The sequence below is a fragment of the Kitasatospora sp. NPDC057936 genome, from assembly GCF_042887525.1.
Classification (GTDB): domain Bacteria; phylum Actinomycetota; class Actinomycetes; order Streptomycetales; family Streptomycetaceae; genus Kitasatospora.
In genome coordinates this window covers 1-55419 of sequence record NZ_JBHVPD010000045.1, presented here as the reverse complement: position 1 = coordinate 55419, position 55419 = coordinate 1, and the positions used below count along the sequence as shown (strand labels likewise).

The window sequence follows — 55419 nt, the reverse complement described above, 5'->3', positions numbered from 1 at the left end:
GCCGAGACCACCAAGATGGCGCTGTACCGCCACTTCGCGACCAAGGACGCGCTGGTCGAGGAATGGCTGCGGATCGTCGCGGCCGACTACACCGCCGCGTTCGACCGGCTGGAGACCGCCCACCCCGACGACCCCCGGGCGCAGATCCTCGGGATCGCCCGATTCATCGCCGACGGGCTCCCCGGGATCTCCCACCGGGGCTGCCCGTTCATCAACTCCATCGCGGAACTGCCCGACCGCGCCCACCCCGCGCGCCGGCTGATCGAGGCCCACAAGGCCCGCCAGCTGCGCCGCCTCGCCGACCTGTGTGTCCGGGCCGGGCTGCCCGACCCGGACGGGGCTGCCGCGGAGATCACCTTCGCCCTCGAAGGGGCCCAGGTGAGCGCCCAGAACCGGAGCGTCGAGCACGCGGGCGAACGGCTCGTACGGATCGTCGGGGCCGTCCTGGACCGCCCGGCGAGCTGAGCGGCGGGCGGCCCGGAGACGCCGGCGGGGCTGCCGGGGGTCCCGTCGCGGGAGTCCCGGCAGCCCCGTGCGCCCCGGCCGCGGGGCCTACTTGAACTGGGGGTAGTAGTCCAGGAGCGAGGAGTTCACGCTGGTGCAGTAGGCGTAGCTCCACAGGCCGCTGCCGGTCGGCTTCCAGGGACCGTACACGTTCTCGCCGTTCTGACAGACCGCCATCGCCCGGAAGACGATGTGGCTGTCGGAGCGGGGGCACATGGCGCCGTAGGTGTTGCCGTCCCACCACTCCTGGCAGACGTCGGTCGTGGTCGCCGACGCCGGTGCGGCGGTGGCCGTCCCGAGCGCGAGCGATCCCGCGGCGACCGCCGCCAGTGCCAGTGCGCGTACCTTGAGCATCGAATCCCCTCCAGCCGGACGTTGCGTCAGCCGGCCCGCGCCCTGCACCGCGGACCGCCGTCGAATCTAGGTCGGCCGCCGGGGGCGTCCGGTGCGCGAGCGCACAGTCGGGGGCTCCGCGCGGTGCCGATCCGCACAGTCGTCCGCCCGCGGCCGGCGCATGATTGCATGGCGTGAGCGATCCGCGACGCGGAGTACCGGTTGCCGTCGGAGCGATGAGTTTCCCGGCGGCCGCGGGTCTGCATCCCGACCGGACCGACCGGCACGACCGACTCATCGGGAGCAAGGCAATGGGCCTCATCCACATCGAGCTGTTCACGACCCTCGACCTCGTCGCGCAGGCGCCCGGCGGGCCCGACGAGGACCCCGAGGGGTTCCCGTTCGGCGGCTGGCAGGCGCCCCTGCTGAACGAGACCACCGGCGCGCAGATCGCCGCCGCGTACGAGGGCACGGACGCCCTCCTGCTCGGGCGGCGCACCTACGACATCTTCGCCGCGTACTGGCCGAAGCAGGAGGGCGGCCCGTTCGCCGGGCTCTTCTCAACAGCGTGCCGAAGTACGTGGCCTCCCGCGGCGAGCCCGACCTCCCGTGGGCCGGCTCCACGCAGCTCGGCCCGGACCTGGTCGCCGCGGTGCGCGGGATCCGCGAGCGGCACGAGCACGTGAAGGTCGTCGGGAGCCTGGACCTGGTGCAGACCCTCCTGCGGGAGAAGCTGTTCGACCGGCTCGACCTGTGGGTGCACCCGATCGTGCTCGGCGTCGGCAAGAAGGTGTTCGACACCGGTGCGGTGCCCACCAACGTCACGCTCCTCGAACCGCCGGTGGCCGGCCCCACGGGCACGGTGTTCCTGCGCTACGGGATCGCCGACGGGATCCCCCGGACGGGCGACATGAGCGCCCCCGACCGCGGTCTGGGCAACGGCGGCTGACGGGCCTCAGCCCAGCTGGTCGGCGATGCGCTGGGCCTGGTGGCCGGCGCCGCGGCGGCGGAGGTAGCGGATGCGGTCGAGCATCAGGACACGGACGTCCGTGTCCCGGGACTCGTGGGCGCGGGAGGGCGCCAGGTGCGGCCAGATCGTCTCGTAGAAGGGCCAGTTGGCCGGGTTCTCGGCGCTTCCGACGGCCAGGCGGGCCTCGACGAGCAGGCGGTGGACCGCGTACCGGGCGGTGTCCCGCTCCTCCCCCGTCATCTCGGCGCGGACGGCCTCCCCGACCATCCGGTGCACCCGGATGGCGTCCGCCGCGTCCGCGGTGACCAGGCCGTACCGCACGACCGAGGGGAGGACCCAGGCCAGGCGGCGGGGGACGAGGTGGGCGGCGATCGGTCCGGGGCCGAGGTGGGCGCACAGCCGCATCAGCTCGACCGCCGAGGCGGCGTGCGGCCGCAGGTAGGCGGCGGCCACCCGCCAGTGGGCGCGCACGACGGGCAGCGGGTCCGCCGGGCCGCCGCCGGCTTCCCGCAGCCGGGCCGTCTGTTCGCGCAGGGCGGCCAGGTAGTCGGCGGCCGGGGTGCCGGTGGCCTTGAGCCAGGCGCCGGCCAGGTCCACCGCGAGCGGCAGGTCGTCCACGGCCGCGGCCACCGCCTCGGCGTCGGCGCGGGCGAGGGCGCCCTCCGTGCGGCGCATCAGGTGGTCCGTGCCGGTGGCGCGGGTGAGCGCGTCCAGGGTCACCGCGGCGGTCGGTGCCACGGCGCCCGGGGTGACCGCCCGGGCCCAGCGCGGGTCGCGCGAGGTGACCAGGACGTGGCCCGCGCCGCCGCCGGGGACGAGGTGGACGACCTCGCCCGGGTCCTGCGCGTCGTCGAGGACCACGAGCCACCGCCCGTCCGTCCCGGCGCTCCCGTACTGCAGCTCCACCAGCGCCAGGCCGGCGGCGCGCGGCAGCTCCGCGCCGTCCGCCAGGCCCAGCACCCCGGCCAGCTCCGCCAGCCGCGGCAGGACCTCCTGCGACTGGCCGGCGTCGATCCACCAGACCAGGTCGTAGTCGGCCCTGAAACGGTGCGCGTACTCCAGTGCGAGCTGCGTCGCGCCCACCCCGCCGAACCGGTCCCGGGCGCGGGGCGCCGGCCCCACCACCGTGACGGCGCCCTGTTGCAGGCGCTCGCGCAGGAGCCCCAACTCCTCCGCGCGGCCGGTGAAGTGGCGGTTGCGCGGCGGCACGTTCCAGATCTTCGGACGGCGGCCGGGAAAGCGCGGCGCGCCCGCCGTGTCCGGGGCCGGGAGCTCCTGGCGGCCGAGGGCGGAGAGCAGCCGGGCCGCCGCCTGCGGCTCGTCGGCGTCGGCCAGGTCCACCAGGTCGAACCGGTTGAGCCGCTCGGACGGCGGCACCGGGACCACCCGCACCTGCACCAGCCGGCGCCGGGCCCCGAAGGCGTGCTCGACGACGGCCCACTCCCACGCCTCCCCCACCGCGTCCGAACGCAGGTAGGCCGGGGAGAGCACGACCACCACGACCGTCTCCACCGGGCGCGCCATCCCCGGCCCGGCGTCGCGCGGCAGGACCCGGAAGCCCGCCGCCTCCAGCACGTGGGCGATCCACTCCGCCCACATCCGGTCCTCGGGCACGAAGCTGAGGTGGACGTCGACCGGCTCGGCGGGGACCGGCCGGTGGTGCGGCTGCGCCGGCGAAGCCGGGCGCGGGAGCCCGGTGACCCGGCCTCCGGTGACGGCGGCGGTCAGGCGCTCGTAGGCCGCGAGCAGGCCGGCGGGGGCGCCCGGGTGCGGTGCGGCGGCGGCGAGCGGCCGCCCGTCGTCGTGGAGCGGCCGGTACGGGATCTCGACCGTCTCCACCGGCTCCGTGGCGGGCAGGCCCGCGAAGCGCGCCGCGGCCAGGGCCCGGCCCATCTCGGTGACACCCTCGTGGGAGCCGTCGACCATCGTCGCCACCGGGAGGATCCGCACGGCCCGCTCCCCCTGGCGTCCGGCGATCCGCAGCGCGATCCGCGACGCGTCGTCGATGCTGCGCCCGCTCAGGGTGAAGCAGACGACCAGGTCGTCCGGCAGCTGCTCGGTGCAGATGTCGGCCATGGTGGACAAGCCGGTGCAGCCGTCGACCAGCACGTAGTCGTACTGCCGGCGCAGCTCCTCCCGCAGGTCGCCGAAGTACCCCTCGTCGGCGAACGCCTGGGTGCCGCGCGTCAGTTCGGTGACCTGGCGCTCCCTGCGGCCCACGAGCAGCACGTCGAGCAGGCCGCCGGCGGCGAACCCGGAGCGGTCGACGGTGCGGACGGCCCCGCGCACGCTGCGGCCCAGCCACTCCCGGCCGGGCCTGCCGCTCGTGCGCGCCTGCTCGTCGCGGAAGTCGAGGAGCAGGCTGAGCACGCCCCGGGCGCCCTCCGGCGCCGACGGCGCCAGGAGGCGCCCGAAGTGGCGCTCCAGGCTCGGCGCCTCGAACCCGAGGTCCGCCACGAGCACCCGGTGGCCGTTGGCGGCCAGGATCCAGGCGCAGTTCGCCAGCGCCTCGGGGCGGCCGATGCCGTCCTCGTAGGAGTAGAAGGTGACGATGCGCCCGTCGGCGCCCCCCGGGCCGGCGTTCCCCGGGCCGCCGGGGGCGAGCGCGGGCAACGGGTCGCCCGGGTGGGCCAGTTCGCCGGAGATGCGGCGGACGGTCCGCTCGTCCTGCGCGTACACCTCGCCCGCGCGCGTCAGCGCCCGGTCGATGTCGAGCGCGGCGGGGTCCGCAGCGTCCGCGGGGCCCTGCCGGGCCGGCAGCGGGTGTGCCGGCCCGGCCGCACCGCCCTGCAGCAGCGCGACCTGCTCGGTCAACCGGACGACCTGGTCGAGCACTTGGGGCAGCAGCCGTTCCGTCTCGCTGCGCAGGGCCTCCGTCCGCACCAGTTCGCCGACGGTCCGGCGCTCCTGGGCCTGGGCCCGCGCGAGTTGTTCCTGGGCCGCGAGCAGCCGCGCGATCTCCTCGCGGTGGCCGAGCAGCGCGTCGCGTTCGACCGTCAGTTCGCCCACCCGCTGCTGGAGCGCCTGGAGGATGCCCAGCAGGAGCATGACGAGCCTGGTGGTGTTGTCCAGCGTCCGCTGGAGGTCCTCGCGCTGGTCCTCGGCGCGGATCAGCCGCTGGTGGAGGCTCTCCAGGTGGGAGCGGTGCTCGTCCGGGTCCGCGCCGGCACCCGCGCGGCGGGCCGGCGTGTGGCGGGACACGGGGTCGCGGGCCGCCTTCAGCAGGCGCAGGGCCCGGATCCGGTCGTGCGCGTCGCGGGTCGTGGCGGCCACCACCTTGAGGACGAACTCCTCCTCGGGCACCTTGCCGCTCAGGTACGTGCTGACCGTGCTCGGCGCCAAGCCGACCACCCCCGCGAGGCCGGTCAGCGACGTCCCGGCCTTCTCCAGGAGGTGACGCAGGAACTCGGCCAGCTCCTGCGCCTCGCGCGTGTCGGCCCGGACCTCCCCCAGGGGCCGCCCGCCCCGGTTGCCCTGCGCCGCCACCCGCTCCCCCAACTCGCCTGTTGCCGCCCGGCCTTGCCGCCATTATCGCCCTTGCCGCCGAACAACCCGGGTTGTTCGGGCCTGACCTGGGACGGAGCGGCGAACAACCCCGGCGAACCCGCGCACGTGCCAGCTTGGTCCCGCCGGGACCACCCCGGCGCGAACAACGAGCGGAGACTCGCCATGGCCTTCCTGCCCCTCAGCCCCCGCGGCATCGGCAACCTGCAGCGGGTGCTGCTGGTCGCCCTCCTCTCCCCCGCGCTCGTGATCACGGTGCTCGCCACCGTGCCCGCCCTCACCGTCCTGCCCTTCCTCCCGGACGGCACCCGCCGCACCGTCGACCTGCTGCGCACCCACGCGAACGCGGCCTCCGCACTGCTGAGCGCCAGCCGCGCCGAGCGGTGAACACGGCCCCGGGCGGGGAACACGAGTGCCTCCGGCCACGGCGGAATCGCCGAGACTTCGCCGAGCCGCCCGCCGGCTTCGTCAACGGAACGGAACTCCACCACGCCTTCTTCGACCCCTGGTGGCGCTGAGTCACGAGAACGCCGCTTCCCCCCGCAAAATACCGCCACCCGGGCACCCGCCGGCCACACCGTCCGTAGCCGGGATGCCGAACGGGCGGCCTGCTCGCAGGCTGGAAGGAGCAGTGCCCCGAGCACCGGCAGGAGGACGGCATGGCCGCACACTTCGAGGTCTACGAGGACAAGGCCCACCAGTGGAGGTTCCGGCTCAAGGCGGGGAACGGGGAGATCGTCGCGGTCGGCGAGTCCTACCCGACCAGGCAGGGTGCGCAGAAGGGCTGCGAGGCCGTGAAGCGCGCCGCCGCCGAGGCGGACATCGTCGCGCCCAAGGCGGCGTGAAGGCACCCGCGCGCGTGGGGCCCGCTGCCGGACGGCGGCGGGCCCCCGGTGTGCGGTGCCCCCGACGTGCGGTGCGGCGGCGGACCCCCGGTGTGCGGTGGCGGGCCGCACGGCTCGTCCGGGTTGGCAGGATCTTGTGGGCGAACGGTGCTGTCGTCCCTGGTGGAGGAGGCCGGGAAGGCGAAGACTCTTCGTGTACGTCGCCCGGTGGACCCCTGGCGCGCTCCGTGCGGCCGGTCCTCGACGAAAGGGAAACCGTGAACGACTTCAGGGCGAGGTTTGACAGCTCGGGGATCGAAGGCCTGCTGAAGGACTACTTCGACCTCCTCTACACCCAGGACATGGACCTGTTCGAACGGGTCTTCCACCCGGACTCGGTCCTGTACTCGGCACAGGACGGCGAGGTCGTCGTGCGCCCGCGCGCCGCGTACCGGGCGGTCATGGAGGGGCGGCAGTCGCCCGCCGAGGCCGGTGCGCCGCGGCACGACGAGATCCTCCTCATCGACGTCCTGTCGCCCGAGATGGCCCTGGTCAAGGTCCGGCTGCGCCTGTTCGGGAACACCATGGAGGACTACCTGAACCTGCTCAAGGTGGGCGAGCGGTGGACCGTCGCGGCCAAGCTCTACCACCGTGCGGCGTAGCACGGCACCCGCGCGGGCCCGCCGCCGGCACCCGCCGGCGCGCGGGCCCCGCTCCCGTGGCGGCGGGCCGGTGCCGTGCTGACCACCGTCGCCGTCGTGCTCGTCGACGGAGTGGCCCCGTTCGAGTTCGGCGTGCTCTGCGAGGTCTTCGGCGTCGACCGCTCCCCGGACGGCGTGCCGCCGTTCGACTTCCGGGTGTGCGGCGAGAACGCCGGCGCGCCGCTGTCCACCGGTGCGGGGTTCCGGGTCATCCCGTCGCACGGCCTGGAGGCGCTGCGGGACGCCGATCTGGTGGCGGTGCCCGCCGCCACGATCCGCGAGGACTACCCGCCGGCCGTCCTGGATGCGCTGCGCGCCGCGCACCGGCGCGGTGCGACCCTGCTCTCGGTGTGCAGCGGGGCGTTCGTGCTGGGTGCCGCGGGTCTCCTCGACCACCGTCGCTGCACCACCCACTGGAGCTACGTCGACGCCTTCGCGCGCCGCTTCCCCCTGGCGCGGGTCGACGGCGACGTCCTGTTCGTCGACGACGGCACCGTCCTGACCAGCGCGGGCACGGCCGCCGGCATCGACGCCTGCCTCCACCTGGTGCGCCGGGAACTCGGCTCCGCCGCGGCCAACGCGATCGCCCGCAAGATGGTGGTGGCGCCCCACCGGGAGGGCGGGCAGCGCCAGTTCGTCGACCTGCCGGTCCCCGAGGACCCGGGCGCCAGTCTCCAGCCCCTGCTCGGCTGGATGCGGGAGAACCTCGGCGCCCGGCACAGCGTGGCGGAACTGGCGCAGCGGGCCCGCATGTCGCCCCGGACCCTCGCCCGCCGCTTCAGCACGGAGATCGGCACCACCCCGCACAAGTGGCTGACCCTGCAGCGGGTCCTGCACGCCCGGCACCTGCTGGAGGAGACCTCCCTGGACATCGAGGAGATCGCCCACGAGACCGGCATGGGCGACGGCGCCCTGCTCAGGCACCACTTCCGGAAGATCGTGGGCGTCACCCCGAAGGACTACCGGGCGGCCTTCGCCGACCGCCCGGCGGCACCGGGGCCCTACCCTTCCCCCGCCGCGGACGGCGACCGGCGCCGTGGCGGCCGGTGACTTCCCGCCCGGAAACCCCGTGCGTCTCTTTTCGAATTTCCTTTCCCGGCCAGGGCCATCCTTTCAGGGCATCTCCCGCGTCTGCCAGGACCGTTGACGACACCGGTCCGCGAAATCCCGCCTCTCCGGGAATCCACACCATGTTTCCGGCGGCATGTTTCCGGCGCCTGGCAGATCTGCCCCTGGATGAATCGGGTGCGGTCGAAAAGACTGGCGTTGTCCCGATCGTCCGTCAAGGGAAGGGAATGGATCCCATGTCCTGGAGCTCCTGGGAGACACGGCGCCGACACGCCGTCACGTGGGGCCGGCACGCCTTCGGCACCACCCCCTCGCGCGACGCCCGGCGCCTCGCGTGCGCGTGGCTCGCGGCCCACGACTGCGACGGCGAGGTCATCGCGTGTGCCGGGCTCGTCGTGGCGGAACTGGCCGCCAACTCCGCCGAACACGGCGGGCGCCTGGACGCGCTGTGCCTCGACGTCTTCCCTTCGGAGCCCCGCGCTCCGGGCAGCCTGATCGTCGGCGTCTACGACCTCGGCCGGGACCACCCCTTCCACGCGGGCCGGTGCCGGCTCCCCGGCGAGGGGCTGCGGGAGCGGGGGCGCGGCCTCGGCATCGTCGCCGCCCTCAGCCTGGAGTGCGGGGCGGCCCGGCTCCACGACGGCCACCAGCACGTCTGGTGCCGTCTGGCCGTGCCCCCTCGCAAGGCGGCCGGACCCGCCGACGGCCCCGGAGTGCACGGCGGCGGCTGATCCACCGTCACGGCCCCGGCGGCGGGTGCGCCCGCCTCCGGGCCGCTTCACCGGGACGGCTCCTGCGCGGCGGCCTTCACGTCGTCCGTCCGAACCGGCCTCTGGCCACGCACACCATCGAGAACCCGCCGAGGACCAGCAGCGCGGCTCCCAGGAGCGGGTTCGCCCTCCCGTACAGGGACTGGCTGATCGTGTCGTAGAGGAAGTGCGCCAGCGCGAACGGCCAGAGGACCCTGTACCGGCGGTAGACGAACAGGAGGCCTCCCGCCCAGATCACGGCCTGGGCCAGGAACTGGACGCCGTAGTACAGGTGGAAGGGCAACCGCAGGGCGACCAGGACCGCCAGCTGGGCCGGCCACGGCCACCGCATGCGGGTCATGACGGCGACCGGGAGGGCGAGCAGCAGGGCTTCCTCCACGACTCCGGCCGTCGCGGACCAGAGCAGGATCCTGCCCGTGCTCATGCCGGTGTTCAGGACCTCCGAGGCCTTCGCGGATTCCGGCTGCGGGAAGAGGGCGAGGACGGCGAAGGCGGTCCGCATCACCAGGTACGCCGCGGCCACGGCCCCCAGGGAGCCGGCGGAGAACGCCTCCTTCCTGGGCGGAAGCCCCAGCTCGGACCGGCTCAGCCCGAGCCGTCGACGGCCGACGAGGAAGGCGACCGCCGCCACGAGGACCCCGGCGTAGACCAATCCGTCGTAGACGTCGACGAACCAGCCGGGAAGCCGGTCCGCCCGCCCGGCCAGGGTGTAGACGGCCGCCACCGTGGCGGCGCCGAAGGCGGCCAGGTAGCCGAGTCCCACCAGGCTCCAGGCCTGGACGGACCACCGCGGTCCGGGCCGGCCCGTGGGTGCCGGGTTTCCGTTGGCACAGCGATTCATCACGGCTCTCCGGCTGGGTGCAGGGCGAATTCCCGAGTGGACGTCATGTTTTCACCGCCGCGCCGGAGGCAGCCAGGCGCAGAAATGCCGCCGGGCCGCAAGAACCCGCCACCGTTCCGGGCAGCACGATCGGCTGCGGGAAAGCCGCAGGAATCGTGCGGGTTTCCACCGATGCCCCGCGTTCGTCCGCCGATGACGATCGGTTCGACGGTTCTCGCAAAACCGAAACTCGAAAGCCGAGAACCGAGAACCGACAGTCGGAAGACGGGGCCAGGCCCCAGGAGAGGACGTTCCCATGTCACCGGCCCGTTCCCGCACGTTCCCACCGCCCGGCCGCCCGGTGCGGCGCCACCCCGTGCGACACCGTCCCGTGCGACGCCGCCTCGCCCCGATCGTGGCCGTGGGCGCGGTCGCCGCGGTCCTGTCCCAGGTCCAGCCCCCGCCGGCGCAGGCCGCCGCCCGCGCGGACGGGCACCGGCCGGTCGTCTTCGTCCACGGGTGGAGCGGCAACCCGTCGACGTTCGACGACATGAAGAAGTACTTCCGCAGCGCCCTCGCTGAACATCCCGGCGTCATAGCGGTGGTGGTTCGTCAGCGGCCCCAGTGGCAGCGGTTCTTAAAGACCTCTTAGGAAAACTCCGTATCACTGTGTCATGCACACAGGCACTCATGCGTCACCCCTCGCGCGCCCCGCCCGCCGCCACGTCCCGCGTTCCGTCCTCGTCCTGGCGGTGGCCACCGCGCTGCTCTCCGGAACCGCGGCGAGCGCCGTCACCGACGGCTCCGCCCAGCGGGTGCGGATCCACGGCGGGCGCGTCGACGTGCCCGTCCGCGGCGGCACGGCCACCATCGACACCGCCACCCTGCGGACCGAGGCCCGCACCGGCGACGGGCGGGTGGTCCTGCTCTCCGCTGCCGCCGCCTCCGGGCTGGGCCGGGCGAGTGCCCCGGCCAGGACGGCGGACGGCGCCGGCTGGTCGTACCCGGAGGCGGGCCTGCGGGCCGACGTGCGCGCCGACCACGGCCGGTTGCTGGTCACCCTCACCGCCACCGGCGCCGACACGTCGGTGCGCTGGCCGGTGACCGCCGCCGATCCGGCCGCCGGCGCGATCCAGTTCCCGCGCGGCGAGGGGCTGTCCGTGCCCGTCGACGACCCGTTCTGGAACTCCCCCGACGGCGCGCTCGTCGGCGAGGCGCAGGAGCTGGACTCCCAGCTGTCCATGCCCGTGTGGGGCTACACGCTGCGCACCGGCCGGGCCGGCGCCGGCTACATCGTCCCCACCGACATCGGCACGTCGCTGACGTTCGCCTCCCAGGACGGGCGGCTGCGGGCCACCGCCGAGCACGGGTTCGCCGCCGGGAACGGCACCGGTGCGTACACCGTGGCCCTCTCCCTCACCGACGGCTCCCCGGTGGCCCCGGCCGCGGACTACCGCGACTGGCTCGCCGAGCACGGGCAACTCGGCAGCCTGGCCGAGAAGATCCGGAAGAACCCGCAGACCGCGAAGCTGCTCGGCGCCTTCCACGCCTACGCCTGGGGCGGCGCCCGCCGGCCCGCCTACCTCGACAAGCTCAAGGCGCTCGGCGTCTCCCGGCTCTGGCTCGGCTACGACTCGGACGACGCCCCGATGACCGGCGCCGACGTCAGGGCCGCCGAGGCCGACGGCTACCTCGCCGGCCCGTACGACTCCTTCGCCGACGGCCAGCAGAAGACCGAGGACTCCTCCCCCAACACCGTGTGGCCGGACGACGTCTACCCCCGCTTCTGCGTCGTCAGGGCCGACGGGACGCCGCAGCCCGGCTTCCGCAACAAGGGCTGCTACCTGAGCTCCCAGGCCTTCGAGCAGGCCGAGCCGCAGCACCACTACCTCGCCGCCCGCACCCGCTCGCTGGTCGCCAACGGAGCCGGCAGCTACTTCCTGGACGTGGACGCGGCGGGCGAGCTCTTCCAGGACCACGACCCCGGCCACGCGATGACCATGGCCGAGGACCGCGCCAACCGCCTCGCCCGGATGCGGCGCCTGACGGACGGCTCCTACGACACCGCCGCGCGGCCGCTGGTGCTCGGCTCGGAATCGGCCGGCTCCTGGGCCAACCAGGTGCTGGCCTTCGACCACGGCGCGGCGACCCCGGTGGACGGACGGCTGTGGGCCATGGAGACCGGGCACTTCGACAACCGGCCGCAGGACCCCAAGGACGACGCCGCCTGGGGCGGCTACATGCCCGAAGGGGCCGCCGCCACCTTCTTCAAGCCGGTGCGCACCGCGGACTTCAAGCCCGAGCACCAGGCCCGGGTGGCCGCCGCCCTCAAGGCGATGTACGACCCGCGCTACCGGGTGCCGCTGTACGAGACGGCGCTGCACGGTTCGCTGGTCAACGCCGAACGGTGGGAGCTGCCCTTCGGGAAGCTGCCGGAGCAGAAGACCACGCGCGCGCTGCTGGCCGTGCTCTCCAACACCCCGCTCAACTTCGTGCTCAGCGACAAGGACCCGCGCGACGCGCAGAACCTGCGCGAACTGGCCGCCCTGCAGCAGTACTTCGCCCCGCTGCACCAGGCGGCCGGCACCGAGCCGCTGACCTCCTTCCGCTGGCTGACCGAGGACCACCTGGTGCAGCGGACCGTCTTCGGCGACGGCACGCTGACCGTCACCGCCAACTTCGGCACCACGGCCCACGACGGCCTGCCGGGCGGCTGCGTGGACGCCGCCCTGCGCGGGCGGCCGGGCAGCCAGCTGTGCCCGGCCGACGTCGTCTCCTGACGGCAGGACGGCAGGACGGGGGGACGGCAGGACGGGGGGACGGCAGGACGGGGGGACGGCGGGCGCTCACGCGCCGCGGCGTTCCCCCGGGAGCGGGATGGCGGCCCGCACGGTGGTGCCGCACCCGGCGCCGTCGGAGGTGAGGGAGAACGTCCCGCCGTACGCCTCGCACCGCCAGCGCATCCCCTCCACCCCGTACCCCGGTCCGGGCGTCGGGGAGGTGTGCGCGAGGCCGCGCCCGTCGTCGGTGACGGACAGCACGACGTGATGGTGACGGTACGCCAGGGACACCCGCACCCGTTCCGCGTCCGCGTGCTTGACCACGTTGCCGAGGGCCTCCTGCACGACGCGGTAGGCGGCCAGGCACGCCCCCTCGTCCGCCGCCGGCGCCGCCCCGAGCCGCTCGCCCTGGACGTCGACGTCCACGATCAGGCCGTTCTCGGCCGCCACCCGCGCGGCCAGCGAGCGGACCGTCTCGGCCAGGCCCAGTCCGCGCAGGGCCACCGGGTGGAGGGTGGCGACGATGCTGCGGAGCACGGCGGCCAGTTCGTCGAGCCGGCCCACGGCCGTCCGGGCGGAGCGCCGCAGCGCCTGCGGGTCCTCCTCGGCGAGGGCCGCGTCGAGCTGGCGGCGGGTGAGGGCCAGGAGCTGGAGCACCTCGTCGTGGAGCTCCCCGGCGATGAGCCCCGCGTAGTGCTCCTGCCGGCCGATCAGGGCCCGGGCCCGGCCCTGGCCGAGCAGCGTCCTCGCCTCGGGCCAGGCCCGTACCGCGTACACCGCCGCCGCCGGCAGGAGGACCAGCGCCGGGTACGCCGCCTCGGCGTGGAACAGCCGGCCGGCGGCCAGGGCGGCGAACCCGCAGGCCACCATGGTCAGCAGCACGCGGACCTTCGGCAGCGCGCGGACCATGACCGCCAGGGCGCCGGTGGCCGAGGCGACGGCGAGGGCGGCGACGGGCCGCACGGGCAGCGGTTCCTGCGTGAGGGCGTCCGCCGCGTAGGCGACCGCACCGAGGAGCGCCAGCGCCAGGCACAGGTTGCGCACGGGGCCGAGGACGTGCGGCCGGTGGATCGCCGGGCGCCCGCGGGGGCCGCTACCCACGGGCCCCAGGGGACCCGTGGGACCCCGGCGGCCCGTCGAGCAGGCCGCTGCGCCGGGCGTGGGCGACGAGGTCGGCCCGGGTGACCAGGCCGAGCCGGTTGCGCAGCGCGGCCCGCAGGCTCTCCACGGTGCGCACGCTCAGCGTCAGGTGTGCGGCGACCTCGCGGTTGGTGTGGCCGTCGGCCAGCAGCGCCAGCACCTGCCCCTCGCGCGGGCTCAACGCCCGCGGGGACACCGGGGCATGTGCCGTGTCCGCCCCGAGCGGGGGCTGGACGTACCTGCCGCCGGCGGCCACCGTGCGTGCGGCCAGGAGCAGTTCGGGGACGGACGTGCTCTTCGACAGGTAGCCCGACGCCCCCGCGGCCAGGGCCCCGCGCACGAGCGCCGCGTCCTCGTACATGCTGTGCACGAGGATCCCCGTCCTCGGGGCGGCCGCGCGCAGTTCGGGAATGGCCGACTGCACCGGGCCGGACGCCAGCACCATGTCCAGGACGAGGAGGTCGGGCCGGCGCGTCCGCACGAGGTCGATCGCCTCGGGTCCGGCCGCGGCCTCCCCGACCACGACGAATCCCTCGGGTTCCAGGAGCGCCCGGGTGCCGGCTCGCACGGTCAGGTGGTCGTCGACCAGGACGACGGTCACGGGGGAGGTCGCGGGGGTGTTCACGGGGGCGGTCGCGGGGACGGTCATCAACCGGCTTTTCGTGGACATCGCATGGGAATACCGGCTCCTTTGTGCAGGGACGGAACGCCTTCCACCCTCCGATACGCGGCAACCACTGTCAACCATTCCCGCGAACGGTTGCCGGAAGGTTGCGCCACGAACTCATGGCGGGGCGGAACCTGCACACTGCGGGAAATCCGCAAGAACACTGCGGCATTTCCCGGATGTGCTCGCGGGCGGGGCGCTGGGATTCTCGCAGTGTCCGGCTCCCGCCCCGGATGTCACCGGCGGGACCACCAAGTACACCGGATCCGAACCGAATTGGAGAAGCACGTGGCCCTCGACCTTCCCCGCCTCCCCCGTCTCCCCCGCGCGGCCCTCGTGGTCACCGGGACGGCGGCGCTGCTGTCCCCGGCGGCCGTGGGCACGGCGGCGGCCGCGGAGAGCGCAGCCCCGTCCCTGAGCGTCATGGCGTTCAACGTGGAGCAGCTGCCCTCCATCACCGAGCTCGCCGGCACCCCGGGCAGCGACCGCCGCGCGGAGCGGCGCGAGGCCGCCGCCGTGGTCATCAAGCGGGAGAACGCCGACGTCGTCGTGCTGGACGAGGCGTTCAACAAGTACGCCCAGGCGATGCGCGCCATGGAGCTGAAGGAGGTCTACCCGTACCAGACGAGCCTGGTCGGCGAATACTGCAGCGGCTCCGGCCGGTGGACGAGTTACGAGGGGAATTGCAGCAACTCGCCGTTCGTGGTCAACGGAGGCGTGACGCTCCTCAGCAAGTACCCGATCCTGGAGTCCCACCAGCTCGTGTACCGGAACTCCGACTCCAAGACCTCCGACTACAAGTCCAACAAGGGCGCGGCGCTCGCGCGCCTGTCGGTGAACGGGCAGTCGGTGTGGGTCGCGGGGACCCACCTCCAGGCCGACGAGGAGGGGAGCAGCCCGGTCGGGAACACGCGCAAGGTCCGTCTCGAACAGCTCAAGGAGCTGCGGGCCTGGGCCTCGGACAAGGCCGGGGGCGCACCCGTCGTGGTCGCGGGCGACTTCAACGTCGAGTACTACACCACGGACCCGAAGAACGGTCACGCGCCCGGGACGGGCGTCAGCGGTGAGGTCGCGAAGGCGAACGAGGCGCTCGGCGGGGTCCTCGCGACGCCGGGCACCACCGGCTACACCTACGACATGGTCGACAACCCGCGCGCCGGGCTGCGCGACGACAAGGACAACGGCTACGCCAAGTACCGCAACCGGCTGGACTACATCGGCTACATCAAGGGGACGGGCACCCAGCCCTCCTTCTCCGACGAGCGGATCGTCGGCTACGACGGGCTCCGCAAGGGCGGCGACCCCCTGGCCGAGATCCCCTCCGACCACCAGCCGATCGTCTCCCGCGTGACCGTCGGCCGCTGAACGGCCACCGCCCCGATCGCCGACGGACGGCGGCCGTTCCCCCGGGCTTCGTTTCCCGACGTCCCGAAGCGCGGAGAACGGCCGCGTCACATGCCGCCGGATCCTGCGGCAGGGTGGCCGAGGGTCGGTCAGCGCGTGGTCCACGGGTGCCAGGACGCGGCGTCGCCGCCCCGCTGCCAGATGGTCCCGTACGTCGACCGGCCGACCCCGCCCTCGGTGGCGATCCACGAGTAGTCGGAGTTCGAGTCCGCGACCAAGACGGGTTCGGTTCGCGTTGCCGTCTCCTTTCTCGATGTTTCTCGATGTGCGGAATCCCCCCGGGAAGAACGGATCTGATTCCCGATCGGAATCGATGCGATCCGCTGGGGCGACACGGCACATCCTTCGGAATCCGTTCCCCTGCCGCCAGAAGCAGACATGCCAACACCCCGCAAGATCCTGCTGGGCGCCCGCCCGGCTCAGGCGTGCGGTCCGGAGGCGTCGAGGGTGGCGAGCAGGTCGCGGGCGCGGGCGGTTTCGGGGGCGTCGAGGTCCTCGAAGACGGCGAGTGCCCGCTGGAGGTGTGCGCGGGCGGTGCGGGAGCGGCCGGTGGCGTGCAGGCAGCGGGCGAGGCCGAAGAGGGCTCCGGCCTCGGCGTGGACGTCGCCCGCGGCGAGGGCGGTGTCGAGGGCTTCCTGGAGCACGCCGGCGGCCCGGTCGTACTGGTGGAGGGCCTCGTGCACCTCGGCGATGTTGTGCAGGGCCAGGCCCAGGCCGTTGGGGTCCTCGTCCTCGCGGTGCATGGCCAGTTTCCGCAGCAGGTAGGCGAGCGACTCCTCGGGCCGGCCGAGCTCCCACAGGCAGATCGCGATGCTGTTGAGGACCGCGGCCTCCCGTTTGCGGTCGCCGGCGCGGGTGGCGGCGTCGAGGCCCTGGAGGGCGTGGCCGAGGCCGGCCTCCAGGTCGCCCGCCTCGGCGGCGGCGCGGGCGAGGTTGCTCAGGGTGGCCGCCTCGCCGCTCACGTCGCCGAGGACGCGCCGCACCTGGAGGGCGCGGGTGAGGTGGGCGGCGGCGTGGTCGGGCCGGCCGAGGGCGGCCAGGCAGATGCCCAGGTTGTTGCGCACCCAGGCCTCGCCGGCCAGGTGGCCGGTGGCGAGGGCGGCCTCCAGTGCCAGTTCGTGGATGTGCTCGTGCTCCCGCCACTGGCAGCGCAGGTGCAGGTAGGTCGACAGCGCGGTCGCCAGGCGCCAGGCGAGGTCGCCGCCGCCCGGCACCCCGGCGACCGGCGGTGCGGCGGCCTTTTCGGCGAGTGCGGCGGCCTTCTCGGCGGCGGCCAGCAGGTTGGCGTGCTCGGCGTCGCACCAGGCCATGGCGTCGGCGCTGCCCTCGAAGGCCGGGGGCGAGGCGGCGGCGAGGGCGGGATCCGGCGCCAGGGCGTAGCGGGAGGGCACGATCCGGTCGGCGGCGGTGTCGGCGCCGGCCAGGTACCACGCGAGGACGCGGCCGGTGGCGGCGCGTTCCTCGTCCCGGTCCGGGCGGGCGCATCCGGCGGCGTAGGCGTGGAGGAGGTCGTGCAGGGCGTAGCGTCCGGGGGTCTTCTGCTGGAGCAGGTGTTCGTCCTGGAGCCGTTCCAGCAGCAGTTCGGTTCCGGGTTCGTCGAGGCCGGCCAGGGCCGCCGCGGCCCCGGGGGTGAAGTCCTGGCCGGGGTTGAGCGGTAGGAGGCGGAACAGGCGCTGCGCGGCCGGGGGCAGGCCCTCGTAGGAGAGGTCGAAGACGCCGCGCAGTGATTGTCGTGAGGTGGCGACGGAGTCGACGCCGTGGGTGTGCAGTTTGCTCAGCAGGTAGGCGAGGGTCCAGGTGGGGCGCGAGCGCAGGCGGGCGGCGGTGAGCGAGACCGCGAGGGGCAGGTGGCCGCAGGCGGCGACGATCGCGGCGGCCGCTTCGGGTTCGGCCGCGGTGCGTTCGGGTCCGGCGATGCGGGCGAACAGGGCGAGGGCCTCGGCGGGGTCGAACACGTCGAGCCGGGTCGCGGTGGCGCCGTCGAGGCCGAGCAGGCTGCGGCGGCTGGTGACGACGACCAGGCTGGACGGGCAGGCCGGGATGAGCGGGCGGACCTGGTCCTCGTCGGCGGCGTTGTCCAGGACGATCAGCGCGGCCCGGCCGTCGAGGCGGTCGCGGAACATGGCCGCGCGGGCGTCGAGGCCGTCGGGGATGCGCTGGGCGGGCACCTCCAGGTGGCGCAGGAAGGCGTCCAGGACGGCCGCCGGATCGGCCGGGGGCAGTTCGGGGTCGAATCCGCGCAGGTTGACGTAGAGCTGCATGTCCCGGTAGCGGCCGGCGCGGACCAGCTCGTGGGCGGCGTGGACGGCCAGTTGGGTCTTGCCGACCCCGGCCATGCCCTCGATCGCCGAGATCACGACGGTCGTCGCGGCGTTGCCGCCGGGGCCGGCCGCCGCGAGCAGGGCGGCGAGTTCGCGTCCGCGCCCGGTGAACGTGGCGAGGTCGGCGGGCAGTTGGCGGAAGACCCCGGCGGTGCCGCCGGTCTTGGCCCCGGCGTGCACCCTGATGCAGGCCGCCCGCCAGCGTTCCGTGCCGGCCTCGTCGACGCCCAGGGCGCGGACGATGCCCACCAGCAGGTCGAGGTCGAGGCGGCGGCGCCCGGCTTTGAAGGCGTCGACGACCGTGGTCGCCGAGACCGTCCGCGCGGGCCGCAGCAGCGGCCCCACCCGGCCGGCCAGCAACCGGTAGGACGGCTGTCCGGCCCAGGCCCGCAACTCGCCGAGCAGGCCGATGAGTTCGGCGAGGTCCTCCGCCCGGCCCGGATCCGGCGCCCCTGCCCCTGCCCCTGCCCCTGCCCCGCGATTTTCCACCAGCGCTGCACCCCCCGGTGACGTCCCCTGTCGCTGTCCGGACAAGCGTACGGGCGCACGCCCCGTGGAGGACGCGGTGATCACACAACTCGCGGACGGGGCCGGGGTGCGGTCGTCGGCGAGCGCGCGACGGCCGACCGAGACGGCGGTCAGCCGACGGCGTGCCCGGCCGCGCGCAGGGCGGCCGTCGCGGCGGCGAGGCGGGCTGCGGGGACCAGGACGAGGTCGGCGTGGAAGGTGGAGGCGGTGAAGACCGGGATCCCGGCCGCCGCCAGCGGGGTCAGCAGCGCCGCCAGCATCCCGGGCACGTCGAGCCCGTGGGCGGTCTGCCCGCCGTAGAACGCGGCCCAGCGCTCCGCGCCCTCGCCCTCGCCCTCGGCCTCGGCCTCGGCCTCGGCCCCAGCGTCGGCGTCGGCGGCGGCGGCGGCGGGCCGGACGACGGTCAGGCCCTCGGGGGCGCGGACCAGGGCGAGCCAGTCGCCGCCGGGCACCGGGGCGCCGGGGCCGTGCTGCTCGACGACGAACTCGCCGGGACGGATGGTGAGTTGCTGCGGTACGGCTGCGTTCACCGGGCCAGCGTAGGCCCCGCCGCAGCCATGATCAACCGCGGGCGGCCGCGGCGCGGCGTACGGCCGGTCGGCGCAGCGCGGAGCCGCCGGCCGGGGGCCGGGCCGGGTGGCGTGCCTATCGTGGCGTGGTGACCGATCATCGGGCCGTCCGGCCTGCTGCCGCCCGGGCGGGCTACCTGCCGGCCGCTTTCGCGTTCGCCGTGGCCATGGCCGGGACCACCCTGCCCACGCCCCTGTACGGGCTGTACCGGGAGCGGATCGGCTTCTCGGAGCTGACGGTGACGGTCGTGTTCGCCGTCTACGCCTTCGGTGTCATCGGCGTCCTGCTGCTGGTCGGCAACGTCTCGGACACCGTAGGGCGCCGGCCCGTCCTGCTGTGCGGGCTGGGCTTCGCGGCCTGCAGCGCCGTCGTGTTCCTGGCCGCGGACAGCGTGGCGCTGCTCTGCCTCGGGCGGCTGCTGTCGGGGCTGTCGGCGGGCCTGTTCACCGGCACGGCCACCGCGTACGTGCTGGAGCTCGCCCCGGCGCGGCACCGGGGACGCGCGGGCTTCGCCGCGACCGCCGCCAACATGGGCGGGCTCGGCTGCGGCCCCCTGCTGTCGGGGCTGCTGTCGCAGTACGCGCCCCGGCCCCTGGTGCTGCCGTTCGTGGTGCACCTGGTGCTGCTCGCCGCTTCGTTCGCCCTCGTGCTGACGCTGCCGGAGACCGTCGCCGGCACCCGGCCGCTGCGCACCGCCCGGCCCCAGCGGGCCGAGCTGACGCCGGAGGTCCGGCGGGTGTTCGTCCCGGCCGGGCTCGCGGCGTTCGCCGGGTTCTCCCTGCTGGGGGTGTTCACGTCGGTCAGCCCCGCCTTCCTCGCCGAGGCGCTGGACGTCCACGACCGGGCCGTCGTCGGACTCGTCGTCTTCGCGGCCTTCCTCGCCTCCACGCTCGGCCAGCTCCTCGTCCCCCGCCTGGGCACCGCGCGGGCCATCCCGCTGGGCTGCCTGGTGCTGATCGCCGGGCTGGCGCTGCTGGCGGGCTCGCTCGCGTGGGCCGTCCTGGCCCTGCTGGTGCTCGCCGCGCTGGTGGGCGGCGCCGGCCAGGGCATGGGGCTGCGCGGCGCGGTGGGCGAGGTCGCCGCCGCGAGCCCCGCCGAGCACCGCGGCGGCGCGCTCTCGGCGCTGTTCGTCGTCGCCTACTTCGGCATCTCGGTCCCCGTCATCGGCGTCGGCCTGCTCACCGGGCCGCTCGGCCTGGCCCATGCCGGCCTGGTCTTCGCCGCCTGCATGGCCCTGCTGGCCGCCGCCTCCGGCGCCTACCTGCTGCACCGGGCGGACGCCGGGGCCTGAGCGCCCGTCACCGGCCCAGGTGGACAGCCAGCGACTCGATCGTGCGCCGGCGCATGGTCATCATCGCCACGGACGAACCGTCCGCGAAGTGGAGCCGGAAGCGCGCCATCGCCTGCGTCCTCGGCCGGCGCTCGGCCCGTGCCACCCGGGCCCGGGGCGCGGCCCAGAGCAGGCGGCCGGGCTTGCGGAGGTCCGGGCCCGCCTCGACGAAGGCGACCCGGCGGTCGGTGACCGTCAGCAGCCCGGCCTTCCCCAGGGCCGTCCCGGTGGGGAAGGCCGCCGCCAGGCTCCCCCCTCCCCGGCGACCGCGCCGATGCGCGCGAGCGCCGAGCCGAACGGGACCGGGTCGGCTCCGAGCGCGCCAACCCCAGCTACGGGGACCACCTTCGCCACGTCCAGCAAGGCCTCGCCCGGCCCCAGCAGCGGCTCCACGGCCCCGCGGTAACGGTTGATCGTCTTCTCGGTCACCCCGGCAGGGCAACGGCCCGGGGCACAGCCGAGTCAGCATCACCGCCGAGACCACCCGGGAGAAGCACGGCCGCATCGGCGCACCCTGGAATCGACGTGGAGATCGTCGGCCTCATGGCCCGTCAGCTCACCGGCGAGAGCACCCCGACGTGACACGGAACCTGAGCCACCAAAGTCAAGGACGAAACGCCCAGTCAGAACTTTGAAACGCCCTGTCCTCTGCCTGCCCTGGCAGCAGCGGTTGTAAGATATCCGAGACATCCTAGGAGGACTCCTTGAGTATCGACCCGCGCCATCTCGAGATGATCGAGGAAGTCCGTCGCACGATCCCGTCGGACTGGAAGGTCGAATTTTCTGGCGACACCGTCATCATGCAGGCGTCGCCCACCGACATTCACCAGCGGAATCTCGCCATTGTGCAGCGCCAGTTCGAACGTCACGCCCCGGACGGTTACCTATTCAGCAACAACACAGATCTTTACTCCCCCCAGGTCTCGAAACTACGCAACCCCGATCTGACCTATCTGCCTGACGACGCCATGACCACGGGCAAAAACACCACCCCCTCGGAGCTGGCGCTGATCGCCGTTGAGATCGTCTCCCCGTCGAACCCCGAGAACGACTGGACCGGCAAGCTCCGTGACTACCCGCTCATGGGAATCCCGCTCTACCTGGTCGTGGATGCAAAGCAGAAGACTGCCACACTCTTCCAAGAAATCGACGGCGATCGCTACCGAATGCGGGAGGATGCCGACTTCGGTCAGCCGATCCACGTCCCCAAGCCCTTCAGCTTCTCCCTCGACACCTCCAACCTGCTTCCCTACTAAGCCTCTTTCACCCTGAGTTTTGGGTCTGTACAAAGAAGGGTCCTGTCACATAATCGGCCAGGGCGCAGACCGGGGTCAGCCAGTCGTCGCCGGGCACCGGGCACCGGGCACCAAGGCGGCGGCACTCGACGAAGAATTCACCGAAGCGGATGGCGAGTTGTTACGGGTCGGCTGCGTTCACCGGGCCAGCCCACGGCCTCACCTCAGACGCCGGCACGGCCGGTCGACACAGTGCGTGGATGTGGGCGTGGGCCGAACCGGGAAGGACGTACCGATGACGGGGCTCGCCGCACTCCCCTGCCTCGGGCGCCAGGCAGGGGAGTCGCAATGTCGCAGCACGGGCCTGATCTCCCGTTACTGGCCACCAGCGGTGGCCAGGGTGTGCCCCAGCAGGGACAACGCGTCGGGCAGCACCCGCCGCCAGAAGCCGTCCGTGTGCAGGCCGTCGGGGAAGTGCGCCTCGCGGGCGCGGGCCTGACGGGCGACCTCGCGGGCGGCGGGGCAGAACGGGTCCTCCTGGCCGCACCACACGCCGAGGGCGCCGGTCTGCATCCCGTCGAGGCGCAGCGCCGGCTCGTGGGCCTGCCAGTCCGTCTCGTCGGCGTAGCCGCCGGTGGTGCGGGCGTCCGCCCAGGTGCGGAAGACGGCCGGGCTGAGCAGCGCGACGGCGTCGAGGTTGCGGCCGGCGTGCGTGCGGCCGATCGCGTACTGCAGGGCGCCGGAGCCGCCCATCGAGATGCCCATCGCGGCGCGCGGCGTGGGCAGTTGGCGGGCGTGCAGCCAGCCCGGGAGTTCCTCGCGGAGCATCGTCTGCGGGTCGTCGCCGTCGCCGGGGGCGTGCTGGTGCCAGTACGTGGCGTCCCCGCCGTCCACCGCGACGACGGCGAAGGGCGGCACGCCGGCCTTGACCGCGGCCGCCAGGAACTGCGGCAGGCCCAGGGTCACCATGCCCTGGGCGTCGTTCCCGCGCCCGTGCAGCAGCACGCACACCGGCAGGTTGGTGCTCGCCGTGGCGCCGGGCGGGAGCATGGTCACCATCGTGACGTTCCGGCCGCGCGCCGCCGAGCGGACCTGCTCGACGTGCACCGCTCCCGGCGCCGCGTCGGGCACGGTGCCGTCCGTGCCGGTCATGCCCAGCGCCTTCTTCAGCGCCACCCCGCCGGGCAGCCACCCGGCGAGCATCCCGCCCGCGGCACCGGCCCCCAGCAGGGCCCCGCCGCCCGCGACGCCGGCCCCGATCCGCAGCAGGCGCCGCCGGGACACCGCGGGGCCGGCGGGCTGCGCCGGGGGCTGCTCGGGCTGCCCGGTGGCGCTGTCGGTGTGCGTGCTCATGTCTGCTGGCCTTTCGCCGTGCGGTCGTTCGGGTGCGGCCACGGTCGGCGCGCGGCGGTCCACGGCAGCGACATGAACACGTTTCCCCCGGTCAGGCCGGTTCGGGCGACCGGCCACCGTAGGTGACGAGGGATCGGACCGCGCGGTTCCGGCCTTCGGTTACGCGGTCGGCGGCGACCTTGTCCCTCAGGAATTCAACATTCCACGGAAAGGCAGGTCTGGGGAATTTTCCCCGTATGCGCGACTATCGACCTGAATAGCTTTTCCGGGACCGGCACAAGAGCGATCCAGCGCAGCATCCCCCCAGGTCAAGGTCATTATGATGCTATGTCACTTACCTGTCATTCAGTCCGGAAAAGTGTCTCTTGCGGCACGTCTGTCCGTCAATTACAGCTGGTCGGACGCATTTTGACGGAAGGCTTGCCCACCGTTGCCCCCGCTGTTTCAATGCTGGATGTCGATGCGGGCGGTCCCGTCGCGCTCGACGGCCGACAGCGTAATTTTCCCGGCGCCATCCACCGCACAAGGGAGAACCACATGCGCACAGTTCGAGCTGCCCTGATGGCCGGAGCGATGCTCGCGGCAACGGTGGCGATCGCGGCCCCGGCCCAGGCGTCCTCCCGCTGCAGCCCGATGAACGGCTACGGCGAGCAGATCTGCGTCGACGGCGTGTCCTACAACCGTGCGGAGGACGTCTCCACGGTCTTCTTCACGCTCCGCGGGCCCTGGACCGACTACCGGGTCTACATGAACGGTACGTCCGACCTCTACTACCCCGGCTCGCACGCGTTCGGCATCAACGGCCACCTGAACACCAGCGTATGTGTGTCCGAGTCGACGTACGGGTGGGAGTGTGTCTGAGCCGACCGGCGGGTTCGCCGGAATCCGCCACTGAGGGAGGGGCCGGGGCGACGTCTCCCGGCCCTTCTCACTGCCCTGGGTAATCCGGGTACTCCGGGTGCCGCACGAAGCGCAGGTCCTGCGGCCGCACCCGCTCGCGCGGTCCCGCCGCGCGCAGCACCACGTCCAGCACACGTGCCGGATCGGCGGCGTACGCGTGCGAGAACCACGCCATGTTCGCCTCCACCACGGCCCAGCGGTGGCCCGGGCGGTAGGGGTCGAGGAGCTGTCCGACGTCCAGGACGACGGCGCTCGGCAGGGTGGGGCCGGCCACGGCGACCAGTCGGGCGACGAACTCGGCGATCTCCGTGGCGGCGGGGTCGCCGTCGAGCGGTCGCGGGTCGAGGCGGCCGAACACCGCGTACCGGCTCGCCGTGGCGATCCGCCCGTCCAGCAGGAACAGCCGGTACTCGGCCGCGAACGTCACCACCTCGGAGAGCAGCACCGGTGTCGCGGGGTCCAGGCCGGCGGGCAGGCGGGAGCCGTCGGCGTAGACGTCCGCCGGGAAGGACTTGTCCCGCGGCGGCTTGACGAAGGTCGGCCGGTCGAGCGCCCACGCGTCCGCGAGGGTTGCCGCCCTGACGTCCCGGCGGGTGAACTCCGCCGGCAGCTCGGCGAGCCAGTCGTCGGCCGGTTCGAGCAGCGCGAACCCGAGCCGCTCCGCCAGCCGCGCACCCGCGAGCGGCCCGCCGTACCAGTGCACCGGACCCGCAACCGGTCCCGCGTCTTGGCCCGCCTCCTCCGCCGCCAGGACCCGCATCCCCCGGCCGGCCGCCTCGGCGGCCAGCAGCTCCATCGTCGACGTCCGCCGCCCCGGCATGACCAGCACCGCACCCCTCCTCCACTCCGCGAAGCCGCCAGGCTAGTGCCACCGCCCCCGCGGCCGCAGCCGGGTATCGGGCAGGACGGGCGTCGGCGGACCGGGACGAGAGACGGCCGGGGAAAGTCGGGTCGGCGCGTTCACCAGCGTGGGATTCGATAGCTCGCGCCAACTAACGGTAGCCGCATGACCGTTGGGCCGGTAGGCCGCGTCGCGGCAGGACCGCTCCCCCGGTGCGGGCCCCGCCCTGCCCGGAGGCGGGGCGGGGCCCATCGGCGCCCGATGCTTACCAGGGCCGGGCGGCGGGTGTCACTTGAGGGTGGGCAGGTACGGGTAGCAGCCGTAGGCGTCCTTGGTGGCCGTGATCATGGCGTCGCCGGTCCGCGGGCCGACGACGCCGTCCTGGTCCAGGCTCGCCCACTTCTGGATGGCCCTGACCGCCCCGTCGGTGTCGGGGCCGAACGAGCCGTCCACGTCGATCGTGTGGTAACCGGTCTGGTAGTGCAGGGAGTTGGAGATCTGCTGGACGCACTTGACGCTGGCGTACGTGTTGCTCTTGCCGTAACCGACCCACAGCGAGCCGGAGTTGGGCACGGCCTGGGCGGTGCCGCCCATGACGCCGGCGGTGACGAGGGCGGTGGTCGCGAACAGGAACGCGCCGCGCCGCCTGATGGAGGTGTTGCTCAAGGGAACCCCAAGAATTGGAATACGAATGATCATCAGACCCCGGACTATACGCGCCCCCTACGGCCGGGTCAGGCCTGGTCGGGGGGCCAGGGGCCGTGGGCGGCGACCTGGGCGCGCAGGCCGCGCAGGGCCTTGGCGGCGGCGATGCCGACCGCGCCCACGACCCGTCCGTCGCGGACGCAGGCGGCGGCGAAGCGGTGCTCGGCCACGGTGCCGTCGACGAGTTCGAAGCGGTCGGCGGCGCCGGGGCGGCCGAAGGCCTGGATCCGCAGGCCGTACTGGTCGGTCCACAGGTACGGGACCGGGGTGTAGGCCTGGCGGGTGCCGTCCGGGCCGGCCAGGAGGTTGCGGGCGGCGTGCAGGGCCTGTTCGGTGGCGTTGGTGCGCTGCTCCAGGCGCCGGTGGCGGCCGGTGTGCGGGTCGGGCCAGGCCGCGGCGTCGCCGGCGGCCCACACGCCGTCGCCCGCGGCGCAGTAGGCGTCGCAGAGCACGCCGTCGGCCAGGGCGAGGCCGCTGCCGGCCAGCCAGCCGGTGGCGGGTTCGGAGCCGACGGCCATCAGGACGCTGTCGGCCGCGAGGTCGGTGCCGTCGGCGAGGCGGACGCCGGTGGCGCGCCCGCCGCGCTCAAGGACCCGGGTGGCCGTGCCGACGTGGATCCGCACGCCGTGTTCGCGGTGCAGGCCGGCCAGCAGGGCGGCGGTCTCGGTGCCGAGGACGCCGGCCAGCGGGGTGGGGGTGGAGACCAGCCAGGTGACCTCGGCGCCGAGGGCGACGGCGGTGGCCGCCGCCTCGGCGCCGAGCAGTCCGCCACCGACCACCAGCAGCCGGCCGCCGGTGCGCAGGTCCTCGCGCAGGGCGAGGGCGTCGGCGAGGGTGCGCAGCACGTGGGCGCCGGCCAGCGGGGTCTCGGCGCCGGGCAGGCGGCGCGGGCGGACCCCGGTGGCGATGACGACGGCGTCGCAGGGCACCTCGTGGCCGTCGGCGAGGCGGACGGTGCGGGCCCGGCGGTCCAGGGCGGCGGCGGCCACGCCCAGGCGCAGGTCGAGCCGGAGCTCGGCCAGCGCGTGGGGCTCGCGCAGGGTGAGGCGCTCGGGCTGCCACTGGCCGGAGAGCAGGTGCTTGGACAGCGGCGGCCGGTCGTAGGGCGGCGCGTCCTCGGCGCCGACGAGGGTGAGGCGGCCGTCGTAGCCGGCCCGGCGCAGCGCTTCGGCGGTGTGCAGTCCGGCGGCGCCGGCTCCGACGACGGCGATCCGCCGCAGTGCGGTCACGCGAGTTCCAGGCGGATCGCGGCGGCGGGGCAGACGTCGGCGGCGTCCTTGACGGCCTGGTGGAGGTCCGCGGGCGGGCGGGCGTCGAGCAGGACGACGATGCCGTCCTCGTCGCGCTGGTCGAAGACGTCGGGGGCGGCGAGGACGCAGCTTCCGGCGCCGCAGCACTTGTCCTGGTCGATGGTGACGAGCACGGGTTTTCCCTTCGGGGTGGGTGAACTGGTATGGGGGCTGGGGGTGTTACCAGGTGACGGGCAGTGCGTGGAGGCCGTAGACGAGCATCTCGCCGCGGAAGGGGACGTCCTCGAAGGGGACCGCCAGGCGCAGTCCGGGCAGGCGGCGCAGGACGGTGTCGAGGGCGATCTGGAGTTCCAGGCGGGCGAGGGGCTGGCCGAGGCACTGGTGGGTGCCGAAGCCGAAGGCGAGGTGGCGGCGGGCGTCGCGGGTGAGGTCGAGCTCGTCGCCGCCGGGGAACTGCGCGGCGTCCCGGTTGGCGGTGCTGACCATGCAGATGACGCCTTCGCCGGCCCGGATCGTCACGCCGCCGACCTCGACGTCCTCGGTGGCGACGCGGGTCAGGCCGGAGTGGACGATGGTCAGGTAGCGCAGCAGTTCCTCGACCGCGCCGGGGACGGACTCGGGGTGGGCGCGCAGGTGGTCGAGCTGGGCGGGGTTGCGCAGCAGGGCGAGGACGGACAGGGCGGTCATGTTCGCGGTGGTCTCGTGCCCGGCGATCAGGAGGAGGCGGCCCATCGCGCCGATCTCCTCGGTGGTGAGCTCGCCGCGCTCGGCCAGGCGGCTGAGGATGCCGTCGTCGGGTGCGGTGCGCTTGGTCTCGGTGAGGGCGACCAGGTAGTCGGCCAGGCGCTTCTGGGCGGCGTCGACGTCCTCGGGCGCGGAGTCGCGGCGCAGCAGGACGCGGCTGCACTCCTGGAAGAAGGCGTGGTCCTCGTAGGGGACGCCGAGGAGCAGGCAGATGACGAGGGAGGGCAGGGGCAGGGCGAAGTCGCTGACGAGGTCGGCCTCGGTGCGGCCGGCGGTCATGTCGTCGAGGAGGCGGTCGGCGATGCGCTGGATCTCGGGGCGCAGCGCCTCGACCTTCTTGATCATGAATTCGCCGGTGAGCATCCGGCGCTGGTGGGCGTGTTCGGGGTCGTCCATCCGGATGAAGGTGACCTGGCCGGCGCCCAGCTGCCGGGCGCCGGCGCTGATGAAGGGGAAGCCGGGGCGGGTGGCGTCGGAGCTGAAGCGGGGGTCGGCGAGGACGGCCTTGATGTCGTCGTAGCGGGTGAGGAACCAGCTGGGGGTGCCGTCCCACAGGGAGACGCGGCTGATCGGCTCCTCCTGCTGGGCCTGCTGGTAGGCGGGGGGCGGGGCGAAGGGGCAGGCGCCGCGGGCGGCGGGGTGGGTGAAGCGGGGGGTGGGTGCGGCCGTGGCCATGGGGGGCTCCCTTCCCGGAGCTTGGTGTGCCGGCGGCTGGTGGGGGCGTGGCGGGGTGGCGGGGTGGCGCGGCGGGGTGGTGCAGCGGGGTGGTGCAGCGGCCCCCGGGTTCATTGCGTGCCTTAAGCAACTAACTCATCGTCACGCTAACTCGCGGTCCGTGGCGGCGAAAGGCCCCGCCGGGTGGCGAACGAATCTGTCCGAAATCCGGTCAGAGGCCCGCACCGGCACCGCACGACCGCCACACCACCGCCGCGACCCGCACCGGATCGCTAAGGTTCCTGCATGTCGGACGCCGAAGACCCCGTAGACGAACGGACCACCACCTCGGACCTGGAGGCCGTACTGGCCAGTCTGGCCTACCTCCTGACGCGTTCACAGCAGCACGAACGCCAGATGGCCCGGGCCGGCATCACCGCCGCCCGCTCGGACATCTACCTGCTGCGCGCGCTCGCCGAAGCCGAGGGCGCCAGCCGGGTCACCGACCTCGCCCACCGCCTCATGGTCAAGTCCTCCCACGTCACCCGGCAGATCGACCGCCTCCAGGGCCAGCGGCTGGTGGCCCGCACCCAGGACGCGACGGACCGCCGGGCCCGCCAGGTCGAACTCACCCCCGAGGGACACGCCGTGCTCGACCGGCTGAAACAGGCCAACATCACCGGACTGGCCGGCGCACTGGACGGCATCCCCGACCCGGACGTCGCCGCCACCGTCAGCGTGCTACGCCACCTGATCGACCGGTACGTCCAGCGGGCGCGCGCCACCATGCACACCGAGGACGGCCCGCCCGCCCTCCCCGGGCAGGCGCAGGAGAGCGCCGGGGCGGGCCGGGTTCAGGCGCCGAGGACCATCAGGTAGAGAATGACGTGGTCCGGGTGCCGGACCACGTCGACGACGAGGACGGCCGGCAGGACGAGGTGGGCGTAGAGGGCCCCCGTCGTCGCGCACCGCACCAGGCGGAGGGCGGGCCGGGGCACGGTCGCCGCCGTCCACCGGCGGTACCCCCGGCGGCGTCCGAGCAGGACGCCGAGGCCGAATCCGGCCAGGGCGCCGGCCGAGGCCAGGAACACGAGGGACGCGCCGGTGCGTGCGTCCCGAACGATGGCCAGGAGGCGCAGGTCGACCGCCAGTGTGAGACCGCCGTACAGCCACGCCTGGAAGAGGTCGCCGTCCGTGACCCGTGCCGCGCGCCGGATCCACCGCATGTCGCCAGGATGCCGGTTCGCACGGCCGTGCGACAGGTGATCTGACGAATGGTCACCGAGTCGCAACCACAGGGAGCCGGACCCGGGCGCACGTGCCAGCCATGGGGTCGGGATGCCCCACCTGGACCAGTGCCAGAACCGGAGCCAGGACCTGACCCCGCTGATCTGCGGCGAGGGATCGATCGCCGACCCCGGTGCCGCGCACCGATACATCAACTGCGGCTTCATCCTCGCCGACCGCATCAAGGTACTGGAACACCAGGGGTGGCTTTGCCGCAGCCATGAATCCCACACAGCCAGGCGAACAGGCATCGCCCCTTACCCTGACCGCCCACAAGGGCGTCCGGACCCAACCGTGTCACCGGCGGTAGGTAGCGGTCCCAGACGATCTCCGCGACCGCGGCAGTGTCCAGCATGTGCGACAGCAGCAGGTTGGCAGTGCCGCCGGCCTGCCCGGCGGATTTGCCCCACAAGACACCGAGCCAACCCCTGACCTGTGGTGGATACCGCCGCCAGCGGTCATCGACCATCGTCCGACCTCCCATGCAAGATAGGATTCAGGAGCGCAGGGCGCGAGGCTGACAACTCGGCCAGCAGCAAAGAGAGATGAGACAATTCTCTGCTTCCTCGAGAAGCTGACAGCCAATCGAGATAACTCAGAACGCACCGGCTAAGGCAGATCACCGCAGGTCAGCAAGTGTCGGCCCCGCGCTCCGGGGGTTGCTCTCGTTCTCCGGCGGGCACGACTTCGCGCTGGAGTCGGCCCCGCGCTCGCGGGGGTTGCTCCGTCCAGTCGGTGCAGGTACGGGTGTCCAGCAAGTCGGCCCCGCGCTCGCGGGGGTTGCTCCACCTGCGGTCCTGTGGCGGCGCTCCTCTTGGAGTCGGCCCCGCGCTCGCGGGGGTTGCTCCCGGCGCAGGCGCTTGGGGGTGACACCCGGCGGGTCGGCCCCGCGCTCGCGGGGGTTGCTCCGAGGGCATGGGCGTCGACATGGCGTGGCGCATGTCGGCCCTGCGCTCGCGGGGGTTGCTCCCGGTTGAACCGAGCTCGGGAGCCCGCGAATGGGTCGGCCCCGCGCTCGCGGGGGTTGCTCCGTCCAGGGGCCCGATGCCGAGTACTGGCTGACGTCGGCCCCGCGCTCGCGGAGGTTGCTCCGACGGTGACGACCGGGGGTTACGGCCGGTAGGGTCGGCCCCGCGCTCGCGGAGGTTGCTCCGACGGTGACGACCGGGGGTTACGGCCGGTAGGGTCGGCCCCGCGCTCGCGGGGGTTGCTCTGGCTCTCGCCATCACCGGGACTCCCTCCCAGTGTCGGCCCCGCGCTCGCGGGGGTTGCTCGACGGCCGGCGATTTCCAGGCCAGCATGCAGAAGTCGGCCCCGCGCTCGCGGGGGTTGCTCCGTGGTGACCTCGTGGCCACGGGCAAGGGCTTCGTCGGCCCCGCGCTCGCGGGGGTTGCTCGGAGTTGTTGACAGTGCGCGGGGTCAGGTGTCGGTCCCGCGCTCGTGGGGCCGACTCGCGCAGGAACGGGGCGAGGGGCTGGGTCTTGGAGCAATCCCCGCGCGTGCGGGGCCGACGCTTCTTTCATGTTCAGCTTTCGGGCGGCCTGGGAGCAATCCCCGCGCGTGCTGCGCCACCGCCTAGCTGCGCCACCTGTTTCCGTACCTGCCCACGCAGTCGGGCTACAACTGGCGACTGCGCAAGGCCGCCGACCTGATCGCCCGGGGCAATCGCTTCCTCGCAGGGGATACCTTGCTGTGGGCCGACACCGTGTGGGTCGTCGACTCCGGGCGGTGGAATGCGGTCGCGCACCGGAGACGGCCCAGCGATCCGACCTGGCTGGCTGGGCCGAGTACGGCTACTGCGCCAGCCACTCCCTGTTCTTCTGGGGCCTGCGTCTGCACCCGGGTTGCACCCTGCACGGCCTGCCCGTCCGCCTTCGCGCTGACCGGCGCGAAGGCGGACGAACGCGAGACCGTGCTCGGCATGCTCGGCGACGAGCCCCACCTCGCCGGCTCCCGGCCTGGGCAGATCCTGATCAGCGACCGGCAATACTACGGCCGCGCCTTCGAACACGAGCTCGCACGGTGGGGAGTGCGGCTGCTGCGGCCGGCCCGCAAGGGCGAGCCCTTGCGGGCCGGATCCGCTCAATTACGGGACAGCCCAGCCCTTAGCCTAGAGCGATGCACCTGAGCCTCGCGTACCAGACCGCCGAATCGCTGCTCGCGAGCATTCCCTCGCGTTGGGCGCATTCGTGCCGGGTCCTTGAGCAGGCCCGGCTTCTCGCTCCGGTGCTCGGCGCGGACGCCGATCTGGTCGCTGTCGCCGCGATCCTCCACGATGTCGGCTATGCCGCCTCCGTGGTCGACACGGGGCAGCACATGATCGACGGCGCGCGCTATCTGAGCCACCTCGGTGTCGATCCGATGGTCTGCTCGCTCGTCGCCTACCACTCCTCGTCGGAATGGGAAGTGGCCGAACTGGCCTTGTCGGCCGAGCTGGCGGTCTTCCGCCGGCCGCCGTCGGAGCTGCTGGACGCGATCACCTACTGCGACGTCACCAGCGGCCCCGACGGCACCGTCGTCGAACCCGTGTCCAGGCTCGACGAAGTGCTTCGGCGGTACGACGCGGACGACGTCGTCCACCGCGCGGTGTCAGCGGCCCGGCCCGCCTTCCTGGCCATGGTCGACCGCGTGGCCAAGCGCCTCGCCGAAGCCGGCTGCGCCTGATCAGCCGAGGTAGGGGGCCGCTTCCTCCCGGAAACCGTGAGCGAGGCGGAGCCTGGTCGTCGGGGCGATGTCCAGCGCCTCCAGTTCCTCGCGCGGTACCCACCGGACCTCGAAGGACTCGGAGCTGGCGCTCAGTTCACCTCCGACCGGCCTCGCCCGGAAGCACAGGGAGAACTCCTGACGGACCTCCCCGTCGGAGAACTCGATCACGTGCCCCGGGTCGCTGTAGGTGCCGACGAGGCCGGTGACCTCGACCTCGATGCCCGTCTCCTCAAGTACCTCGCGAACGACGGCACCTGGGAGATTCTCGCCGATCTCGAGGCCCCCGCCCGGCATCCCCCACCGGCCGTTGTCGGAGCGCCTTTCGAGAAGCAGCTCGCCGCGGTCGTTCACCACGAAGGCGGTGACGGCGGGGACGATCCGCTGGGCCTTCGGGGCACCCGGGTCGTCGAAGTAGTCGGTACGGCTCACGATGCCTGCCTCGGTAGGGGAACGGCACTCGCCCAGACCTTCTCGAAGCTGTGCTGGTAGGTCAAGACGAGCTGGGCGCCGGCGACGCGCCTCAGGTGGAGCACCGGGGTCAACGGGGCACTCACGCCATAGATCTGGGTATTGACGAGCATCTCGTCGTCGAACCTGTACAGGGAGTTGTGCAGTGTGGAGCGGTGGGATCGGAAGTCGATGCCGGGCGTGCCGTAGAGCGGGCGGTAGAGCTTAATGACCTCGCGTACCTTGTACGCGACGCCTTCGCCGATTTCCTCTTCCTCGCCCCGGCGCGCGACCTCGGCACTGTCCGGGTCGCCCAGCAGCAGACGGACGCGAACCCCCGCTCGCGCCCGTTCGACGAGCGTTCGGTGCCACCGCGGGTTCTCCGCAAGGTGGACGCCCGCATGGACAAGGACGCCGATCTCGACCGTGGCGCGCTCGGCGAGCTGGAGCCACAGCTCTGGCGGGACGGAGGAGCGGTGCGGGTAGAGGTGGACGATCTCGGCGTCCGACTCGTCCCGGCGTTGCGTCTCAGGCTTCGCGTCCGGCCAGAGATAGTCCTCGTCGATCTGCAACCTGGCCGCTGCAGCCTGCCGATGACGCCGGTACGGTTCGCGGTTCTTGAGGATCCAGCGTTCCACCGTCTTGGCGTCCACGTCGCAGTGCTCAGCCAGCTCCTTCTCCGTAACGCCTCGGATGACGAGAGCCGATCGGAGACGTTCGTTCGCCATTGCGCTCCCGAGTAGGACGTCTTGGGACGTACTGAGGCCTCAGGACGATACAGAGGACGTCCCGAGACGTCCAGCTCGGGTCTGATCATGTCCCCTTTCTGCAAGGCATTCTGAGCTCCCATCCGCTCACCCGGCTCTTCCGGACGAGCGGAATTCACCTGCGCATCCGCGGAGACTGACCATGAAGTCGCCCTCTCTCAGTGGCACGGCCGTCGCACGGCGCGAAGCTCGCGAGGAGATCAGCGGCCTGCATTCGGGCAATGGTTCGCAGCACCGGCGGGCGCGCCTCTCCAACCGCTTGGGGGCCGCGATCGAAGCGGGCTGGCTGGCCGGGAACCTCCTGGGCCTGACGTTGCTGGGCCTGCTCATCGACCACCAGTTGGACAGGTCCGAGGAACCCACCGTGGTCCTCGCCCCGGGCGCCCCGGACGCCTCGTTCACGGGAACGACCGCGTAGCCGAGCAACCGCACCCGTACACACCTTCGCGCCTTGTCAGATCTGCCGGCTGTTCGAGAAGACCGGCTGCGTCCTGGCCAAGCCGCACGAACTCACTCCGCCCTCCGTACTGGAGGACTACGAGAAAGATGTATGGAGATGACTGTACAAGCGCCCCCGCGTCACGCGGTGGTGATCGCCTCTGGTGGGCTGGACAGCACCACCGTGGCCTACTGGCTCGCCAGCGGCGGCAGCCGACTCACGCTGCTCTCCTTCGACTACGGCCAGCGGCACCGGAAGGAGCTCGACTTCGCGGTGCTGATCGCGGACCGTCTCGGGGCCCGCCACGAGGTGGTGGACCTGAGCGGGCTCGGCCGCCTGCTGTCAGGCTCGGCACTCACGGACGCCACCATCGCGGTGCCGGACGGCCACTACACCGCGGAGGGCATGCGCAGCACGGTGGTGCCGAACCGGAACGCGATCATGTTGTCGGTCGCGTTGGGTGTGGCGGTCGCCTCGGGTGCGGACGCGGTGGCGTTCGGTGCCCACGCCGGCGACCACTCCGTCTATCCGGACTGCCGCGCCGAGTTCTTCGACCGCTTCGCCGAGGTGGCCCGGGTCGGGAACGAGGGGTTCATCCCCGAGGACTTCCAGTTGCTGGCGCCGTTCATCGGTCAGACGAAGGCCGACATCGTGAGGGTCGGCGAGCAGGTCGGTGTGCCGTTCGCGGAGACCTGGTCCTGCTACCGCGGCGGCGCGCTGCACTGCGGGACGTGTGGGACGTGCACCGAGCGGATTGAGGCGTTCGAGCTGGCCGGCGTCGATGATCCGACCGTGTACGCCGCCGCGTCGTCGGGAGTGGCCCGATGAGCGGGCTCGTGCTGCCCGGCCGGTACCGGATCGCGAAGACGTTCCGGTTCGAGGCCGCGCACTTCCTGTCCAGCCTGCCGGTGGGGCACCAGTGCGCCCGGATGCACGGCCATTCCTACGAGGCCGTGTTCGTGCTCGCGGCCGACCGGTTGGTGGGGCCGGGCTTCGTCACGGACTTCGGCGATCTCGGCCCGGTGAAGAAGATGATCGACGGCACGCTCGATCACCGGGTGCTGAACGACGTCCTGCCGGTCGCGCCGACGTCGGAGAACCTCGCCGCGTGGCTGGCCAGCTGGTTCGTGGAGCAGCTGGAACCGGGGCTGCCGGGCCGGCTGGTGTCGGTTCGGGTGTCGGAAACGGCGAGCAGCTGGGCCGAGTTCGTGTTGGAGGAGCGGTGAGCCTGTCGGGCGGCAAGCTCGCCGGCGGCAGGGGGCTGCTGGTGGCGGAGTGCTTCGGGCCGACGCTCCAGGGTGAGGGCCCGAGCTGCGGGCAGCAGGCTCTGTTCGTGCGGCTGTCGCGGTGCAACCTGCGCTGTCCGGGGTGCGACACCCCGGAGACGTGGGACTGGTCGCGGTTCGACCCGCGCGAGGTTTCCACCCGCATCGGTGTCGAGGACCTCGCAGCGTGGGTGATGTCCTGGTTGTCGCGGCTGGTGGTGGTGACCGGGGGCGAGCCGCTGCTCCAGCAGGACGCGGTCGTCGACCTGGTGCGACTGCTTCCGGGGCGGCGGGTGGAGGTGGAGACGAACGGGACCATCAGCCCGCGGCCCGGGTTGGTCGAAGCGGTGTCCGGGTTCAACGTCTCGCCGAAGCTGGAGGCCTTCGCCGCGCCCGGCGACCGGCGGATCAACCCGGAGGCGCTGCGGGCGTTCGCGGCTTGCGACAAGGCCCGGTTCAAGTTCGTCGTACGCGAGGCCGGCCAGCTCGATGAAGTCGCCTCCCTGGCGGAGGAGTTCTCGTTCCCCGAGGTGTGGATCATGCCGGAGGGCACGAGCAGCAAAGCGGTGCTCGGCGGGATGCGGGCGCTGGCGGACGAAGTCCTGGCCCGGGGCTGGAACCTCACGCCGCGGCTGCACACGCTGCTCTGGGAGGACGAGCGTGGCCGCTGAGAACAGCAAGGTGCCTGAGCGGCGCGGTCGTTCCGGCTCCCCGAGGCCGCTCGTGTTGGGTAGCGGCCAAGCACTCGGTGCGGAGGGGAGCGGGATCCTGCATGCCGCTCAGGCACATCCCACTATAGCCAACTCCCTTGCACTACGCGCCCATTCGCTGATGCCGTTCCTCGTCGAAGTCCGGCATCTGAAGAGGGCGGCACGTGCCTGCATGCGCCGCGCCGGCGCCCCAGGGGCCGACGGGATGAGCTGGGCCCAGTTCCGGCAGGACCTCGGCGGCCGGCTGAAGGCTCTGGCCGAGGAACTGCGAGCCGGCTCCTGGACTCCGAGCCCGGTGCGCGAGGTCGAGATCACCTCGTACACCGGCAAGACGTTCGTATCCGTGATCCCGACGGTGGCGGACCGGGTCGTGCAGCGGGCGATGCGCAACGCCGTCGAGCCGGTCCTGGAGCAGCGGGCGTTCGCCGACTGGGTCTCGGGCTATCGGGCCGGGCGCAACCGGATCTCGGCACTGCGCGACGCCGACCGACACCTGCGTGAGGGCTGCCGGTGGGTCGTGGACGTGGACGTGCGCAGGGTGTCGGAAGGATCGAGCGCGACCAAGGTCACCGGCTGGCTGGCCGAGCACGTCGCGGACGGCTCGTTCCTGCGCCTGTTCGAGCGGGTGCTGGAACCGCTGCCCTTCCCGATCATGCCGGGGACGGCGCTGGCGCCGCTGCTGATCAACCTGCGTCTGTCCCGGGCGGACGCACGGCTGGCCGGGTACCGCGTCGTGCGGTTCGCGGACAACTACTGCGTCTTCTGCGACGGCGCCGAACAGGCCGGCGAGGCCCTCGAAGCCGTCACCAAGGCGTTGGCCTGCTGCGGACTGTGGCCCAACCTCGCCAAGTCGAAGGTCTGGGCCGGGGCGAACGCCGAAGACCTGTTCCTGATCGCCGGATGAGAGGGCGAGCGATGACCGCGAATTTGGCCGGACGCTCGTTCGTCTGGGTGCCGGTGGCGGGTGGAACGTGCCTGTTCGGCGACCGGCGGAAGCCGGTGAAGGTGGCCGACCTGGAGTGGACGGCCACACCGCTGACGCCCTTCCAGCTTGGGCTCGGGTCGGACCACCGGCCGCTGGTCGCAGTGGCCCATGCGCAGGCGGCCCGGATCGCGGCCGACCTGGGCGGCCGGCTGCCGCTGTCGAAGGAGTGGGAGTGGGCGGCCTCCGGCGTCGAGCGCCGTCTGTACCCGTGGGGCGGCGAGGAGCCGGACGAATCGCGAGCGAACCTACGTGGCGCCTGCGGACGACCCACCCCCGTGACCTCCCATCCCCACGGGCGGACTCCGAGCGGCCTGTGGGACATGGCGGGTAACTGCTGGGAGTGGACGTCGTCGGCCACGATCGGCGACGGCTTCGTGATCCGCGGCGGCTCCTACAACTCACTGCCGCTGTATGCGAGGTGCACGTTCCTGAACGCCGCGCCCGCCGAGCTCGCCTCGCCTGGGATCGGCTTCAGGGTGGTGAGAGCGGCGTGATCGGCGACCTCGTGATCGCGGGCTGCTCGCACCGCAAGGCGCCGGAGTCCCGGCCGCTGCCCGCCCTGGAGCGGTACACCGGCGGCATCGCCCCGCAGCTGAACGCCCGCTTCGCCGGGCACCGCGAGGCCCGCACCCGAATCCGCTTCCTGTCCGCCGCCTACGGCCTGGTCCGGGCGGACGACCTTCTCGCGCCCTACGACCAGCGGCTCGACGCCGGCCTCGCCCGGCAGCTACGCCCGGTGGTAGCCGAACAGATCCGCCGCGACTTCACCGCCAACGGCGCCCCACGGCGGGTGCTACTGGTCCTCGAACCCGACTACCTGATCCTGCTCGCCGATCTCCTGGCCCTGCCGGAGCGCCCGGCCCTGCACTGGATCTCCGACCCTCGCGGCTGGCCGCAGGCCGCCGCCGTGCTCGACGAATGGAGGTGGCCATGATGCACACCAGCCTCGCGGACACGCTCGGGACCCAGGCCAACGCCCACCGGTACTTCACGACGGACTTCACCGCGCGAACCGGGGTGGGCTGGCACCAGCCCACCCCCGCGGGTGCCAGCGCCGGCCGACGACTGTCCGTCGTGATCCCCGCCCGCAACACCGCCTACGCCCTCCCGGCGGTGCTGGACGCGCTCGGCGCCCAGCAGCACGCGGCCGCGGTGGAGGTGATCCTGGTCGACGACGCGTCCACGGACGAGACGTTCGACATCGCCCGCCGGCACCCGGCGGTCACCACCGCGGTACGCCTGGCCGAGCGACGCGGCTCGGCCGCGGCGCGCAACACCGGGGCCCGCCTCGCCCAGGCCCCGACCGTGCTGTTCGTCGACGCGGACATGGTGCTGCCCTCCCACGTGATCGCCGACGTGGCCGCACGGGCCTCCGACGACACCGTGCTGACGGGGTTCCGGCACAACGTCCCCTGCCAGGCGGCGCCGTGCAACGGGGTGCGGCTGCCCGACGGGCCTCCGCTCCTGGCGGCCGACCACCGCGTCATCTGGACACCACCGGTCGGCAAGGTCCTGCCGTACTCCGGCATCACGCTCACCGAAGAGCTGGACGGGCGACCGCTGGACGCCACCGACGACTTCCAGAACCTCGGCTACGGCCGGTTCTACTACGACTGGGACCTGCCGAGGATGGCAGTCACCGCGCTGCTGGCCGTGCCTCGCCAGCAGCTGGTGGACGTCGGAGGCTTCGACGAGGAGTTCGGCGCGCTGGGCTGGGGCATGGAGGACACCCACCTCGGCGCGGCCCTGATCGCCGCCGGCTGCCTCGTCATCCCGCTGCGCCAGGCCGTCGGCTTCCACCTCGACCCGTCGGACGCCGCCGCCCAATGGCAGGCCAAGCTCGCCACCTGGCCCGCCACGCTCGCCCGCTACCGCCACCTGCTGTCCCTGCCCGCACCCGCCGGACAGGTCCGCGCCTTCGCCGCCACTGCCGACAAGCACCTGACCGACGCCGAGGTGATCACCCGATGATCCGTACCTTCGCCGCCGCCACGTTCGACGACGCCACCGTCGTTCACGACCCGGCGGTCGGCACCAACCACCTTCCGCCCCAACCGCTCCCGAGTGGCTGCGTCGCCCTGGACGACCAGCAGGTCGCTGCCTGGCCCCTGGCCGACCCGGCCGCCCTCGCGCTCGACTACCCGCTGAGCATGTGCTGGTCCCCGATCGTGCGCTGCAACCTGGCCTGCCCCCAGTGCCTCGACGACAAGACCGTGCGCGAGTCCACCCAGGCCGAACGGCGCGCCCTCGTGCGCCACATCGCCGCCTCGGGCGTCCTGGGCGTCGACATCTCCGGCGGCGAACCGCTGCTGCTGCGCGAACTGCCCGACCTCGCACGGGCGATCCGCAGCCGGGGCACCAGCGTGGTCAGCTGCACCACCAACGGCTGGCACCTCGCCCGCCGAGCCCGGGCACTCGCCGGCGCCCTCGACGCGATCCGGGTCTCCCTCGACGGCGCCACCGCGGCTACCCACGACACCTGGCGCGGCCAGGACAGCTACCGGCGCGCCATCACGGGCATCCGCGCCGCCGTCGCCGAAGGCCTGTTCGTCCAGCTCCAGATGGTCCTCATGCAGGCCAACAAGCACGAGGCCCAGGAGCTGTTGAACCTCGCCGCCCAGCTCGGCGCCGGCGGGGTGTCCTTCCTCCAGATGCTCCCCATCGGCGACGGCGCCGCACTCGCCGCCGAGCAGATGCTCACCGACGACCAGGCCCAGGAGACCGTCGGCCCGCTGACCGTCCCGGCCGGCGTCCGGGTCCGGCTGCGCACCCGGCACAGCGCGGGCGGCTTCACGGTCCTGCGCGCCGACGGCTTCGCCTGGCGCAACACCCGGGGCGCCACCGGCATCTCCGCGTTCGTCCCCGTCACCGGCCCGGCCGACCTCCGCCTGCCCACCTCCGGGAGCAGCTCATGACCAACGCCCCCTACCCTGCGCGGCGGGTCTTCGCCCGGCGGATTCCGTTCGCGCCGACGCGCTACCAGTGCTTCGACGCGGCCCGGTTGCTCGCCGAGTCCGTCGTCGGCATCGAACCGGCGGTCGGCTGCGTGATCGGCATCGCCTCCGGCGGCATCGAGCCGGCCCGGATTATGGCCGACTACCTGAAAACGCCCTTTCACGCCGTCACCGCCCGGCACAACACGAGCGACGCCTTGTTCCAGAAGGCCACCGGCGACGTCCGGGTCCTCCTCCCGGACACGCTGCCCGCCCGCTTCACCGGCACGGTGCTCCTCGTCGACGACATCATCGGCACGGGAGCGACGTTCGCTGCCGTCACCGACGCACTACACCATCTGCTCGCCGACAATGCCACGATCATGACGGCGGCGCTGTTCCGCAACCGCGGCTGCCCGCAGAACCCCCACCGGTGGGCCTGGACCGTCAACGACTGGGTCGTCTTCCCCTGGGAGATCCAGCCGCAGGGCCAGACCCAGCCCGTCCCGGCCCTGCGGCGGGTGAACTCCCGGTGATCACCGCCGCCTCCTCCCGAGGCGTCCTGCTGGTCCTCGTCTCCTGGACCCCGGACGCCCCGGCCGGCATCGAACGCGCGACGGCGGCCCTGGCCCTCGGCCTCGCCCAAGGCGGCCACCGGCCCGTCATCGCCACCGCCGCGCCCCAGCCCGAGAGCCCCGGTCTTCCCGGCGTCGCCATCGCGCACCTGCGCCTCGATGACGTGCGCTTCCCCTGCGACGACGACGTTCTGCGGCGCGCCATCACCTACCAGGACAGCAGGCTGACCCGGCAGATCCGAGACCTGATCACCGAACACCGCATCGACACTGTCCTGTTCTGCGACGCCCTGTGGGGGCTCGGTCGCCTGCGCGGACATCCCCGGTCACGTCCGCCGTGCGCTCGCCGCCCACGTCAAGCCGCACGTCCTCGACGCCGGACCCGCACTCGCCCGCGCGACCCGCGTCCTCGTGCCCTCCCCGGTCGTCCGCGACGAACTGGCCGGCTGGGGCCCGCGGAACCTGCGCGTCGTCCCTAACGCACTCATGACCGACGCCTCGGCAGCCCCGCCCACGCCGTCCCGCCGCGAGCAGCTGCGCCGCCAAGGCCCGGTACGCGTCCTCGCACGGCTCGGACCGGAAAAAGGCGTACTCGATTTCCTGGAGGCCGCCGCCGACTGGAACCGGCCCGTCGAAGTGGCCCTCGCCGAAGCAGGATTCGAGAACACCGTCGGCTCGCAGTCCGAGCTCCTCGAACGCTGCCGCCGACCGGCGGCCCGCACTCCGAACGTCCTTCTGCTCGGCGGGCTGGCCTGGGACGAGGTACTGCCGTGGCTCGCCGGGGCAGCGGTGGTGATCGTCCCCAGCCTGAAGGAGACCTTCGGCCTGGTGGCCCTGGAAGCCATGAGCGTCGGCACCCCGGTGGTCGCCTACCGGATCGGCAACCTGCCCGCGCTGATCGAACCGACCGGCCACGGCGACCGTCTGCTCGTCGAGCACGACGACGGCCCCGCCGCCCTCCACAAGACGGCACAGACCCTCCTGGAAGATGACATACTGTATGCCGCGACTACACAGACCGTGTATCGGAGAGCGGCCGAGTTCCAGCCGCGCCGAATCGCTGAACTCTTTCTAGAGGCGGTGTCGTGATGCCCAAAAACCCCGCAACCCCTGCCCCGTTGCTGCTCGTCGACGGCTTCAACCTTCTGTGGGCCGGCACCTTCGGCTTTCCCGCACCGATCTTCTCCCGTGACAAGTCCCGTGAGCTGACCGGCCTGTTCGCCTTCTTCGCCCTGCTGCGCGCCGCGATCCGTGACGACCTCGACGTCGCACAGCCCGAGGTCCTGGTCGTCTTCGACGGCGAGTACGGTACCGCCGACCGCGTGGCCGCCGACCAGGGCTACAAGGCGAACCGGGAGGCGACGCCGGAGGCGCTCAAGCCGCTGCAGTTCCTCGCCCCGGTGAAGGACGGCCTGGACGCGTACGGGATCCGGTGGGTCGAGGTCGACGACGCCGAGGCCGACGACGTCATCGCCACCCTCGCCACCCGGGCCGCCGCCACCCGGCCGGTCCTGATCATGTCGCGGGACATGGACTTCTACCAGCTCCTCGACGACGACGTGCGGATCCTCAACCGCTTCCGCAAAGCCTCCCAACGCATCATCACCGCCGACGAGGTTCTCACCCGCTACGGCGTCACCCCCGCCCAATGGCCGGCCTTCCGCGCCCTGACCGGCGACAAGTCCGACAACATCCCCGGCCTCCGCGGCATCGGCCCGAAGGTCGCCGCCACCCTGCTGCGAGACGGCATGCCACTGCACGACCTGCCCGGCTCCGGGCGCCTCACCGGCGCAAAAGGCGCCGCCATCACCATCGCATGGGCCGACGTACTCCGCTGGGAGACGATGATCACGGTACGCCGCGACCTCGACGTCCCCGTCGCCCTTCGCGACGTGGCGAGCCCGCAGCTGCCCAAGCCCGCCGACGTCGTCGAGAAGCTGGGGCTCTGGTGACCGCCGCGCTGCCCGGATCGGTCCTGGCGGCCTTCGCCCACCCCGACGACGCCGAGCTGTGGGCCGGCGCAACCCTCGCCCACCACTCCAAGCACAACGCGGTCACCATCGCCGTCCCGCACCACGACGACGTCCGAGACGCCGAGGCCCGCAGGGGCGCAGCCGTCCTCGGCGCCGGCCTGCGCCAGGTCCCCCGGCTTGACCACGCCACCGTGCAGCAACTGCTGCTGGAGACACGGCCGGACATCGTCATCACCCACCCACTCAACGACGTCCACCCCGAGCACCGGGCAGTCGCCGCCGCCGTGCTCGCGGCCGTCCCCGAGCCCCGCATCGCCACCGGCCGCCCGACCCGCCTCTACACCTGCGACACCTACAACTCGCTCACCCTCGACGGCCCGGTTCGCGCCGACGTGATCGTGGACGCGACCACGACCTTCGACACCAAGTTGACCGCGTTGCGCGTGCACGCGAGCCAGCCGATCGAGCAGCACTTCGGCCCCATGGCCGAGACCCTCGGCCGGCTCTGGGGTGCCCGCATCGGCACCCGGTACGCGGAGGCGTTCACCGCCGTGCCGATCCTCGGCTGCCTGCCCGGCGCCACCCACCTCTGACACACCGCACTTCGCGACCCCGTCAACCCACCCCAAGGGGACGATCAGTGACGTCCATACCCGTCCAAGCTCAACGCCGCCCCATCGACCACCAGCGCGTCGCGGAGCTGACCCGCGAGCTGCTGCTCGCCCTCGGCGAGGACCCCGACCGCGACGGCCTCAAGGACACACCCCGCCGAGTCGCCGACTGGTGGGCCGAGTTCCTCGACCACGACCCCGGCAGGCTCGACACCGCCTTCGCCCAGGAAGGCCAGTACGGCGACTTCGTCCTGCTGACCGGCATCGAGGCATGGAGCATCTGCGAGCACCACCTGCTCCCCTTCCGCCTCGACGTCTCCATCGCCTACGTCCCCGACACAGCCGTCCTCGGCCTGTCCAAACTGGTGCGGCACCTCCAGACCCACACCCACGCCCTCCAACTCCAGGAACGCATCACCAACGACGTCGCCCACGACATCGCCAAGTCCGCCGGCACCGACGACGTCGCCGTCTACACCATCGGCGAGCACCTCTGCATGAGCATGCGCGGCGTCAAGGCCACCTCTGTACGCACCACGACCATGTGCCGGCTCGGCCGCACCGAGAGCGATCCCGACCTGGCCGCTCGCATCGAACGCCTCGCCCTCCCCGCCCGCCCATAGCCACCTCCCACCCGCACGCCACCACCACCCGTCCCTCGCCCTTCAGCCCCCGGACGGCCTGCTCCCCGAGCTCGACCGGCTCTGGATCGTCCCCGCCCGCCAAGGGCAATCCCCGCGCGTGCAGGGCCGACTTCGGGGGCAGGTCGAGCTTCTCGGCGTCGGCGAGGCAATCCCCGCGCGTGCAGGGCCGACTTGGTGCCGACGGCGCGGATCGACACCGGGGCGGAGCAATCCCCGCGCGTGCGGGGCCGACACCTGCAGCCGTCGGGTGACCGCCGCGTGGCTGGAGCAATCCCCGCGCGTGCAGGGCCGACGCGGTCGCGGTCAGGGCGGAGATCCCGGCCCCGGAGCAATCCCCGCGCGTGCGGGGCCGACCTGGGGCAGCAGTACTACGTCCAGGCGCTGAAGGAGCAATCCCCGCGCGTGCGGGGCCGACTCGTCGTCATCGTCGAAGTCGTCGTCAATGTCGGAGCAATCCCCGCGCGTGCGGGGCCGACTCGCCCGGAGCACCGTGGATGCCCTCGCGCACGGAGCAATCCCCGCGCGTGCGGGGCCGACGGGCGCGCGGGATCCAGCAGGTCGGGAACACCGGAGCAATCCCCGCGCGTGCGGGGCCGACGTCGCTGTCCGGTACCTGCTGTTCCACGCCGAGGAGCAATCCCCGCGCGTGCGGGGCCGACGGCTATGCAACGGATCACTCTCATGGCGGCCGGGAGCAATCCCCGCGCGTGCGGGGCCGACCGGGCGACCTGGGCGGCGATCTCTGCCGGGTCGGAGCAATCCCCGCGCGTGCGGGGCCGACGCCATGGACATCCCGGGCAGCCAGCCCGAGCTGGAGCAATCCCCGCGCGTGCGGGGCCGACCTTTGCCCCAGCTAAGCCGGGCCGACCCTACCGGAGCAATCCCCGCGCGTGCGGGGCCGACTGCAGGGACTGCGACGACTACGGCGTCGGGACGGAGCAATCCCCGCGCGTGCGGGGCCGACTCCCCAGGTCACGATGACTCCTCTCACAGGCCCGAGCAATCCCCGCGCGTGCGGGGCCGACGCCACATCGAGCGCTTTCGCGCCGCGCGCCACAGAGCAATCCCCGCGCGTGCGGGGCCGACCGGGGCCGGGACGGGCCGGAGACCGACGGCGGGGAGCAATCCCCGCGCGTGCGGGGCCGACCCCAAGGGCGCCCAGATGATGGCCTGGACCATGGAGCAATCCCCGCGCGTGCGGGGCCGACACTTCATGACCTGCGGGTTTAGCGGCGTGAGCGGGCCGAGAGAATCAGTCCGTCGAAGTCGACGGGCTTCCAGCGGTCCTTGCCAGCGGTGCGGACGGTCCAGCCCTGTTCGTTGGTTGCGGGTTCGACGAGGACAGCTTGGCCGTCTCCGATGCGGGTGGCGAGGAGGTCCCAGAGGCGGTCGCGGATGCGGCGGCTGGGGGTGCCGACGAAGACGCCGGCGTTGACTTCGACCATCCAGCGGGTGAGGTGTCCGCGTAGACCTTCGGGGGCTGCGATAAGGATGATGACGGTCATGGGCTGCTCGTGTCCTCGGTGAACTCCGGGCCGATGATGGCCAGATGCTCGTCGCCCATTCCCGGGTCGGTAACAGTGGCCGCCCCGGGGCCCTCGGTGTCGGACCAGTTAACGCCGCCCTGTACTGTGCCGACGCGTTCGTCCCAGAGTTCGTTGACCTCGACGTCGGGCATGTCGGTGCCGTCCGGACTCAAGAGCGCCTTGACGTCGTGGACGATGCGGCCCAGCAGCTTGTCCTGGGCGATCCGGTCACGCAGGCCGAGGCGGGCGTCTCGTTCCTCGGTGTGGCCCTGCTTGGCAAGGTCGAAGGCGAGGGGGATGGTGTATTCGGCCTTGTAGAGGTCGGCGATGTCGAGGACGAACGACGTGGCCAGTCCGGTGTGGACGAAGCCGAGGCCGGGGCTGGCGCCCAGACCGGTGATGACGGCGTGGCAGATCCCGTAGAGCGCGGCGTTGGCCGCCGACAGGAGGCGGTTGAGGTCGTCGCCTGCGGCGTAGGCGTCGCCGGCCTTGTAGACGCGGCCGTTCCAGGGGACGGCGGTCCGGCGTGATTCGGCCTGGTAGAGCTTGCGGATGCGAGCGCCTTCGCGGCCGCGCAGCTGTTGCATGGTGGCGGCGCTGACGTCCTCGCCCGGGAACCGCATGCGGTACATGGCCCGTGCGACGGCGAGGCGTTCCTTGGTTCGACTCACCAGCCAGGCCTGGCGATTGAGGAGGGCCGCGCCACGACTGGGGCCGAGGCCGGCAGCGTACATGCGCACGCCTTGCTCCCCGACCCAGCACATGGTGGTGCCGGAGTCGGAGAGCAGGTTGACCGCGCCGTGGGTAATGCGGGTGCCCGGACCGAGGAGCATGACAGCGACCATGGCAGCGGGGACGCGGACGGTCTCGCGCTTGTTGATGACGACGACGGCGTTCTCGTCACGGTCGATGTGGCTGCGCTCTACATAGACACTGGAGACACGGTCGGCGAGGCGGTGCAGGTCGTGCGGGTGGGCTTTCCACCAGATGTCGGCCATCGGTCAGCAGGCGCCGGGGAGCAGCGGAGCGAGGGTGAGCAGGCCGCAGCCGTACGCCTTCGAGGGGCCGATCCCGCCGAGCAATGCGGCCTGCAGGAGACCGGGGTCGGTGATGCGCAGGTGGCCTTCGAAGGTGGCGGTGGTGAGGGTCACGGAGTTGCGGGTGCCGGGCTTGGTGAAGGTGGTGCGGTTGCGGTCGGTGATCCGGACTTCCCGAGCGATGGGCGGGACCTCGCCGTGACGTTCGGTGGCGGGCAACTCGAGGCCGGGTGCTGGTTTGTCGGTCCGTGCCTCAGGGATCGTGAATCCCCAGCGCTCGGTGCGCTCCAGGAACCAGACGAGCTGGTGGGCGGCGGTGCGGTGGGCCATGCGGTAGGAGCGGTGGTGGAGCTCGGCCGCCGTCTTGGTGCGGTGCGGGCTCGCCTTGTCGGGCTTGGATGTGTTCTGGACGGGGCTGGCCTTGAGCCGGAAGGCGAACTCGCGGCCGATGGCGAGCTGGGCGAGCAGCGGGCTGTAGTCGCGGATCGCGTAGTGCTCGCCTTCGGCGTCGGGCCATCCTGCCTGTTCGACGACGTGGGTCCAGTCGGGTTTGGAGGGGGTGAGGACGAGCAGCATGGGGCGGCGGGGGTGGTCGGCGTCCAGGCGCCACAGGATCCGGTCGCCGGGGGCGGTGTCGGGGATTCCGGCCATGACGGCGCCGTGCAGGGAGCGGGGGTTGGCGAGCAGGGTGCGGCTGGCGGCGCGCAGGGGGTTGATGCGCACGCGGGAGAGGTAGGTCATCGGGTCACCAGCCCAGCAGGGCGAACGGGTCGTGGGTCGGTCGGGCATCGTCAGCAGTCGTGGCGGATGAGGGCAGGCCGGTGGGGACGCTGAGCCAGGCGTGGCGGATCCGCCGCGTGGTGAAGCCGCGTTCGCGGGGTGCGAAGGACAGCGGAACATCCTGCAGGGTGCCATCGCCGAGTGGGTCGTCGAAGGTCGCGGCCAGGTCGATCAGGTGCGGGGAGGACGGCTCCGGACCACGCTGGGCCTGTCGGCGGTAGGCGTTCTTGGCGGCCTCACCCGCTTGCCACGGCTCCTGGGCGAGAACGTCCTCGAGCGTGCCGTCGCGTACCGTCCCGAGGGCGATCGGCTGTGTGGGGACGCAGGAGCGTCGGCCGAGGGCGAGGGGGAAAGCCGGGTGGCGGACGGCCTCGGCGAGTGTCGTGACGAGGGCGACCGGGCCCTGGACGGCGGCGACGAACACCGCGTCCTGGAGGTAGTAGCGGTGGGTGACGTGGGTGTCCTTGGCCGGGGAGGTCGGCTTCTGGAGGCCCTTCGCGTTGACGCCGGCCTGCGGCAGCGGCCGGCCCCGGTAGTCGCTGACGGTGTGGTAGTCGCGAATCAGGGTCCCGGGCTGGTCGATACGCACGCCCAGCCGAAGGCGGACCAGGTTGGTGATGTCCTTTTCACGGGGGTATCCCGCTGCGGCGGCGAGCAGCCCGACGACGCCGGACTTGGTCGGCTGGGGCGGGGTGTCGCGGCGGTTGAAGGCGCTGTGCTCGCCCCAGGACTGCAGGGGCCCGGCAAGGCGCAGCACGAGGACCGCCTGGTCCTGCTCCGGGGTCGGAGCCGGCTCGGGGGTGGGGTCGGCGAGCATCAGTTGCTGTTCACCCGCTCGGTGAGGGCGGTGCGCAGGCCGTCGCGCAGCTCGGCGAAGGTGCGGTTCTTGCCGAATGCCTGCCCCAGCTTTTGGCCGGTTTCGTCGGTGTCGTTGGCGAGGGTGTGGCAGACGGCGACGTAGGGCGGGGTGTCGCCCCACTGGTCGGTGGCGGTGGCGAATTCGGTGGCGAGGCGGCGTGCGGACTCGGCGACGATACCTCGGCTGGCCGGGACGGGGTTCTCGTAGGCGGAGACGAGGTTGACGGGCTGGTCGGTGCGGACGACGACGGCGACGAGGCTGGGGCGGGTGCGGTGGGCGAAGGAGTTGCCGTAGCCGGTGGGCATGGAGCGGGCGAAGGAGTCGACGAAGAGGTCGACGGCGTCGATGGTGGCCTTGTCGTCGCCGAGGTTGTCGTGCAGCTGGTGGAGGCCGACGGTGGCGTAGCGGTAGAGGGTGGCGGAGTTGAAGCCGATGGTGCCGATCATGCCGGCGCCGGTCTCGTCGGCGCTGTTCTCGTCGTCGACGGCCGTGTAGTAGTCGAATTCGAGTTCGGTGGCGTGGGTGGAGATGGCGTGGGCGACCTGGGTGGCGGCGTCGACGTTCAGGCCGGGGATGTCGGCGACCATGCGGCCGAAGAGGGCGACGTCGGCGGGGTGTCCGGTCTGCAGCTGCTCGCGTACCGGAAGGGTCTTGACGGCCTCGTCGAGACCCTTGCCGTCGAGGGCGGCGAGGTCGGCGGCGCTGCTCGCGACGAGGTCGATGATGCCGTCCAGCTGGCGGCGTCCGTAGAAGAGGAGGTAGGCAGTGTCGCCTTCCTTCTTGCCCGCGGAGATGCCGGTCGACTTGATCAGGGCGCCGGCGATCCGCTGGGCGTCCTCGGCGTCGATGCCGGTGCGCTCGGCGATGCCCTTGGCGAGCTGGGCGGCGATTCGCTTGGTGCGGGTGGCGAGGTCTTGCGGGTCGCGGCTTTCGGCGAAGTGGATGCGGGTGGCGCGCTTCCAGGCCTGGGAGGAGACGCGGGAGCGGCGCTTGCCTCCGAAGTAGGCCTCCTTGGGGTTGCCGTTGTCGTCCCGGTTGAGGTTGGCCGGCGGGACGGTCTGCAGGATGTGCACGTCGATGTAGAGGCGGTCGGTCATGCGCTACTCCCTCGGGGATGGTGGTTCCTGTGGTGGTTGGGCCGCGGTTGCGGAGCTTCGCAGGTGCCGTCAGCCGGCGGGCGCCGTGTCCTTCCACGCCTGGTAGCCGATGGCCCACTTGAGGCGGATCTGCGGGCGTCGGTCGGTGCTGTGCCAGGCCTGGATGTCGGCCATCAGGTGGTTGTAGTCCAGCGGCTGACCGACGGTGCGCAGCTGGGTGATCAGGCCTCGCAGGTGGACCAGCAGTGCGGACACGCTGGTCGCATTGGCGAGCTGGGCGACCCGGGTGTCGAGCGCCTCCTCGCTGAACTTTCCGCTTCGGCGCAGGGCGCGCATCGCCTCGCCGAGCTTGACGCCGCGCCGGTGCATCGGCTTGGACTGGCTCTGTTGGTGGAGGCCGTAGAGGGCCAGGGCGGCGTGTTCGGCCTTCTGTTCGTCGGAGACTTCGTCGCGCAGCGCGAGGACGTCGTTGACCTCGCAGCTGTAGAGCGGCCACATCTTGGGGCTGTCCATGACGGGCCGTCCGAGGCCGGAGCGCAGGGCGGCGAGGTCCTCGCCCGGGGGCCGGTACGGCTGCTTGGTGCGTTGGTCGGTACGCCATGTGTGGTCGGGGCCGGTGAACTTGTCCCAGTACCGGCGCGGTTTGGCCGCGACCTTCTGCTCAGTCGTCAAGGTCCGCTCCAGGGTCGGATTCGGGGTCGAGGGTGGTGGCAGTCTCGGCCGCCCGGGCGGCGGCCGCTTCCCGCCGGGCGTCGGCGTACCGGGGGAGGATCTCGTCGACCTGGCGCCGGAAGTTGGCGCCAGCGGTACCGAGTCGGTAGGCGAGCGTCTTGCCCGCCTTTCCGGGCTGGTCGAGGGTGCGGCCGCCGAAGGTGCCGGCGGGCGCGGCCAGCAGGAGCGTGTTCGCCGCATCCCGCGCGTGGCGGTGGGCGACTTCCTCCCATGCCAGTCGGCCCTTCTCCAGGGCGTCCTCGTCGGTGCCGGCGTCGCGGACGCCGGCGAGCAGGCGGCGGACCAGCGGGTCGAGGGTGTGCAGGAGGAGTTCGCCGGGGCGCTGGCCCTTGTCCCAGGGGATGGGGTCGGTGCCGGCGGCCCGGCGCAGGTCGGCGGACAGGTTGTTGACGGCCTTCGCGAGGCGTTCCGCCTGCTCGGCGACGTCCAGGAGGAGTTGGTGGGCTTCGCTGTCCTGGTGGAGGGCGAGCAGGGGGAGGGGGATGGCGTCGTGGATGATGTCTTCGACGATGGCCGACTGGGTGCCGTAGACCATGCCGAAGGTCTCGACCTGCAGCCGGTAGTCGGCGGGGAGTTGGCCGTCCTCCTGCAGGGCGCTGATCTGGTCGAGCAGGATGCTGGTCTCGAAGCCGTCGGTGCTCTGGCGTGTCGGAGCGAGGAGGGCTTCCAGGCCGCGCCAGGCGGCCTTGCCCTGGGTGTGGCGGCGCGGCCTGCGTTCGGGCAGCGCCGAGGCGGACTTCTTGGCGGGGGCTGTGAAGATCCAGGCGGTGTGCGGTTCCAGTTCGGACATGGGCGTGAGTCGGTCGCCGGCGCCGATGACCACCCGGGAGACCTTCAGTTCGCCGCCCTCGTCCTGATGCGGGATGAGTCGGATCCGCCGTGCCTGCCACGTCCACAGGTCGATGAGGCCCTCGGCCGCGCGTGGCTTCCACCCGGGGCCGTGCGGGCCGCGCAGCCACTGCGGGACCCCCAGGGCCCCGGCAGGGGTGACCGGGAGGTTCAGCAGGAGAGTCTCGTACAGCGTGCGCCCGGTGGGGACGATCACCCCGAGCTGGCCGAGCGGACCGGTGGGGTTCCCGGTCGTCTTGCCCGCCTTGACCTGGGGGTCGCCGACGACTCCGGTCTTGATCGCCGCCGTGTCCCAGCAGTGGGCGTGCAGGAGCCAGTGGGTGGCCTGGGCCGGGGTCAGGTCGAGCGGGTCCGCGTCGGTGCGGCTGGCGAACAGCGGGACGTTGTTGCCGCTCGCCGCGGTCGCGACCAGGGCGGCGGAGCCCTTCGTCTCGTCCTTGGCAGTCCGTAGTCCGGCGACCTGCCCGAACGGGGCGACCGGATCGAACAGGTCGAACCTCGCACGGTGCTCGCCGAGGTAGGTCCCGAGGTCGCCGAGCTCAGCCGGTGTGAACCTTCCCTGCGCGAACCGCTCACCCTTCTCCCGCAGGGTCTGGGGTGCACCGGTGGCGTCGGCGACGACGGGTAGAAGGACCTGGCGTAGGACGGCCGGGAGCTGGGTCGAGAACTCGACGACGAGGCCCTCGAGCTCGTGTGCCCGGGCCATGGCCTCTGCGATCCCCAGCGTCACGGGCGGCCCGCCGCCGACGGGCCGTGCCGTCAGCCACGGTTTTTCGGCAAGGTTGTACCCAGGCACGCGCTGTTCTCCCAACTGGCCCTGTTTAGAGCTTGGTTCGGGTTCATCGTGGCATTGCCGGAGGCCCTCTGTGGGGCTAATGCTTAAACTGCCCCTCGGCCCCGCGGACAGCCTGCGCGGGGATGGCCCCTGGCCGTGTTTGCGAGCCTCACCTGGCTGCAAGTCGGCCCCGCGGTCGCGGGGTTGGGGCCGTGTTGGCGGAGCCGGCAGGCTGTCGGCTCCGCCCACGCGCCCTACCGGAACGGGCGCCCTCCACTGACCACAAGTCCGAGCAGATCGTCATAGCGCAGCCGAAAGTCACCGAGAACCGCAGCACCGTTCTCGTCGAGCTCGAGCGCCAGAGCGTGCCGCAGCCACGGATGATCACGCCAGCCCGGCAGCGGCCTCAGCGCCTGCTCGGCCGCCTCGGTGAGGGACGCGGGCAGGCGCACCGTGCCGGCGAGCACGTCGTCCACTACCTCGGCCGCGACCTCGCCGTTCGGCCCGAGCCTGCGCCCTGTCACCGCGCGGAAGCCATCACCGCTGCGGCGTACCAGGACGACCTCGACGCTCCGGTCACCGTCGCGAACGAGCGCCTCGAACTGCCCCTCCGCAAGGGTGCCTTGGCCGCCGTAGTGCAGTCCGGCCAAGGTCTGGGATCCGTGTTCGCCCGCACGCGTGAGCAGGTACTGCGCAGCCTCGTCCCGCCGCTTCTGCTGGCGTACCTCCCACTCCTGCCGGGCCTGTGCCTCCGCTTCTGCCCAGCTGGCGGGAACGACCGGATGGGTGCCGTAGACCCGCGCCACCAGCTCGGGCACCTGCCCGGGGATGTCCCACTGCCCGCCCGCGGCGCTGGTTACCTCGGCCGCCGTGCGCAGCAGGAGGTACCGCCCGTAGATCTTCTCGGAGGCCCGCAGGATGTGCGGCGGGCCATCGTTCCGCCAGCCCAGGCCGGTGATGACGACGGTGGGCTTGGACAGCGGGCCGGGACGCTCGACGCCGTCGTGGCGGTGGAGGCGGCCGATGCGCTGGAGGAGCAGGTCGATCGGTGCGAGGTCGGTGATCAGCAGGTCCGCGTCGACGTCGAAGGACTGCTCCGCGAGTTGGGTGGCGACGACGATCAGCCTGTCGGGCCGGTCGGCCTCACTGGTGGGCGGCCCGAGCAGTTGCAGGACCTCATGCGTACGGTCGGCCCGATGTCCCGCGTGGAGGCCGCCATGAAGGAGCCGAACGTCGGCACCGAACTCCTGCCGGAGGGCCTCGAACGTACGCTGGGCGCGGGCGACGGTGTTGCGGATGACGAGGACGCATCCGCCGTCAACGAGACGCTCGCGCAGAAGGCTGGTCACGGCGTCATCTTCCGGCCCCGCGCCGCCGTTCAGCGTCCGGGAGTCCTGCGGCTCGTCCAGCACCTCGACCCGCACCGGCAGGTCGGCGCGCCAGGACGTCGTGCTCTCCACCATCAGTTCCGGCCGTGCGTCCCGCCCGAGCCAGGCCGCCGTGACGCTCGGATAGCCCTGTGGCTCGGGCAGTTCCGGCGCTGCCAAGGCTGCCTCGATCGACTGCGCACCAGCCAGGTAGGCGGCGACCAGCCGGCGCCGCTGCTCCGGAGGCAGGGTTGCCGAGAGGAGCACCACGGGCACGCCGGCCTGCCCAAGCCACCAGAGGCCTTCCAGCAGGAACTGCGACATGTAGACGTCGGCGGCGTGGACCTCGTCGAGGACGACCACCTTGCCCACCAGGCCGGCCATGCGGAGCATGACGTGCTTGGTGCGGGTAGCGGCGTAGAGGAGCTGGTCGATGGTGCCGACCGCGAACGGGCTCAGCAGGCCGCGACGACGGCCGAGGAACCACTCGGCAGGTGCCTTGCGCTCCGCGTCCTGCCCGGCCTGCGCGAACTGGGAGGGCAGACCGTACTCGTCCTCGGCCACCGACGTGTAACAGTCGTCGGCGTCCTGCCCCCACTCCCCCGCGTCGTCGAGCAGGCCTCGCCATTCCTTGTTGAACATCCGTTTGCCGTGCAGCAGCGCGACCTGGCTCTCCAGCCCGTCCTCGATCTCGCGAAGCCAGAGCCGGAGCTGGGAGAACATCGGGTCTGCGGTCGCCTGGGTCGGCATACCCAGGAATACGCCATCCGCGCCGTGGCGGGCACCCATGAACTCGGCCGCCGCCAACGCCGATTTCGTCTTCCCCTCCCCCATCGGCGCCTCGATGATCACCAACCCGGGGCCACTCATCCGCCGGGCCACATCAAACACGAGCTCCTGCGACGGCCGGGGCCCGTGGCCGAAACGGTCGCGGAAGGTCTCGGGCCCGGGAACGGCCAACTCCCCCCAGCCACCCCGCAGTCCCAGCTGCGACCACGCGGCCGCGGCCCGCTTCCGCGCCTCCGGCATCGTCACCTTCGCCAGATCGGATACACCCTTGAAGTGCCGCTCGTCGCTGGCGATCCAGTCCGCCATCACCACGAAGCCGGACAGCTGCAGCTGCACCGCACGGCTCGGCACCACCACCGGCTCAACCGGCGCGAGCGGAGCCTCGCCCTCGTAGCCGAGTTCCCTGGAGAAGACGTCGACCAGCGCCGATTGGGCCAACTTCCAGGACGGGCTACGACCTTGCCACTCCTCCTTCTTCGGACTCAACTGCCCCAGCGTCGGGAAGCTTCCGTGGTGGCCGGCGATCAACGGCCACACCCAGTCGCGCTGGTCATGCGACCAGCCGGCCTCGTCGAAAAGCGCTCGCAGCACGCGGGCACCCGCCTTGTCGTGCCGCCAAGTCGCGCCCTTTACTGGGTACTTGTCCCACACGAGCCCTGCGCAACGGACCGCCTCCGCGCCGACGGGATCAAGGTGCTGAAACATCGGCGTGGCCTTGCCACAGTCATGAATCCCGCACAACCAGGCGAACAGCCTCCGCCCCTTGCCCCGGCCGCCCGCGAGGGCGTCCAGACGAACCCGTGTCACCGGCGGCAGGTAACGGTCCCACACGATCTCCGCGGCCGCGGCAGTGTCCAGCATGTGCGACAGCAACAGGTTGGCAGTGCCGCCGGCCCGCCCTGCGGATTTGCCCCACAAGGCACCAAGCCAGCCCCTGACCTGCGGTGGATACCGCCGCCAGCGGTCATCGACCATCGTCCGACCTCCCATGCAAGATAGGCTTCAGGAGCGTAGGGCACGGGACTGACAACTCGGCCAGCAGCAAAGAATGATGAGATAATGCCCCACTTCGTCGAGAAGCTGACAGCCAATCGAACTAACTCAGAACGCACCCACTGAGGCAGATCACCGCAGGTCAACAAGTGTCGGCCCCGCGCTCGCGGGGATTGCTCCACATAGCCGTGGCCGCAGACGAGGGCGTTGTAGTCGGCCCCGCGCTCGCGGGGATTGCTCCATCGAGGAGGCCGAACAGGTCAAGCAGCGGACGTCGGCCCCGCGCTCGCGGGGATTGCTCCTGTAGTCAGCGGATCTACTGAACGATGAAGACGTCGGCCCCGCGCTCGCGGGGATTGCTCCGCGTTCGGGTAGCTTGTCGTTGCCATGGAACGGTCGGCCCCGCGCTCGCGGGGATTGCTCTCGGCAGGAGCGGATTGCCACTGCCGAACGACAGTCGGCCCCGCGCTCGCGGGGATTGCTCCCGTACGGCGGCCGCCGCCGGGACCGGCCGGGCGTCGGCCCCGCGCTCGCGGGGATTGCTCCGGCAGGGCGGCCACCTGGCGTCCGGATGGTAGGTCGGCCCCGCGCTCGCGGGGATTGCTCGTCGAGTTCGCCAAGTCGATGGAGCTCCGCGGCGTCGGCCCCGCGCTCGCGGGGATTGCTCCGCCCTCGACGCCGAACGGGCGCCCGTTGGTGCGTCGGCCCCGCGCTCGCGGGGATTGCTCCTGATCAACCCCGGCCGGGGCCTGCCCGCCCCGGTCGGCCCCGCGCTCGCGGGGATTGCTCCAGCGTACGGCGCAGCGTGGCGTTTTGGGCGGTGTCGGCCCCGCGCTCGCGGGGATTGCTCCGCGTCACCCTCCAACCCCAGCTCGTCGAGCTGGTCGGCCCCGCGCTCGCGGGGATTGCTCCCGCGTCGGCGATGCGCTGCGGCAGCGGCTTGCGTCGGCCCCGCGCTCGCGGGGATTGCTCCCCCTCCAGGAAGCCCGGCTCACGGCTCCAGTTGTCGGCCCCGCGCTCGCGGGGATTGCTCCCTGACCGCCACCCGCCTCACCGTCCGCATCGCGTCGGCCCCGCGCTCGCGGGGATTGCTCTTCCCCTGGGTGGCGGCGGCCTTGGCCGTAGCCGTCGGCCCCGCGCTCGCGGGGATTGCTCCACCGCGAAGTCCCGGACGTCGATCAGCTGGACGTCGGCCCCGCGCTCGCGGGGATTGCTCTCGATCCGAAAATCCTCGAAGACGTCGTAACGAGTCGGCCCCGCGCTCGCGGGGATTGCTCGAGGAGCCCATGGCCGCGAAGGTGACCGCAAGCGGGCGCATATACACATCTGGCGCTGCCCAAGCTAATCTATGGGGTTG

At 72.5% G+C, this 55419-nt stretch carries 54 protein-coding genes, 2 pseudogenes and 3 CRISPR repeat arrays (1 of these 59 only partly in view); of the genes and pseudogenes, 30 read left to right on the top strand and 26 right to left on the bottom strand.

Annotated features, from left to right (window positions below; genetic code table 11):
* Positions 1-465, top strand: partial view of a TetR/AcrR family transcriptional regulator gene (locus tag ACFVU9_RS23320; protein WP_387596115.1) — the 3' portion only. It extends 147 nt beyond the left edge of the window; only the last 465 of its 612 coding nucleotides appear in the window; the start codon falls outside the window, past its left edge; its stop codon occupies positions 463-465.
* Between the two features lie 87 nt (positions 466-552).
* On the opposite strand, the gene ACFVU9_RS23315 is transcribed toward ACFVU9_RS23320, so the two are convergent.
* Positions 553-858 carry a hypothetical protein gene (locus tag ACFVU9_RS23315; protein WP_380446844.1) on the bottom strand — a complete coding sequence of 102 codons (306 nt, stop codon included), beginning with the start codon at positions 856-858 and terminating at the stop codon, positions 553-555.
* Positions 859-1148: 290 nt separating this feature from the next.
* Here ACFVU9_RS23315 and ACFVU9_RS23310 point away from each other — a divergent pair.
* A pseudogene (locus tag ACFVU9_RS23310) lies at positions 1149-1786 on the top strand (dihydrofolate reductase family protein).
* A gap of 6 nt (positions 1787-1792) precedes the next feature.
* Here ACFVU9_RS23310 and fxsT read toward each other — a convergent pair.
* A complete protein-coding gene (gene fxsT, locus ACFVU9_RS23305; RefSeq protein ID WP_387596112.1) occupies positions 1793-5293 on the bottom strand; it encodes an FxSxx-COOH system tetratricopeptide repeat protein in 3501 nt (1166 codons plus the stop codon).
* A gap of 183 nt (positions 5294-5476) precedes the next feature.
* Here fxsT and ACFVU9_RS23300 point away from each other — a divergent pair, with 183 nt between their 5' ends.
* The 5 genes from ACFVU9_RS23300 (at position 5477) to ACFVU9_RS23280 (ending at position 8635) form a co-directional block, all read left to right on the top strand.
* Entirely contained in the window at positions 5477-5698 is a 222-nt protein-coding gene (locus tag ACFVU9_RS23300) for a dTMP kinase (protein ID WP_387596109.1), read from the top strand.
* Between the two features lie 272 nt (positions 5699-5970).
* The gene (locus tag ACFVU9_RS23295; protein WP_380446848.1) at positions 5971-6156 is read left to right on the top strand and encodes a YegP family protein; all 186 of its coding nucleotides are present in this window, start codon (positions 5971-5973) and stop codon (positions 6154-6156) included.
* Positions 6157-6413: 257 nt separating this feature from the next.
* Positions 6414-6797, top strand: a complete 384-nt coding sequence (locus tag ACFVU9_RS23290) for a nuclear transport factor 2 family protein (protein ID WP_380495954.1) — start codon at positions 6414-6416, stop codon at positions 6795-6797.
* Between the two features lie 75 nt (positions 6798-6872).
* Entirely contained in the window at positions 6873-7886 is a 1014-nt protein-coding gene (locus ACFVU9_RS23285; RefSeq protein ID WP_387596106.1) for a GlxA family transcriptional regulator, read from the top strand.
* A 254-nt stretch (positions 7887-8140) separates the two neighbouring features.
* Entirely contained in the window at positions 8141-8635 is a 495-nt protein-coding gene (locus tag ACFVU9_RS23280; RefSeq protein ID WP_387596104.1) for an ATP-binding protein, read from the top strand.
* 76 nt (positions 8636-8711) lie between these two features.
* On the opposite strand, the gene ACFVU9_RS23275 is transcribed toward ACFVU9_RS23280, so the two are convergent.
* Positions 8712-9515, bottom strand: coding sequence for a CPBP family intramembrane glutamic endopeptidase (locus ACFVU9_RS23275; protein WP_387596101.1), 804 nt, complete (start codon positions 9513-9515; stop codon positions 8712-8714).
* Between the two features lie 400 nt (positions 9516-9915).
* Between ACFVU9_RS23275 and ACFVU9_RS23270 the strand changes: the two genes are divergently transcribed.
* Positions 9916-10146 (top strand): hypothetical protein, encoded by a 231-nt coding sequence (locus ACFVU9_RS23270; protein ID WP_387596098.1) that lies wholly within the window; start codon positions 9916-9918, stop codon positions 10144-10146.
* Positions 10147-10168: 22 nt separating this feature from the next.
* Positions 10169-12274: a glycoside hydrolase gene (locus tag ACFVU9_RS23265; protein ID WP_387596095.1), complete on the top strand. Its 2106-nt coding sequence runs from the start codon at positions 10169-10171 to the stop codon at positions 12272-12274.
* 66 nt (positions 12275-12340) lie between these two features.
* On the opposite strand, the gene ACFVU9_RS23260 is transcribed toward ACFVU9_RS23265, so the two are convergent.
* Both ACFVU9_RS23260 and ACFVU9_RS23255 read right to left on the bottom strand, forming a co-directional pair.
* Entirely contained in the window at positions 12341-13375 is a 1035-nt protein-coding gene (locus ACFVU9_RS23260) for a sensor histidine kinase (RefSeq protein ID WP_387596092.1), read from the bottom strand.
* A complete protein-coding gene (locus ACFVU9_RS23255; protein WP_387596089.1) occupies positions 13368-14084 on the bottom strand; it encodes a response regulator in 717 nt (238 codons plus the stop codon). The genes ACFVU9_RS23260 and ACFVU9_RS23255 overlap by 8 nt, the downstream gene beginning before the upstream one ends.
* A 285-nt stretch (positions 14085-14369) precedes the next feature.
* Here ACFVU9_RS23255 and ACFVU9_RS23250 point away from each other — a divergent pair, with 285 nt between their 5' ends.
* Entirely contained in the window at positions 14370-15446 is a 1077-nt protein-coding gene (locus ACFVU9_RS23250; RefSeq protein WP_387596087.1) for a sphingomyelin phosphodiesterase, read from the top strand.
* 128 nt (positions 15447-15574) lie between these two features.
* Here ACFVU9_RS23250 and ACFVU9_RS23245 read toward each other — a convergent pair whose 3' ends face one another.
* From ACFVU9_RS23245 to ACFVU9_RS23235, 3 genes are all read right to left on the bottom strand, one after another.
* On the bottom strand, positions 15575-15703 hold the full coding sequence (locus ACFVU9_RS23245; protein WP_387596084.1) for a hypothetical protein: 129 nt from the start codon (positions 15701-15703) through the stop codon (positions 15575-15577).
* A gap of 201 nt (positions 15704-15904) precedes the next feature.
* The gene (locus ACFVU9_RS23240; protein ID WP_387596081.1) at positions 15905-18295 is read right to left on the bottom strand and encodes an ATP-binding protein; all 2391 of its coding nucleotides are present in this window, start codon (positions 18293-18295) and stop codon (positions 15905-15907) included.
* 149 nt (positions 18296-18444) lie between these two features.
* Positions 18445-18864: an ACT domain-containing protein gene (locus ACFVU9_RS23235; RefSeq protein WP_387596078.1), complete on the bottom strand. Its 420-nt coding sequence runs from the start codon at positions 18862-18864 to the stop codon at positions 18445-18447.
* Between the two features lie 125 nt (positions 18865-18989).
* Between ACFVU9_RS23235 and ACFVU9_RS23230 the strand changes: the two genes are divergently transcribed.
* Entirely contained in the window at positions 18990-20195 is a 1206-nt protein-coding gene (locus tag ACFVU9_RS23230) for an MFS transporter (RefSeq protein ID WP_387596076.1), read from the top strand.
* A 743-nt stretch (positions 20196-20938) separates the two neighbouring features.
* Positions 20939-21490 carry a Uma2 family endonuclease gene (locus ACFVU9_RS23225; RefSeq protein WP_387596074.1) on the top strand — a complete coding sequence of 184 codons (552 nt, stop codon included), beginning with the start codon at positions 20939-20941 and terminating at the stop codon, positions 21488-21490.
* Positions 21491-21844: 354 nt separating this feature from the next.
* Here the strand turns inward: ACFVU9_RS23225 and ACFVU9_RS23220 are convergent, their stop codons facing one another.
* A complete protein-coding gene (locus tag ACFVU9_RS23220) occupies positions 21845-22822 on the bottom strand; it encodes an alpha/beta hydrolase (RefSeq protein WP_387596072.1) in 978 nt (325 codons plus the stop codon).
* A 537-nt stretch (positions 22823-23359) separates the two neighbouring features.
* Between ACFVU9_RS23220 and ACFVU9_RS23215 the strand changes: the two genes are divergently transcribed.
* Complete coding sequence (locus ACFVU9_RS23215) at positions 23360-23683, top strand: hypothetical protein (protein WP_387596070.1); 324 nt, start codon at positions 23360-23362, stop codon at positions 23681-23683.
* Positions 23684-23750: 67 nt separating this feature from the next.
* Here ACFVU9_RS23215 and ACFVU9_RS23210 read toward each other — a convergent pair whose 3' ends face one another.
* The 5 genes from ACFVU9_RS23210 to ACFVU9_RS23190 all read right to left on the bottom strand — a co-directional run bounded on the left by ACFVU9_RS23210 (position 23751) and on the right by ACFVU9_RS23190 (position 27937).
* On the bottom strand, positions 23751-24518 hold the full coding sequence (locus ACFVU9_RS23210; RefSeq protein WP_387596159.1) for an ATP-grasp domain-containing protein: 768 nt from the start codon (positions 24516-24518) through the stop codon (positions 23751-23753).
* 333 nt (positions 24519-24851) lie between these two features.
* Positions 24852-25229: a peptidoglycan-binding protein gene (locus tag ACFVU9_RS23205; RefSeq protein ID WP_387596067.1), complete on the bottom strand. Its 378-nt coding sequence runs from the start codon at positions 25227-25229 to the stop codon at positions 24852-24854.
* A 68-nt stretch (positions 25230-25297) separates the two neighbouring features.
* Positions 25298-26497, bottom strand: a complete 1200-nt coding sequence (locus tag ACFVU9_RS23200) for an NAD(P)/FAD-dependent oxidoreductase (RefSeq protein WP_387596065.1) — start codon at positions 26495-26497, stop codon at positions 25298-25300.
* Positions 26494-26691 (bottom strand): ferredoxin, encoded by a 198-nt coding sequence (locus ACFVU9_RS23195; RefSeq protein ID WP_380440429.1) that lies wholly within the window; start codon positions 26689-26691, stop codon positions 26494-26496. The genes ACFVU9_RS23200 and ACFVU9_RS23195 overlap by 4 nt, the downstream gene beginning before the upstream one ends.
* A 46-nt stretch (positions 26692-26737) precedes the next feature.
* Positions 26738-27937 carry a cytochrome P450 gene (locus ACFVU9_RS23190; protein ID WP_387596062.1) on the bottom strand — a complete coding sequence of 400 codons (1200 nt, stop codon included), beginning with the start codon at positions 27935-27937 and terminating at the stop codon, positions 26738-26740.
* Between the two features lie 285 nt (positions 27938-28222).
* Between ACFVU9_RS23190 and ACFVU9_RS23185 the strand changes: the two genes are divergently transcribed.
* Positions 28223-28795: a MarR family winged helix-turn-helix transcriptional regulator gene (locus ACFVU9_RS23185; RefSeq protein ID WP_387596059.1), complete on the top strand. Its 573-nt coding sequence runs from the start codon at positions 28223-28225 to the stop codon at positions 28793-28795.
* On the opposite strand, the gene ACFVU9_RS23180 is transcribed toward ACFVU9_RS23185, so the two are convergent.
* Positions 28771-29142: a hypothetical protein gene (locus ACFVU9_RS23180; protein WP_387596056.1), complete on the bottom strand. Its 372-nt coding sequence runs from the start codon at positions 29140-29142 to the stop codon at positions 28771-28773. The genes ACFVU9_RS23185 and ACFVU9_RS23180 overlap by 25 nt on opposite strands.
* Before the next feature lie 242 nt (positions 29143-29384).
* Entirely contained in the window at positions 29385-29558 is a 174-nt protein-coding gene (locus tag ACFVU9_RS23175; protein ID WP_387596156.1) for an HD domain-containing protein, read from the bottom strand.
* A 283-nt stretch (positions 29559-29841) separates the two neighbouring features.
* A CRISPR array of direct repeats spans positions 29842-30778; the repeat unit is 28 nt; unit sequence GTCGGCCCCGCGCTCGCGGGGGTTGCTC.
* A gap of 4 nt (positions 30779-30782) precedes the next feature.
* Between ACFVU9_RS23175 and ACFVU9_RS23170 the strand changes: the two are divergent.
* Positions 30783-31283: pseudogene (locus ACFVU9_RS23170) on the top strand (transposase); the annotation flags it as partial.
* Between the two features lie 38 nt (positions 31284-31321).
* The gene (locus tag ACFVU9_RS23165) at positions 31322-31867 is read left to right on the top strand and encodes an HD domain-containing protein (RefSeq protein ID WP_387596053.1); all 546 of its coding nucleotides are present in this window, start codon (positions 31322-31324) and stop codon (positions 31865-31867) included.
* On the opposite strand, the gene ACFVU9_RS23160 is transcribed toward ACFVU9_RS23165, so the two are convergent.
* Together ACFVU9_RS23160 and ACFVU9_RS23155 are read right to left on the bottom strand one after the other, a co-directional pair.
* The gene (locus ACFVU9_RS23160; protein WP_387596050.1) at positions 31868-32338 is read right to left on the bottom strand and encodes an NUDIX domain-containing protein; all 471 of its coding nucleotides are present in this window, start codon (positions 32336-32338) and stop codon (positions 31868-31870) included.
* Positions 32335-33084 carry an XRE family transcriptional regulator gene (locus tag ACFVU9_RS23155; protein ID WP_387596047.1) on the bottom strand — a complete coding sequence of 250 codons (750 nt, stop codon included), beginning with the start codon at positions 33082-33084 and terminating at the stop codon, positions 32335-32337. Before ACFVU9_RS23155 ends, ACFVU9_RS23160 begins: the two co-directional genes overlap by 4 nt.
* A gap of 181 nt (positions 33085-33265) precedes the next feature.
* Here ACFVU9_RS23155 and ACFVU9_RS23150 point away from each other — a divergent pair, with 181 nt between their 5' ends.
* The 14 genes from ACFVU9_RS23150 (at position 33266) to folE (ending at position 43237) form a co-directional block, all read left to right on the top strand.
* On the top strand, positions 33266-33541 hold the full coding sequence (locus ACFVU9_RS23150; protein ID WP_387596044.1) for a hypothetical protein: 276 nt from the start codon (positions 33266-33268) through the stop codon (positions 33539-33541).
* Between the two features lie 138 nt (positions 33542-33679).
* Positions 33680-34390, top strand: a complete 711-nt coding sequence (gene queC, locus ACFVU9_RS23145) for a 7-cyano-7-deazaguanine synthase QueC (RefSeq protein WP_387596041.1) — start codon at positions 33680-33682, stop codon at positions 34388-34390.
* Positions 34391-34398: 8 nt separating this feature from the next.
* On the top strand, positions 34399-34788 hold the full coding sequence (locus ACFVU9_RS23140) for a 6-pyruvoyl tetrahydropterin synthase family protein (protein WP_387596038.1): 390 nt from the start codon (positions 34399-34401) through the stop codon (positions 34786-34788).
* Positions 34785-35498 (top strand): 7-carboxy-7-deazaguanine synthase QueE, encoded by a 714-nt coding sequence (locus ACFVU9_RS23135; RefSeq protein WP_387596036.1) that lies wholly within the window; start codon positions 34785-34787, stop codon positions 35496-35498. The genes ACFVU9_RS23140 and ACFVU9_RS23135 overlap by 4 nt, the downstream gene beginning before the upstream one ends.
* A 244-nt stretch (positions 35499-35742) precedes the next feature.
* The gene (locus tag ACFVU9_RS23130; RefSeq protein ID WP_387596033.1) at positions 35743-36441 is read left to right on the top strand and encodes an RNA-directed DNA polymerase; all 699 of its coding nucleotides are present in this window, start codon (positions 35743-35745) and stop codon (positions 36439-36441) included.
* 11 nt (positions 36442-36452) lie between these two features.
* Positions 36453-37016: a formylglycine-generating enzyme family protein gene (locus ACFVU9_RS23125; RefSeq protein ID WP_387596030.1), complete on the top strand. Its 564-nt coding sequence runs from the start codon at positions 36453-36455 to the stop codon at positions 37014-37016.
* The gene (locus ACFVU9_RS23120) at positions 37013-37456 is read left to right on the top strand and encodes a hypothetical protein (protein WP_387596027.1); all 444 of its coding nucleotides are present in this window, start codon (positions 37013-37015) and stop codon (positions 37454-37456) included. Before ACFVU9_RS23125 ends, ACFVU9_RS23120 begins: the two co-directional genes overlap by 4 nt.
* The gene (locus tag ACFVU9_RS23115) at positions 37453-38493 is read left to right on the top strand and encodes a glycosyltransferase family 2 protein (protein ID WP_387596024.1); all 1041 of its coding nucleotides are present in this window, start codon (positions 37453-37455) and stop codon (positions 38491-38493) included. The genes ACFVU9_RS23120 and ACFVU9_RS23115 overlap by 4 nt, the downstream gene beginning before the upstream one ends.
* The gene (locus ACFVU9_RS23110; RefSeq protein WP_387596021.1) at positions 38490-39437 is read left to right on the top strand and encodes a radical SAM protein; all 948 of its coding nucleotides are present in this window, start codon (positions 38490-38492) and stop codon (positions 39435-39437) included. Before ACFVU9_RS23115 ends, ACFVU9_RS23110 begins: the two co-directional genes overlap by 4 nt.
* Positions 39434-39991, top strand: coding sequence for a phosphoribosyltransferase (locus tag ACFVU9_RS23105; protein WP_387596018.1), 558 nt, complete (start codon positions 39434-39436; stop codon positions 39989-39991). Before ACFVU9_RS23110 ends, ACFVU9_RS23105 begins: the two co-directional genes overlap by 4 nt.
* Positions 39992-40516: 525 nt before the next feature.
* Positions 40517-41119: a glycosyltransferase family 4 protein gene (locus ACFVU9_RS23100; RefSeq protein ID WP_387596015.1), complete on the top strand. Its 603-nt coding sequence runs from the start codon at positions 40517-40519 to the stop codon at positions 41117-41119.
* Entirely contained in the window at positions 41119-41982 is an 864-nt protein-coding gene (locus tag ACFVU9_RS23095; protein WP_387596012.1) for a 5'-3' exonuclease H3TH domain-containing protein, read from the top strand. Before ACFVU9_RS23100 ends, ACFVU9_RS23095 begins: the two co-directional genes overlap by 1 nt.
* Positions 41979-42596 carry a PIG-L deacetylase family protein gene (locus ACFVU9_RS23090; RefSeq protein ID WP_387596009.1) on the top strand — a complete coding sequence of 206 codons (618 nt, stop codon included), beginning with the start codon at positions 41979-41981 and terminating at the stop codon, positions 42594-42596. The genes ACFVU9_RS23095 and ACFVU9_RS23090 overlap by 4 nt, the downstream gene beginning before the upstream one ends.
* Before the next feature lie 47 nt (positions 42597-42643).
* Complete coding sequence (gene folE, locus ACFVU9_RS23085) at positions 42644-43237, top strand: GTP cyclohydrolase I (RefSeq protein ID WP_387596006.1); 594 nt, start codon at positions 42644-42646, stop codon at positions 43235-43237.
* A gap of 102 nt (positions 43238-43339) precedes the next feature.
* A CRISPR array of direct repeats spans positions 43340-44466; the repeat unit is 29 nt; unit sequence GGAGCAATCCCCGCGCGTGCGGGGCCGAC.
* Positions 44467-44484: 18 nt separating this feature from the next.
* On the opposite strand, the gene cas2e is transcribed toward folE, so the two are convergent.
* The 8 genes from cas2e to cas3 form a co-directional block, all read right to left on the bottom strand.
* Positions 44485-44763, bottom strand: a complete 279-nt coding sequence (gene cas2e / locus ACFVU9_RS23080; protein WP_331744407.1) for a type I-E CRISPR-associated endoribonuclease Cas2e — start codon at positions 44761-44763, stop codon at positions 44485-44487.
* Entirely contained in the window at positions 44760-45782 is a 1023-nt protein-coding gene (gene cas1e, locus ACFVU9_RS23075) for a type I-E CRISPR-associated endonuclease Cas1e (RefSeq protein WP_387596002.1), read from the bottom strand. The genes cas2e and cas1e overlap by 4 nt, the downstream gene beginning before the upstream one ends.
* Before the next feature lie 3 nt (positions 45783-45785).
* A complete protein-coding gene (gene cas6e / locus ACFVU9_RS23070; RefSeq protein ID WP_387595999.1) occupies positions 45786-46562 on the bottom strand; it encodes a type I-E CRISPR-associated protein Cas6/Cse3/CasE in 777 nt (258 codons plus the stop codon).
* Positions 46563-46566: 4 nt separating this feature from the next.
* On the bottom strand, positions 46567-47418 hold the full coding sequence (cas5e, locus tag ACFVU9_RS23065) for a type I-E CRISPR-associated protein Cas5/CasD (protein ID WP_387595996.1): 852 nt from the start codon (positions 47416-47418) through the stop codon (positions 46567-46569).
* Complete coding sequence (gene cas7e / locus ACFVU9_RS23060) at positions 47418-48557, bottom strand: type I-E CRISPR-associated protein Cas7/Cse4/CasC (protein ID WP_387595993.1); 1140 nt, start codon at positions 48555-48557, stop codon at positions 47418-47420. Before cas7e ends, cas5e begins: the two co-directional genes overlap by 1 nt.
* Before the next feature lie 69 nt (positions 48558-48626).
* Entirely contained in the window at positions 48627-49229 is a 603-nt protein-coding gene (casB, locus tag ACFVU9_RS23055) for a type I-E CRISPR-associated protein Cse2/CasB (protein WP_387595991.1), read from the bottom strand.
* On the bottom strand, positions 49219-50934 hold the full coding sequence (casA, locus tag ACFVU9_RS23050) for a type I-E CRISPR-associated protein Cse1/CasA (RefSeq protein ID WP_387595988.1): 1716 nt from the start codon (positions 50932-50934) through the stop codon (positions 49219-49221). The genes casB and casA overlap by 11 nt, the downstream gene beginning before the upstream one ends.
* A 233-nt stretch (positions 50935-51167) precedes the next feature.
* Positions 51168-54044 (bottom strand): CRISPR-associated helicase Cas3', encoded by a 2877-nt coding sequence (gene cas3, locus ACFVU9_RS23045; RefSeq protein WP_387595985.1) that lies wholly within the window; start codon positions 54042-54044, stop codon positions 51168-51170.
* A gap of 169 nt (positions 54045-54213) precedes the next feature.
* Positions 54214-55339: a CRISPR direct-repeat array (repeat unit 28 nt; unit sequence GTCGGCCCCGCGCTCGCGGGGATTGCTC).
* Positions 55340-55419: the final 80 nt, after the last annotated feature.

Excerpts from the sequence above, each read along its gene's own strand:
- ACFVU9_RS23185 (WP_387596059.1), top strand. The coding sequence starts at position 28,223 with ATGTCGGACGCCGAAGACCCCGTAGACGAACGGACCACCACCTCGGAC.
- ACFVU9_RS23215 (WP_387596070.1), top strand. The coding sequence starts at position 23,360 with ATGCGCACAGTTCGAGCTGCCCTGATGGCCGGAGCGATGCTCGCGGCA.
- ACFVU9_RS23110 (WP_387596021.1), top strand. The coding sequence starts at position 38,490 with ATGATCCGTACCTTCGCCGCCGCCACGTTCGACGACGCCACCGTCGTT.
- ACFVU9_RS23130 (WP_387596033.1), top strand. The coding sequence starts at position 35,743 with ATGAGCTGGGCCCAGTTCCGGCAGGACCTCGGCGGCCGGCTGAAGGCT.
- cas5e (WP_387595996.1), bottom strand. The coding sequence starts at position 47,418 with ATGCTCGCCGACCCCACCCCCGAGCCGGCTCCGACCCCGGAGCAGGAC.
- ACFVU9_RS23280 (WP_387596104.1), top strand. The coding sequence starts at position 8,141 with ATGTCCTGGAGCTCCTGGGAGACACGGCGCCGACACGCCGTCACGTGG.
- cas1e (WP_387596002.1), bottom strand. The coding sequence starts at position 45,782 with ATGGCCGACATCTGGTGGAAAGCCCACCCGCACGACCTGCACCGCCTC.
- ACFVU9_RS23300 (WP_387596109.1), top strand. The coding sequence starts at position 5,477 with ATGGCCTTCCTGCCCCTCAGCCCCCGCGGCATCGGCAACCTGCAGCGG.
- ACFVU9_RS23105 (WP_387596018.1), top strand. The coding sequence starts at position 39,434 with ATGACCAACGCCCCCTACCCTGCGCGGCGGGTCTTCGCCCGGCGGATT.
- ACFVU9_RS23190 (WP_387596062.1), bottom strand. The coding sequence starts at position 27,937 with ATGGCCACGGCCGCACCCACCCCCCGCTTCACCCACCCCGCCGCCCGC.
- ACFVU9_RS23100 (WP_387596015.1), top strand. The coding sequence starts at position 40,517 with ATGACCGACGCCTCGGCAGCCCCGCCCACGCCGTCCCGCCGCGAGCAG.
- ACFVU9_RS23095 (WP_387596012.1), top strand. The coding sequence starts at position 41,119 with ATGCCCAAAAACCCCGCAACCCCTGCCCCGTTGCTGCTCGTCGACGGC.
- cas3 (WP_387595985.1), bottom strand. The coding sequence starts at position 54,044 with ATGGTCGATGACCGCTGGCGGCGGTATCCACCGCAGGTCAGGGGCTGG.
- cas6e (WP_387595999.1), bottom strand. The coding sequence starts at position 46,562 with ATGACCTACCTCTCCCGCGTGCGCATCAACCCCCTGCGCGCCGCCAGC.
- ACFVU9_RS23115 (WP_387596024.1), top strand. The coding sequence starts at position 37,453 with ATGATGCACACCAGCCTCGCGGACACGCTCGGGACCCAGGCCAACGCC.
- ACFVU9_RS23255 (WP_387596089.1), bottom strand. The coding sequence starts at position 14,084 with ATGTCCACGAAAAGCCGGTTGATGACCGTCCCCGCGACCGCCCCCGTG.
- ACFVU9_RS23220 (WP_387596072.1), bottom strand. The coding sequence starts at position 22,822 with ATGAGCACGCACACCGACAGCGCCACCGGGCAGCCCGAGCAGCCCCCG.
- ACFVU9_RS23165 (WP_387596053.1), top strand. The coding sequence starts at position 31,322 with ATGCACCTGAGCCTCGCGTACCAGACCGCCGAATCGCTGCTCGCGAGC.
- ACFVU9_RS23275 (WP_387596101.1), bottom strand. The coding sequence starts at position 9,515 with ATGAATCGCTGTGCCAACGGAAACCCGGCACCCACGGGCCGGCCCGGA.
- ACFVU9_RS23155 (WP_387596047.1), bottom strand. The coding sequence starts at position 33,084 with ATGGCGAACGAACGTCTCCGATCGGCTCTCGTCATCCGAGGCGTTACG.
- ACFVU9_RS23315 (WP_380446844.1), bottom strand. The coding sequence starts at position 858 with ATGCTCAAGGTACGCGCACTGGCACTGGCGGCGGTCGCCGCGGGATCG.
- ACFVU9_RS23150 (WP_387596044.1), top strand. The coding sequence starts at position 33,266 with ATGAAGTCGCCCTCTCTCAGTGGCACGGCCGTCGCACGGCGCGAAGCT.
- ACFVU9_RS23265 (WP_387596095.1), top strand. The coding sequence starts at position 10,169 with ATGCACACAGGCACTCATGCGTCACCCCTCGCGCGCCCCGCCCGCCGC.
- ACFVU9_RS23295 (WP_380446848.1), top strand. The coding sequence starts at position 5,971 with ATGGCCGCACACTTCGAGGTCTACGAGGACAAGGCCCACCAGTGGAGG.
- cas7e (WP_387595993.1), bottom strand. The coding sequence starts at position 48,557 with ATGACCGACCGCCTCTACATCGACGTGCACATCCTGCAGACCGTCCCG.
- queC (WP_387596041.1), top strand. The coding sequence starts at position 33,680 with ATGACTGTACAAGCGCCCCCGCGTCACGCGGTGGTGATCGCCTCTGGT.
- ACFVU9_RS23125 (WP_387596030.1), top strand. The coding sequence starts at position 36,453 with ATGACCGCGAATTTGGCCGGACGCTCGTTCGTCTGGGTGCCGGTGGCG.
- ACFVU9_RS23175 (WP_387596156.1), bottom strand. The coding sequence starts at position 29,558 with ATGCTGGACACTGCCGCGGTCGCGGAGATCGTCTGGGACCGCTACCTA.
- cas2e (WP_331744407.1), bottom strand. The coding sequence starts at position 44,763 with ATGACCGTCATCATCCTTATCGCAGCCCCCGAAGGTCTACGCGGACAC.
- ACFVU9_RS23210 (WP_387596159.1), bottom strand. The coding sequence starts at position 24,518 with ATGGAGCTGCTGGCCGCCGAGGCGGCCGGCCGGGGGATGCGGGTCCTG.
- ACFVU9_RS23180 (WP_387596056.1), bottom strand. The coding sequence starts at position 29,142 with ATGCGGTGGATCCGGCGCGCGGCACGGGTCACGGACGGCGACCTCTTC.